Origin of the sequence: Halomonas sp. AOP25-F1-15 (assembly GCF_052378675.1) — a bacterium.
Lineage (GTDB): Bacteria > Pseudomonadota > Gammaproteobacteria > Pseudomonadales > Halomonadaceae > Vreelandella > Vreelandella casei.
The window spans coordinates 57,672-114,988 of the sequence record NZ_JBQSXV010000010.1 but is presented as its reverse complement, the minus strand read 5'-3'; the positions used below and the strand labels follow the sequence as shown (position 1 = coordinate 114,988).

Here is a 57,317-nt window from a genome sequence, read left to right as displayed (position 1 = left end):
AGTGATTATATACCCGACTGCATAACCTCAATGAACGCGCCAGCGCGTTCATTGAGGTTATCTAGCCGCTCTGATCAAATCTACCTCATTGATTCTATTGCGAGCAAAGAAAATTTTGGCTACCTATCCAAAATTCGCGTGCTGGCACGATTTGCCATTCTCAATAATACTGTATACAAATACACGTTAAAATTAATAAAAAGGGATACCCCATGAAGCTAATGGATAGGGTCCGGGCTACCTTGCGGGTAAAACGCTATAGCCTTCGTACTGAGAAGACGTATTGCTATTGGATTCGCTTCTTCATTCGTTTTCATGGAATACGCCACCCTGCCACGATGGCGGGTGAAGAGCTCAGGCAATTCCTGGAGCACCTTGCAATTGAAAGGCATGTGGCAGCTGCCACACAAAATCAGGCACTTAATGCCATCGTATTCCTGTATCGGCACGTACTTGAACAACCGCTTGGTGAGATTGGCACTTTTAGCCGAGCCAAGCGCCCTCAGCGTTTACCGGTCGTGCTTTCCCATCAAGAGGTAATGCGTGTTTTCGAGCATCTTGCAGGCTCCATGCACCTAATCGCTTCTCTCATGTATGGCTCCGGCTTACGTGTTTCTGAAGCCTGCCGTCTGCGTGTCAAAGACCTCGACTTTTCACGACACGTGATCACCGTCCGTGCCGGCAAAGGTAACAAAGACCGTACTACTCTCTTACCACCTTCTTGTATGGCGTCATTGCAATCTCACGTTCACCGGGCAGAGCAGCAACTGACCAAACGCCTTGAAAGCAGCGCGATACCTGTATCGCTACCCCATGCGCTAGACCGAAAGTACCCAAATGCAGGAACGTCGCTTGCATGGCAGTGGCTTTTTCCTTCATCAAAGCCCTGTTTTGATGCCGAGAATCGGGTAGTGCTCCACCATATTCATACCTCCGCCGTCCAAAAAGCGGTGAAACAAGCCATGCGTGCGGCGTCTTTAACGCGCCCAGGGTCATGCCATTCTTTGCGTCATAGTTTCGCGACTCAGCTGCTTAGCCAAGGTACGGACATTCGCACGCTGCAAGCATTGCTAGGGCATAAAAGCGTCGAAACCACTCAGATATACACACATGTACTGGGTAATGACTTTGCGGGCGTAAAAAGCCCACTGGGTTAACGGTGCCACCTGACTGAACAGGATAACGCTCTTTCCTCCCTTGCATCACTCCCACCTACCTCATACACTCCGCTAACGAACAGCTTGACGGGGTGCCGGTGAATCCGGCTGAGATGGCGCAGGGTCTGTCCTTTTTCAGGATGCCGAGCGCTGGTCCCGCTGAACCTGATCCGGCTAATGCGCTGTATTTCATATGAGATGCGACGCGGGTACCGGCGTAGGGATCAAGCGATGGCCATGGCTAGCTCTCTTACGATCGCACGCCACCTTTCCGCGCCATTTCCTCGATCTTTTTCGCCTACCCTCCGGATCACCACCACCGGAGGCATCATGGGCTACCGCTTTACTGATCTCACCACCGCCTGCCAGCAAGACTGGCGCGCCTATATTGAGCACGATTTTGTGCGCCAGCTGGGCAATGCCACGCTGCCTGAGGCGTCGTTTCGCCACTACTTAAAGCAGGATTACCTGTTTCTGATTCACTTCGCCCGCGCCTATGCGTTAGCTGCCTATAAAAGCCCCACCCTCGCCGATCTGCGCCAGGCCCACGAAGGCTTAAAAGCCATTGTGGATGTGGAGCTGGGCCTGCACGTGGGCTTTTGTCAGGAGTGGGGCATTTCTGAGCAAGAACTGGCGGAGCTTCCCGAAGCCAGAGCGACGCTTGCCTACACCCGATACGTATTGGATACCGGCAACCGCGGCGACCTGCTTGATCTACACGTAGCGCTGGCCCCCTGCTTAGTGGGCTATGGCGAAATCGCCAACTGGCTGAACGCCCAGCCTTCCACCCTGCGCGGCGCGCAAAACCCGTTTGACGCCTGGATTGCCATGTACGAAGGCGAAGAGTTCCAGGCAGCTATGCAGTCGGAGCTTGAATGGCTGAATGCCCGCCTTGCCGATGTGTCGCCCGCCCGCTTTAAAGAGCTGAGCAAAATCTTCCGCGATGCTACTCGACTGGAAATCGACTTCTGGCAGATGGGCCTGTCGCTAATAGACGAAGAACTGCCGCACTAGTCCTTCCCAACAACAATCGAAGAGACCGCAATGACTAATACCTTAACGGCTAAGACCGCCACCAGTAAAACCAGCCACTTTTTAGCCGAAACCGCCCAGGTCGATGCCGCCGCCATTGCGCCGCTGCCCGGCTCGCGCAAGGTGTACATTGAAGGCTCGCGTGCGGATATCCGCGTGCCGTTTCGGGAAATTTCTCTCTCGCCGACTAAAACCAGCGGCATTGATGAAGAGAACCCGCCGCTGCTGGTGTACGACACTTCCGGCCCTTACACCGACCCTGCCGCCAGTAACGATTTGCGCAAAGGCTTGCCTGCCCTGCGTCGCGCGTGGATTGAAGAGCGTAACGACACCGAATTCCTGTCAGGCCATACCTCTGATTACGGCAAGCGCCGCGCTAACGACCCCACGCTTGCCCAGCTGCGTTTTGATTTAACCCGCACGCCGCGCCGGGCGAAAGCGGGTAAGAACGTTACCCAGCTTTACTATGCGCGCCAGGGCATTGTCACCCCGGAAATGGAGTTTATTGCCCTGCGAGAAAACCAGCGACGCCAAGCGCTGGGAACCACAGAAGTGGAGCGTATTCTGGGCCACCAGCACCGAGGCCAGAGCTTTGGCGCCAGCCTGCCGGATGAGATTACGCCTGAGTTTGTGCGCGATGAAGTCGCCCGTGGGCGGGCTATTATTCCTAATAATATCAACCACCCAGAATCTGAACCGATGATTATTGGCCGTAACTTTTTGGTCAAGATTAACGGCAACCTGGGCAACTCGGCGGTGACATCTTCTATTGAGGAGGAAGTGGACAAGATGACCTGGGGTATCCGCTGGGGTGCGGACACCATCATGGATCTTTCCACCGGCCAGAATATTCACGAAACCCGCGAATGGATAATTCGTAACTCGCCGGTGCCGATTGGCACGGTGCCTATCTATCAGGCGCTGGAAAAGGTCAAAGGCGTTGCCGAAGATCTTACCTGGGAAGTCTTCCGCGATACGCTGATTGAGCAGGCTGAACAGGGTGTGGACTACTTCACCATTCACGCGGGCGTGCTGCTGCGCTATGTGCCGCTGACCGCCAAGCGTGTCACCGGCATTGTCAGCCGTGGCGGCTCGATTATGGCCAAGTGGTGCCTGTTCCATCATCAGGAAAGCTTTTTGTACACCCACTTCGAAGAAATCTGCGAGATTTGCAAGCAGTACGATGTGGCGTTCTCGCTCGGTGACGGCCTGCGCCCCGGCTCAATCGCCGATGCCAACGACGAAGCGCAAATGGCTGAGCTTAAAACCCTAGGCGAGCTGACCCATATCGCTTGGAAGCATGATGTGCAGGTAATGATTGAAGGCCCCGGCCACGTGCCCATGCATCTTGTAAAAGAGAACATGGATAAACAGCTAGAGTACTGCGATGAGGCGCCCTTCTACACGCTTGGCCCGCTAGTCACGGACATCGCCCCTGGCTACGATCACATCACCTCGGGTATTGGGGCGGCGATGATTGGCTGGTTTGGCTGCGCGATGCTTTGCTACGTCACGCCCAAAGAGCACCTGGGCCTGCCCAATAAAGACGATGTGAAAACCGGCATCATTACCTACAAAATTGCCGCCCACGCGGCAGATTTAGCCAAGGGCCACCCGGCGGCGCAACGGCGTGATAACGCGCTTTCCAAGGCGCGCTTTGAATTCCGCTGGGAAGATCAGTTCAACCTGGGGCTAGACCCGGACACCGCCCGCGAATACCACGACGAAACCCTGCCCAAAGATTCCGCTAAGGTGGCTCACTTCTGCTCTATGTGCGGGCCGAAGTTTTGCTCTATGAAAATCAGCCATGAAGTGCGCGAGTATGCTGAAGAGCACGGCCTTAACGGCGACCAGGAAGCCATCATGAAAGGCATGGAAGAACAGGCGGAGAAGTTTCGACAGAAAGGCAGCGCGCTGTATCAAGAGGTGTAAGCACACCCTGCGCTGAGTGTTTGTTAGCCCTCGCGATGCAAGCGAGGGCTTTTTATTGCCCACTCACTGCTGAAATACAAACTGACGTTATAAATACATCAATCTTCCCAACTGCTTTATTGTTATGATATAACATATTTTAAATAAAATCGTTTTACGAGATAAGCGCCATGGGATTGTTAAGAGCCGTAGTCACGCCACTGCTGGTAAGCATGGTTGCATTCAGCGCAGGCACTGCTGGGGCCAGCGAGCCCGCACTAAAGGTGGTGGCTTCGTTTTCCATTATTAACGATTTTGCTCACCAAATAGGCGGTGACCGGATCGCCCTTACGAGTATTGTCGGGCCAGATTCTGATGCGCATATGTACGAGCCAACGCCTGCTGACGTAAAGGCCGTGGCACAGGCAGATATCGTGCTGATCAATGGTTTGATGTTCGAGGGATTCTTGGCACGCCTAATTGAGGCCAGCGGCAGCGATGCTGAGATAGTCACGCTGACGGATAACGCTGAGATTCTTCAAGACCCCCAGGGTGGCCACTACCATTTTATTGGCGATAAGGCTGTGTTCCACGCGGCACCGGAAGACCCTCACGCCTGGCAATCGGTTAGCAACACGCAGGTGTATGTCAGCAATATCGCCCAGGCATTCTGCGCAGCAGATCCGGCTGGCTGCCGTGCGTATGAAGCCAATCAACAGCGCTACTCGGCCACACTAACAACACTTGATGACGATATCCGCGAGCAGCTAAGCACCCTTCCCGAGTCGCGGCGCACAGCGGTGGTCGCTCATCATGCCTTTCGCTACTTCGAAAACGCCTACGGCCTCACCTTTTTCGCCCCTCAAGGCATGTCAACGGAATCTGAAGCCAGCGCTGCGAATGTTGCGGGCCTAATCGATGAACTTCAATCACAGCAGGTCTCGGCGGTGTTTGCCGAGAACATTTCCAACCCACGCTTGGTCGAGCAGATTGCCACTGAAGCGGGCCTACCCATGGGCGGCACCCTTTACTCGGATGCGCTTTCCAACGCAGCGGGGCCCGCGTCAACGTATGAAGCCATGATGCGCTACAACGTTGCCACGCTAATGTCGGCGCTTACGCCGCCTTAATTCTTTCTTACTGTGACTTATACCCAGCAAGGCACTACGAACGTTCTGTTTTCAGGAGATGTTATGAAGAAACGTATTTTGGCCCGCTCAATCACGGCGTTAGCGGTCGCTATTGGCAGCACCAGCGCTTATGCCCACGATGAGGGTGTCACCGAGTGGCGGCTTTTCGTCGCGGACCAAGCATCCCCTACAGTGAGTGTTATTGATGCCACTGACAAAGCGCTGATCGACACATATAAGCTCAGCGGGCCGGCGGCGCTGCATCGTACCAGCAGCGGCCAAACGGTATTTGCCGTTCAAGGCTCGGAAGGCCGCGTTTCGGCGATCAATACCGGGGTGGCGTTTCATGACCACGGCGACCATGCCGATATTGATGTCGATGCGCCCGAGCGCCTGGATATGGAGCTTACGGGTGAGCGTCCGGCCCATTTTGTTGAACAGCAGGGCTATATCGCCCAGTGGTTTGACGGCGAAGATGAGGCGCGCTTCTTTACCGAAAACAGTGTGCTTGAAGGTCAGCCAGAGATTCGTACAGCTAACATTGAGGCAGCCCATCACGGCGTTGCGGTGCCCTATCAACATCACGCCGTTGTATCGATTGCTAACCCTGACGATTCTTCCCAACGCCCCATTGGTGCCCGGGTAGTAGACTTTGAAGGTAACCATGTTGGAGAAGACGTCGCTTGCCCAGGGCTGCATGGTTCGGCGGGCTCGGGCAGCCTTTATGCCTTGGCGTGCCAAACCGGCCTGCTGATTATTTCAACTCAAGACGGCACGCCTGAGATTGAGCACTTGGCCTACCCTGCTTCGCTGCCAGAAGGCAGTGCTTCAACGCTGCTCGGCGGTAAAGGGCTGCAATACTTCATCGGCAACTTTGGCGCTGACCGTCTTGTGATTATCGACCCCTCTCAAGGGGAAGAAGGCTTTCAGCTAGTGCAACTGCCTACTCGCCGCGTCCACTTTGCCACTGACCCTATTCGTCCGCGGTTCGCCTATGTATTTACCGAAGATGGCCAGCTGCATAAGGTAGATGTGCTCAGTGGAGAGCTGACGCAATCGCTGCGCTTAACAGACCCCTACTCCATGGACGGCCATTGGAACGATCCGCGGCCACGCATTGCCGTCGCTGGAGACAACATTGTGGTGACCGACCCTGCAGCGGAAACACTGCATTTCGTCGATGCTAATAGCTTTGAACAAGTGGATGACATGCCGCTAGAAGGGAAACCGTTCAATATTGTGGCGGTAGGCGGAAGCGGCGTTTCACATCACGATTGATGTGATGCCACCGTGAACGCAAACAGGGGGCCGGAGGCCCCCTGTTGTAATCGATCATTACTATTAGACAGTAATGACTATCAGCATAAGAATTAGTGCTTTTTCTTCAGCGCTTCCTTGGCTTCACCTTTGCCTTTTTGCAGTTCACCCTTCGCTTGCTGGACTTTGCCTTTAGCTTCAGTCTTTTCGCTGCCGGTTACTTTACCCGCTGCTTCTTTCACTTTACCAGCAGCCTTGTTGGCAGTACCTTTCGCTTTATCTTCTTTACCTGTTGACATGACGAGCACCTCTAATCCGTTAGTAGGGAAAACGCCGTATGTGAAAGTGTGAATTGCACTGCGAATCACACATCGACATATCATCAGAGTAGTCTTTATTAAAAAAGTTGCGCTAATTTATTTATGATCATTTTACTTCGGGCAAGCGCGTGGGCTCCCAGTAATTCAATAAATAGTGCAAACATGACATCACAAGCAGCGTTGACACCAGCGCCACGCTCATGGAAGAAAACCGATAAAGTGCACTATAAACAAGGTCTTGATTAGGCCCAAGTGACTGCCCAAAGAGGATGCCCAAGGTCGTTAGCCCACCAAAACCAATCCCGGAACCGCCCCCTTCGTGAATATGTTCACGCCCAAAAAGCATTAATCCCAGCCAATAAATAATCACCACCAGCAGGAAATGATGGCTTTGGGTATACAGCAGCAGCTGCATTAGAAGCGCTAAATTGCACCCCAGCAACGTGCCTACCGCCCGCTTCGCGGCAGAAAGGCGTGCGCCGGAGTATCCCAAGGCAAACAAAATCAAAATGGTCGCCATCTGCGCCGAAAGCGAGTCTTTTAAGTCAAAGGCTTGAAACACAACAAAAGAAAGCGTCGCGGTTATTCCCCCAATCAACGTTTCATGGCGAATTTGCGCCGGTGACTTAACGCCTTTCGGCGGAGGTTTGCGAGCCTCGACGTCAGGAAACAGGGTATGCATCAGCATGGCAATAAATACCGCTAGGCCGCTCGCGGCTAAATTACAGGCCAATAAATCGCTTAAGTCGGTGCCGGGGTAGCTGGCAAAATGGAGCAGGATACTGAGTGTGAGCACACCATTGGCGCCGAATAAAAACAGCGGCCCCTTCGCCATCAAGTTAAATCTAAATAAAAATATGCCCAGCACCACCAGCGTCATTACCACCGGCATATGTTTGAGCAGCCCAACCACTAGGCTAACTTCCAGCACGTTGAGGGAAACATTGGTTAAAAACTGGCGAATAATACTGCCATTGAGAATAGGCACCATGCCCAGCAAGAACATCGGGAAAACGGTAAAAAATACCCCGTAGTTCCAGCCCATTAGCTGACTGACCACAAACCCCAGCGTACCGCCGCCCGCCACCCGCAAGCACTGGCGCAGACCATTTTGGGTTAGCCCAGGGCGAGAGGCACGCTGCACATTAGAACCATCGCGCTTAGCCCACCACCGGCTAAGCGGCTTAATATACATAGTGCAGCAAACTAATCAGGTGCGCCTGCAGCCAGCCAAAGGGTTTTGCCAGTACAAAGTCGCTCGGCTGGAGCTGCACGGTAGCGCGCGCGCCGCTCGGTAGCGCATTTATAACCGGCTGCTGGAGAGCAATGTGCACACGCATACGCTGGGCATCGCGAATCCAGCGGTCGGATGTGGGAATATCGGCTAATTGACCATCGGCCGCTAGCTGCCCTTCACGTACACCGGCATCCACGGCAATGACCCTCGCGTCAAATACTTGGCCCGGCCATGCATCGAAAATGACTTTCGCCGGGTCGCCCAGCACAACATGACGCAAACTTTTTTCACGAAAATCGGCAATGATATCTACTTCTTCAGCCACCACTGCGACGGCCGGCTGGCCGGCTTGAACATAGTCGCCAACGCCTAGCTGCAGGTTAGTCACATTGCCTGACTGGGCGGCGCGCACCTGCGTATGAGCAAGGTCCAGCTGAGCCTGTGATAGCGCGTTTTCTGCCTGACGAACGCGCAGATTCGCATTACCTGAATCGCCTAACTGCACTTCAAGACTGACGATTTTCGCCCTGGCGGCGGCGACGCTAGCTTGCGCCGTTCGTTCAGCGGCCACCTGCTGATCGTACTGCTGACGCGATACGCTTTGGCGAGATAGCAGCGTTTCAGCACGCCGACGCTCACTCTGACTTTCACTGGCCGTTGCCTCTGCCGAGGCCAAATCTGCCTGTGCGGAGGCTAAGTCTGCCTCTAAGCGGGCATTCTCCCGCTCGGCCTGCTCACGATTAAGACGCGCCTGATCGACCGCTAACGCAAAGGGCGCTGCCTCTATCTGAAACAGCACATCGCCCTTTGCAACACGCTGATGATCGCGCACTAAGAGTGCGTCTACCGAGCCACTAAGCTCAGGCGCAATGCGAGTAACCGGCCGCATTACCCGCGCTTCCGGCGTCATTGGCATAAAGCTGTCGGCCACTAAAAAATAAATAAATAACACTATGAAGGCGACAATAGCGACCTTCACCCAGCGGGCAAACGTTTGATCGGGGGTCATGCAGGGCTCACTTGTTAACCGCCAGGGTAGCCCTGGCCAGCGCCGCCGAGGGGCGCGCATTGTATAAGATACTTTAGTCTAACAACTAATTAGCTAGCTAACAATATAACTAACCCAGTGAGCACATATGCTTTGATAATGGCGGGCTGTAAAAACCAAAAAACCCATGGCATAAAGGCCATGGGCTTGACGATTAACGCAGATCACTAACGATTAAAAACGATAGCGCAGACCTACGCTGGCTGCATCGAACGTGTAGGCAGACTTATCGAGGTAGCGCATATAGTCAGCGCCGACGGCTAAATTCGGTGCGACGTCAAATTCTGCGCCGCCGCCATACGAGAAGCCACTTTCACGATCACTATTAAAGTCTACGTCTGTCACGCCCGCTAAGCCGTAAATGCGAACGTCAGGCGAGACGGGGAAAATACCTTTGGCATAGGCACCCGCTAAATAATCCAGCTCAGCGCCACCGTCGGAGCCACCCGTACCTAAGTGCCCTTCTAGTGCGAAGTAATCGTTAAACTGCGCGCCGCCGCGAAGGCGTAGGCCTACGGAATCACGCGAAGAGCCATTGTCTGGATCAAGACTCCAGAACATCGCATCACCGCCTACGTATCCTTGTGGATAGTTGAAGGATTGCTGTGCTTGAGCAGATGCTGCGAACGTACCTGCGCCAACCAGGAGTGCCGCGGATGCTAGTGATAATACGGACATCTTCATAGGTTGTACCTCAGTTAAAAAACAGTGTTTCCTTACTCCACTGCATTGTGGTCCATTCCTATCAATAACGCAAATATTTACCGTCCCTTGGATAAGCTAAGCACCACAATCCCCCCGACAACGACCGCACCACCGACTAGCTGCCCAGGGCTAAGCATTTGATCTAAAACAAAATAACCGAGAACCAGTGACGCTACTGGTTCGATGTTCATTACCGGCGCATTACGCGCCATATCAAGCCGAGGTACAAAAATAAATAGAACTGAAAATGCCGACCCGTACAGCAGGGCAAGTAGCGCAAGCCCTAACCAACCCGCGCTATTTTCAGGCAGGCTCATGCCTCCCGGAACGACACCAGCGATACCGCCAATGACCATCGCGGTAAAAACCGTCTGCATGGTCAGCAGGCTGCGCAGCGTACTACCTACGCCGGCTAAACGGTGCTCGGTAACCCACAGCGCACAGGCAAACACAAATGCGGCCACGAGGCCAAAACAAATCCCTGCGACCCAGCCTGGCCCCATGTCATCGGTATTAGCTAACCAAGCAGGAATATCCAGCACCACCAGCAGCCCAATTAAGATAGTGCCCATAATGAGGCAGCTACGCAGCGTTGGTCGCGGGCCGCCAAATGCCCAGCTCAGCAGCGCCAGTTGAATGGGAAATGTATTGACCAGCAACAGTGCAATTACCACGGGCAGCCTTGCTACCGCTGAGTATAGGCTAACGCTCTGAATCGCAATTAGCAGCCCTACGGTTAACTGCCACGGCCAACTACCCGCGGGCAGCCACAGGCGCTTTTTCTGCACAATCACCAGCGCCAGCAGGATGAGGCACGCCACACCCGAACGCGTTAATACCGCGAGCAATAGCCCAGCACCATTATCAAATGCCAGCCGTGCAGAGACATGATTAGCGGCAAACATTGTCGCCACTGTCACCATCAGCAGAATGGCTAAACGACGCGGCAACAGATTGGGTAAAGGGGACGCAGGCATAAGAACAAAACGGCTCATAGTGGCGATGATAGTGGCGATGTAAGAAGAAAAATAGCGAGAAACGAGCATCTAGGTTCAGCATGCCTAGCTTTTATAGCCAAGGCTAACGAAATCTAGCGGCTATTTTCAGCACCGCAGCATATTAAACTAAAGTCTATATTAGTGCGCGACTTAATCCCCAAATTAACCATTTGGAGGGCACAGAAGCGAGATTGAGCAGCAGATATCAATAAAACGCCCCGAGCAGATATCTACTCGGGGCGCTAGTGACGGCAAGTGGCTTAGCGCTGAACTTAGCTACACCAGCATGGGCACCATCGCTTCTAGTACCATTACAATGCTCATTGCCGTAATGGTCAGAATAGAAACACCAAAGACACGTTTGGCCCAGCGCACGTCGTCGTCTAAACGATAGCCACGCAACGCCAAGTAAAGCCAGTACCCGCCCATGGTGAGTGCCACACACAAATATCCAGCGCCTGCCTGGCTGGCTAAACCTAATGCCAGCGAAGCAGGAATAAAGGCCACGATGTAGCCGAGGATATGGTGTTTCGCCATTTTGATACCGCGCACTACCGGTAATACCGGAATAGACGCACGACGGTAATCAGCGTAGCGAAAAATCGCAATCGCATAGGAGTGCGGCATCTGCCAAAGGCAGAAGATCACCAGCAGCATCATGGCACCGCTGTCGAACTGCCCCGTCACCGCACAGTAACCCACGACCGGTGGCATGGCCCCGGAAAGGCTACCGACTAAGGTGCCGTACTCTGAGCGACGCTTCATATAGAGACTATAAAGCCCTACATACACACCCCAGCCAATCACCGCTAAGGCAACGGTTAATCCGTTGGTACCCAGCGCCAGACATACCACACCCAACACGCCTAGCAGCGCCGAAACGCCCAATGCCTGGGTAATTGAAATGCTTCCTCTCACCAGCGGGCGATGGCGCGTGCGCGCCATCAATGCATCAATATCGCGGTCAATAACGTTATTACACGCACAGCCTGAAGCGATAATTAATGCAATCCCCACCATGACCGAGATAAGGCTAAGCCACTCAAACTGCCCCTGCACGGCAAGAAAGTAGCCGCCCAGGGTAGCAATCAAGTTGCCGCCAATAATGCCCGGCTTAGTCAGCTCAAGCAGATCGCTACAACGGCTAGGCGTTGTGATCAGCCGATCATCATGTTGAGATGCAGATGCTGCATGATCCACAACGAGCCTCCTATCACTAGGACAAGTATCGATATTGTGAAAACGAAGGAAAGCATGTTCCAGCCATCCTCAGACTTGAAGTTCAAGTGCATGAACATAACAAGCTGTACCAATACTTGCAGAATGGCCGTTACAACGATAATACCGACGTTGATTGGCATGCTGAAAGAGCCCAGCATAATGGCGCCAAAAGGGATAATAGTCAGCACTAACGACAGCACGAGGCCCGTAACATAGGATTTTACGGAGCCGTGATCAGACGGTTGGCTAGAAGAGCTCATATCACAGCACTCCCATCAAGTAGACGAAGGAGAATACACAGATCCAAACGATATCCAGGAAGTGCCAGAACAAGCTCAAGCATAGGATACGCGGGCGCGTTTTGTCAGTCAGCCCTTTGGTCGACAGCTGAACCAGCATGACCAAAATCCAGATCATACCGAACGTAACGTGCAGCCCGTGCGTGCCTACCAACGTGAAGAAGGACGATAGGAAGGCACTACGATCCGGCCCATAGCCTTCGTTGATTAGGTGATGGAATTCGTAAAGCTCCATACCCAAAAAGCCGAGGCCTAGGATAAAGGTGATGACCAACCACATTTTCACCTGGCCAAGGCGGTTGGCATTCATTGCCAACACGCCCATGCCGAAGGTGAAACTACTGATCAGCAGCGAAAACGTACCGCCAAGAATCAACGGCAGCTCAAAAATGTCTGCGCCGGTTGGTCCACCCGCCGTGCCCCTCATGAGCACGGCGTAGGCTGCGAACAGTGACCCGAAGATCACTAGATCGCTCATTAGGTAGACCCAGAAACCAAACACTTTGGTACCAGCGGCATCGTGGTGCTCATGCTCTTCAGCATGGGCATCGAGATGTTGTGTTTCAGTAGCCATTACGCCTGGGCCTCCACACGTTGTTGATGGGCACGCTCGATACGCTCGACCTCAGCTGCTGGCACGTAGTAATCGATATCGTCGTTAAATACCCGCACCAAGAAGCTGATCAGCATACCAATGACGCCAAACCCTGCCAGCCACCAGATATGCCATATCATCGCGAAACCGAAGATCATCGCAAATAAACTGATGATCACACCTGCTCCGGTATTTTTGGGCATATGGATATCGGTATAAGGCGCTTCTTCTAGCTGCTCGTTGCTACGCTGCTTTTGCGACCAGAAGCTATCGATATCGCCCACAACCGGTAAGCGTGCAAAGTTATAGAACGGCGCAGGTGAGGAAGTAGACCACTCAAGCGTACGACCATGCCACGGGTCACCAGTAACATCCGCATTCTTCTTGCGGTCACGAATACTGACAACGAACTGGATAATGGTGCATAGAATGCCTAGTGCAATGATAACCGCACCTACCCATGCAAGAATCATCCACGGCTGCCATTCGGCATTTGGGTAGGAGTTCATGCGGCGTACAGCACCGAAGAAGCTCAGTACGTAAAGCGGCATAAAGGCAACATAGAAGCCGACAAACCAGCACCAGAACGCACGTTTGCCCCACTTCTCGTCCAGCATGAAGCCGTACGCTTTCGGGAACCAGTAGGTCAGACCCGCCATCATACCGAACACCACACCACCGACGATAACGTTGTGGAAGTGGGCAATAACGAACAGGCTGTTATGCAGCACGAAGTTGGCCGCAGGTACTGACAGCATAACGCCTGTCATACCACCGATAGTAAAGGTGATGATAAAGCCCAGCGTCCAAAGTACTGGCGACGTCAGCTCCAGGCTTCCACGGAACATAGTGAACAGCCAGTTAAACACTTTCACACCGGTGGGGATGGCAATAATCATCGTCATTATGCCGAAGAAGGCATTGACGTTCGCACCCGCCCCCATGGTGAAGAAGTGGTGCAGCCACACAATAAAGGACAGCAAAGTAATCGCGATTGTCGCCCACACCATCGTCATGTAGCCAAACAGCCGTTTACGGGCGAATGTGGCGATAACTTCAGAGAACACACCGAAGGCAGGCAGAATCAAGATGTAAACTTCTGGATGGCCCCATGCCCAAATGAGGTTGACGTACATCATCATGTTGCCGCCAAAATCATTGGTAAAGAAGTGCATGCCCAGATAGCGATCTAACGTTAGCATCGCAATGGTAGCCGTCAGGATCGGGAACGAGGCAATGATCAATACGTTGGCGCACAGCGAGGTCCACGTAAAGATCGGCATGCGGAACATGGTCATGCCTTTAGTACGCATTTTAATAATGGTGACGAAGAAGTTGATACCTGTGAGCGTTGTACCTATCCCGGATATCTGCAACGCCCATATCCAATAATCCACCCCGACCCCGGGGCTAAACTCTATCCCCGATAACGGCGCGTAAGCGAGCCAGCCCGTTGTGGCAAACTCCCCGACGAACAGCGAGATGTTAACCAGCAGCGCCGACACGGCAAACAGCCAGAAACTCAGGTTATTCAGGAATGGGAACGCAACATCGCGCGCACCAATTTGCAGTGGCACTACAAGGTTCATCAGACCAATCACCATCGGCATTGCGACGAAGAAGATCATGATGACGCCATGCGCGGTAAAGATCTGGTCGTAGTGGTGAGGCGGCAGAATGCCTTCAGAGCCACCGGCCGCAATGGCTAGCTGTGTACGCATCATGATCGCGTCGGCAAAGCCACGCAGCAGCATGATCAACGCCACAATAAAGTACATGATACCGAGTTTTTTATGGTCGATGGAGGTGAACCATTCGTTCCATAGCCAGCCCCACTTACGGAAATAGGTTAACGCGCCCAACAGGGCCGCCCCACCTAAAATAGCGATAATTCCCGATATCAACAAAATGGGTTCGTGATACGGAATTGCTTCTAAGGTTAGTTTACCGAACACGGTTTACTCTCCCGCCTCGTTGCTCAAAGATTGACGAGCTTCGTGGCTATCGATGGCTGGCGCACGATTTTCATCATGTGATGGGTTTGGGTCGGTACCTGAATGAAAGCTCGACACCAGACGCTCGTAAAACTCAGGCGTAACGCTTGAGAAGTACTCGACGGGATTAAACTCAGACTGCTCCGCTAACGCTTCGTAGCCTTCTGGATAACTCAGCGTGTTAGGTGATTGCGCAACTTCTGCAACCCAAGCATCGAAATCTTCGTTTGACGTCACGTGTGCGTCGAAGGTCATGCCCGAAAATCCAGCACCGCTATAGTTGGTCGAACGACCTGGATAAACACCAACTTCATTGGCGATCAAGTGAACATCGTTATCCATGCCGGCCATGGCGTAGATCTGGCTGCCTAGGCGGGGAATGAAAAACGCGTTCATCACTGTCCCTGAGCTCACACGAAAACGCACGGGCGTATCGACAGGGAAAGCCAATTCATTAACACTGGCGATGCCTTGTTCTGGATAGACGAACAGCCATTTCCAATCCAGCGCTATGGCCTGAATCTCCATCGGCTCAACGTCGCTTTCCAACGGCTTATGAGGATCAAGACTGTGGGACGTTTTCCAGGTTAATAGGGCGAGCACAACGATAATCGCGCAAGGCACGATCCAAATCACCGCCTCAATCAAATTGGAGTGCGCCCAGTCAGGCGTATATTTCGCGACGCTATTACTGCGACGATAACGCCAACCGAACAGCATCGTCATTGCAATAACTGGAATGACCACAATCAACATCAGACCAAACGATGTGAGGATCAGCGTACGCTGCTCAGCGCCAACTTGGCCTTTTGGGTCTAACAGCGCCGAGCTGCAGCCTGCTAGAAAAAGGCACAGCGCAAGTAGCACCAAAGTGCCTCGCCTACGCCACAGTGAGTGTCGTTGCATGGTGTGATCTCATCAGAGGTTCAATAAACACTAGCCAACTACAAAGCAGGCTAACTATCACCCCATACTTTTCCCAAAGCATTATCCTCAAAAAACGCCCTACCGCTGCGATTTAAAAAGGCCGTACGATGTCAATCAGCGCTATGTCAATCAGCGCTAATTAGTACGTTAACTGCTGCTTTAACCGCTACGTTTGCAACTAAGGCGCGTAGCAGGCGGCATCGGTAGCATTGCTCCGGGAAAAATATGCGCCGTCGAATGGGAATGGCGGCGGGTCTCTTTCGTCAAACGATCAAGATTGTAGCATTCTCTACTGGTCTGGGTCATGCAAGAAGTGGCGCTTTGACGCACCCCAAGTAGTTGCTGTTTGATACTATTGCCAAAGCGCTTATGCGATGCTAACAGTGGGCACATCACCGCCGGGATTGGTTAGTAACTGCGGCGCGCCCTTCTCATCGGTAACGATTACATCAAAATCTTCCAGCGAGGCGAAGTAGGCCGGCCGAATCACGCCAAACTTGCTGGCATCCACCACTAATAAGCGCTGCATCGCCGTCGAAATGGCCGCCTGTTTGGGCGCCACCTCATGAAAGTGGAAGCAGCTCACTCCGCGCGCAAGGTCCACTCCCGCTGCCGAAATGAGCGCTTTGTTAATACCCAAACGCTCAATAGCCGCGGCCATCGTATCGCTGCCAAACGACTGGGAAACTGCATAGAATAGCCCACCCAATAGCACTAAGCGCACGTTGGGCAATGCAGCGACCGCATTGGCCACATTGAGCGCATAGGTCACCACCGTCAGTTCTTGAAAATGGCTTAACTGACTTAATAGCGGGATAAGCGTCGAGCCGCAGTCAATGAACAGCGTGTCGCCCTCCTCGATAAACGTAAGCGCGTGCTGGCAAAGCCGATATTTGGCTTGGTAATGGCTATCCTGCTGCTCGGTTAAATCATATTTAGGGATTGCGCTAGCGTAGTTCGCCATAAAGAGGCGCCCACCCAGCAAACTAATAGCAGAGGGCTGGGTAGTGAGATCGCGGCGAATAGTCATTTCCGAGACACTGCACAGCTCTGCGGCATCGCGCAAATGCAGGGTGCCGCCACAGGCAAGCGCTTCCTGAAGCCTGCTAATGCGCAACGCGCTACGGCCATTAATAGTGGGCATCCTCTTACGACCCCTCTTCTTATGATGACTGCGACATCCTTATCGCACTCATTCTTCACTGACGACTTTTGATTCTATGTTGAGCGAACGTCGGCGTCATTGCCACTGACTTATTTTCACGGACACGACGACTTTTTATGCTCCGACGCCCTAAGCAAAAGAAATACCAAAAGCAGGTAGTAGAACGCTTGCAAATCCGCGTTATAAAAATAACACTAAATGTTATAATTTTAACATTAACGCCAGCCCGCACGATTCTAACCTCGGATAGCCACCCTCTATGGCTCCGCACTAACTTTTGTTGAGGCTTTCATGACTACTCGTACACGCTCTTGTACACCCTCTCGCACCTTGCCTCTGATTCCGCTGGGCGCTGGCGTAGCTGGAATATTAGGAGCCACCTTTGCCACGCCGCTACTGGCAGACCCCGCTCAGCCTAACTCTCTTAATCCGCTCTGGTCCTTTGCTAACGTCTCCGTTAACTACTTGGACTGGTCGAACGGCACCGAAGCCCGCACGGCCTCTAACGCGGCAAAAAGCGACTTTATGTTTCTCGAAATCGAAGGCGGCGCTGGCTTTAGCTGGGGCGAATTTTACGGTTTTTTTGATTTCGAGAACCCTACCAACGACCAGTTTGATGAGTCCAGCGGTGGTAAAGACAACTTTCGCACTGCGGGCAAGCTCACGTCGCACATTTATTTAGGCGACAGCCCGCTGTCAATTTACGCCCACCTTTACGACTTTCGCGACTATGGTTTTGAAAGCCGTGAGCAGGACCAGGTGCTGGGCTTAGGCTACCTCACTACGTTTGATAACGGCCTATGGTTTAAACCGTTTATTGGCGCTGCTCGCGTGCAAAGCGATGGTTACACCGGCATGAACGGCTACATGGCAGGCTGGGTGGCGGGTTATGATTTCACTGCACTCAATCAGAACTTCAGCGTGACCAACTGGCACGAGCAAACGTTTGGCCGTGATGACGAGTATCTGGAGCAGAACTATGTGGGCGCTTCCGCAGGCAGCGTAGGCACCAACGGCGCCTTAAGCCTCTGGTGGCACCCGAGTGACTTGATCACCACCGGCATTCAGTATCGCTACTCAGAAAATAAGTTGGGCACTCCCAACGATTATCAAAATGCGATGATTTACTCCGTCAAGCTCAACTTACTATAAGTATTTGCAACCAGTAAGCTTTTGTAACCCGCGCGCCTAACCCTCGCGTACTCGAAGGATCCCCCTATGACACTCCTTATGAGCTTGGTAGGCATGGTCACGCTGGTGGCCATTGCTCTGATCTTTTCTTACGACCGTAAATCTATCCGCCTGCGCACCGTATTGGGCGCGTTCGCTATTCAAGCCAGCATTGGTGCCTTTGTACTGTATGTGCCCTTCGGCCAGGCGGTGCTACAAGCTATATCGAGCGGCGTTAGCCAAATATTGGTCTATGCCAACGACGGTATTGGCTTTCTGTTTGGTGGCTTAGCCGACGTTGATAACGTCGGCTTTGTGTTTGCCATTAAAGTGCTGCCGGTGATTATCTTCTTCTCGTCACTGATTGCCGTGCTGTACTACATCGGCATTATGCAGTGGGTCATCCGCATCTTGGGTGGCGCGCTACAAAAAGCGCTTGGCACCTCACGCACCGAATCCCTTTCCGCCACCGCGAATATTTTTGTTGGCCAAACGGAAGCGCCGCTTGTGGTACGCCCGTTTATCGCCCGCATGACGCCTTCACAGCTGTTTGCAGTGATGTGTGGCGGCCTAGCCTCGGTGGCTGGCTCAGTACTGGCGGGTTACGCCGCGCTGGGCATTCCTATGGAGTACTTGGTAGCAGCATCGTTCATGGCCGCCCCGGGCGGGCTGCTTTTTGCTAAGCTGATCATGCCGGAAACGCAAGACGTCACGGATAGCGACAGCGTCTCCAAAGTGGAAGAAGAAATTGACGCTCAGGAAGACAAGCCTGCCAACGTGTTAGACGCCGCCGCCTCCGGCGCTACCTCTGGCCTTATGCTGGCTGCTAACGTGGGTGCTATGCTGTTAGCCTTTATCGCGCTAATTGCCTTAATTAACGGCATTCTTGGCGGCATTGGCGGCTGGGTTGGCTTTGAATCCCTTAGCTTAGAAATGATCTTAGGCTGGCTGTTCGCCCCGCTGGCTTTTTTGCTCGGCGTGCCTTGGGAAGAAGCAACGCTGGCAGGTTCATTCATCGGTCAAAAGCTGGTGGTCAATGAGTTTGTCGCCTACATCAACTTAGCGCCGTACATTGATGGGGAGCAGGTCGTTGCGGCCACGGGCCAACTAATGACGCCGCACACCATGGCGATTCTCTCCTTTGCGCTATGTGGCTTTGCCAACCTATCCTCCATTGCGATTCTGCTGGGCGGCCTGGGCAGCATTGCACCCACCCGTCGCAAAGAAATTGCTCGCTTTGGTGTCAAAGCCGTTTTGGCCGGTACGCTTTCCAACTTAATGTCGGCCACTATTGCCGGCTTCTTTATTGCGCTGAGTAGTGCCGCAAGCTAACAGCAGCAAGCACGACACCCTGTAACGGACGCTGTTGTTTTAGATCGCAGTGTCCGTTTTTTCTTTTACCAATTTGCGAGAATTCTATGACCGCGACTGCCTCCCCACAAATCGCTCAAGCCGCCCGCCAAGCGCTGACGATGATGGATTTGACAAGCCTGAATGACAATGACACCGACAGCACGATCGAATCGCTGTGCCAGCAGGTGAAAACGCCTTTCGGACACCCGGCCGCGGTATGCGTTTATCCGCAGTTTATTGTCACTGCGCAGCGCGCGCTCACTGCCCACACGCTCAATGATCAGGTCAAGATTGCCACTGTTACCAACTTCCCCCATGGCGGTGACGACATCATGGGTGCTGCCCGTGAAACCCGCGACGCCGTTGCCTCAGGTGCGCATGAAGTGGATGTAGTATTTCCCTACCGCGCGCTAATGGCAGGCGACGAAGAAACAGGACTTGAACTGGTTGAGATGTGCAAAGCCGCCTGTGCTGGCCAGGCGCTACTCAAAGTGATCATTGAGTCTGGCGAACTCAAAGAGCCTGCGTTGATCAAACGCGCCAGTGAACTCGCCATTGAAGGCGGCGCCGACTTTATTAAAACGTCGACCGGCAAAGTGGCCGTCAACGCCACGTTAGAAGCCGCTGAAATTATGCTCAACGCGATTAAAGCCAGCGGTAAAGACGTTGGATTCAAAGCGGCGGGTGGCGTTAAAACCGCTGAAGATGCGGCCGAATATCTGGCCCTCGCCAGCGACATTATGGGCGCCGCCTGGGTGACGCCCGCGCACTTTCGCTTCGGCGCCTCTAGCCTGTTAGGCAACTTATTAGACACATTGACCGGCAACACCAACGCCGCCCCCATTGACGGAGGTTATTAATGTCAGCCAACGCAACCAAACATGCCCTACTTCCTCAAGAGCTGATTCGCCTTAAGCGTGACGGCCAACCGCTGCCTGCTGAAGAGATTAAAGGTTTCGTGCAGGGCATTGCCGATGACCGCATTAGCGATGCCCAAATTGGCGCCTTCACCATGGCCGTGTTTCTCAACGGTATGAGCCGTGAAGAAGTGGTCGCACTGACTACCGCCACCCGCGACTCCGGCCATGTGATGCAGTGGAGCGACCTAAACCTGCCCGGCCCGATTGTTGATAAGCACTCCACCGGCGGCGTAGGCGATTTAGTCTCGCTAGTACTCGGCCCGTGGGTCGCTGCTTGCGGTGCCTTTGTGCCGATGATTTCTGGGCGTGGCCTGGGTCATACCGGCGGCACGCTGGATAAGCTTGAATCAATCCCCGGCTACGACCCTTACCCTGCGCCAGAACGCTTTCGCGAGGTGGTGAAATCCACCGGCGTGGCTATTATCGGCCAAACGGGCGACTTGGCCCCCGCGGACAAACGTATTTACGGCGTGCGTGATGTGACCGCTACAGTGGAATCTATTCCGCTGATTACCGCCTCTATTCTCGGCAAAAAGCTGGCGTCAGGGCTGGATGCGCTGGTCATGGATGTCAAAGTCGGCAGTGGCGCTTTTATGCCCACGCCGGAAAAATCCCGCGAGCTTGCCAAAAGTATCGCGAACGTAGCAACGCAGGCGGGCACCCCCACCACGGCCCTGCTTACCGACATGAGCCAGCCGCTGGCGCCCTGTGCCGGTAACGCTGTCGAGATTGTTGAAACACTGGCGCTGCTGCGCGGCGACCGCGCGGATAGCCGCGTGATGCAGGTAACGCGTGAGTTGGCGGTGGAAATGCTGATTGCTGGCAAACTCGCAGGTTCCCGTGAAGATGCGCTTAAACAGCTTGAAAAAGCGCTAACCTCCGGCGCTGCCGCCGAAGTATTTGCCCGCATGGTGCGCGAGCTTGGCGGCCCCAGCGACTTTATGGAACGCTCTGATCACTACTTGGTCAAGGCCGAGGTGATTAAACCGGTGTACGCCGAGCAAGCAGGCAATGAACAGCGAGTCGTACAGCGTATTGATACCCGCGCCGTGGGCATGAGCGTGGTGGAACTGGGTGGTGGTCGCCTGCGTAACGACGCAAGCGTTGACCACAGCGTAGGCTTCACAGAGATCGTCGAAATCGGCGATAGCGTGGATAACCAACGCCCCATCGCCATGGTACACGCCCGCAGCGAAGCCGCCGCCGAGCGTGCCGCCGAGCAGCTGCGCGCAGCGTTTACGATGGGCGAAGGTCCGGCCAACGCCGACACTCTGCTGCAAGACACGTTTCGTGGAGCAGCCTCATGAGCCGCGCGATTGTAATCGTCCTTGACTCTTTTGGAATTGGCGCCGCCCCGGATGCCGCCACTTTTGGCGATGTAGGGGCTGACACTCTGGGCCACATCGCCGCCGCCTGCGCCCGTAATGAGGCCGATAACGCCCACCGGGCAGGGCCACTCAAGCTGCCCAACATGGCCAAGCTTGGCCTGTTTCATGCCCACCGCGATGCCACCGGCAGCGTGGCCGAAGGCGTGATGCTACCGGAAAGCCTGGAAGGTGCTTACGCCCACGCTAAAGAAATTTCCAGCGGTAAAGACACGCCCTCCGGACACTGGGAAATTGCTGGCGTGCCGGTGCGCTTTGACTGGGGTTACTTCCTCGATAAAACCGACAGCTTCCCGCTGGAACTGCTCGATGCCATCGTTCAAGAATCGGATTTCACCGGCGTGATTGGCAACTGCCACGCGTCGGGCACCGAGATCATCGCCCGCCTGGGTGAAGAGCACATCGCCACGGACAAGCCGATCGTTTACACCTCGGCAGATTCGGTGTTCCAGATTGCTGCTCACGAAGAGTATTTTGGCCTGGAACGGCTGTATACGCTGTGTGAGACCGTCCGCGAACTGCTTGAGCCCTACAACATTGGCCGCGTTATCGCCCGCCCGTTTGTGGGTGAGGACAGCAAGACCTTTGCCCGCACCGGCAACCGCCGCGACTACAGCGTTGAGCCACCGGCCCCCACGGTGCTGCAAAAGCTCGCCGATGCCGGCGGCGAAGTGGTGTCTATTGGTAAAATCGCCGACATTTACGCTCATTGCGGCATTACCCACAAGGTAAAAGCTAGCGGCCACGATGCGCTGATGGATGCCACACTCAGCGAGATCAAGCGCACGAGTCAGCGTGACGTCGGTGAGCGCGCCATGATCATGGCCAACTTTGTCGATTTTGACTCGGTTTACGGCCATCGCCGCGACGTGCCCGGCTACGCCGCGGCGCTTGAAGACTTTGATGCCAAGCTGCCCACACTGCTAGCGGCACTGAGTGACGATGACCTGCTGATTCTAACTGCCGATCACGGCTGCGACCCAAGCTGGCACGGCACCGAGCACACTCGCGAATACATTCCGGTTCTAGTGTATGGCCCAGGCTTCACGCCCGGCCCGCTAGGTGCGCGCGATACCTTTGCAGACATTGGCCAAACCCTGGCCGACTTTTTCCTGCTACCGGCCATGGCCGATGGCGAAAGCTTTCTTCCTAACGCTAGCTAACGCCTAGCGCCGCTTAAAGGAGACTTTTATGGCAACCCCGCACATTAACGCCGCCCCCGGTGACTTCGCTGATACTGTATTAATGCCCGGCGACCCGCTGCGCGCCAAATACATCGCCGACACCTATCTAGAAGACGTTCGGCAAGTTAACGATGTTCGCAACATGTTCGGCTACACCGGCACCTATAAAGGCCGCAAGATTTCTGTGATGGGCCACGGCATGGGCATTCCGTCGGTCTCCATCTATGCCAAAGAGCTGATCACCGACTACGGCGTGAAATCGCTGATTCGCGTGGGTTCCTGCGGCGCGGTTCGCGACGATGTCAACGTGCGCGATGTGGTCATTGGCATGGGCGCCAGCACCGACTCCAAGGTCAATCGCATGCGCTTTAACGACCACGATTTTGCAGCGATTGCGGACTTTGATCTGACGCTGCACGCGGTGGCCGCAGCAAAGGCTCAGAACGTTCCGGTAAAAGTCGGCAATATGTTCTCAGCTGACCTGTTCTACAATCCTCAGACCGAGATGGCCGAAATGCTGAAGCGTTACGGCATTGTCGGCGTTGAGATGGAAGCCGCTGGCCTCTACGGCGTCGCCGCCGAGTTTGGTGCCCGTGCCATGACAATCTGCACCGTATCGGATCATATTTTGAAGGGTGAATCGCTCTCCAGCGCCGACCGCCAATCGACCTTCGACGATATGATGCTGATTGCGCTAGACACAGTGCTGCGCGACGACGCAGCGCGCGCTTAGGAGAAAGTGCTCATGAGTCAACGTCATGATGAGGTCGTTTCAGAAGAAATCGTTCAACAGCTGCTAAGTGCGCAAACCAATGCCTATGCACCCTACTCGAACCACCCGGTAGCTTCAGTGATGGTGACGCCGGATGGCCAGCAGTTTGCGGGTGCCAACGTGGAAGTAGCGCACTACAAAGGCCTGTGTGCAGAAGCATCGGCTATTTCAGCGATGGTCACCGCAGGGCAGCGCCAGCTCGCGACCGTGTACGTGATGGGGCCAGGGGATCATCTTTGCACGCCTTGCGGCGATTGCCGCCAGCGTATTCGCGAGTTCGCAACGCCAGCAACGCAAATCAAGGTACTTTCCGCTCGCGGCGAGCTGATGAAAACCTACACCATGGAAACCCTACTGCCTGACGCCTTCGGCCCCGAGCAGTTACCACCGCGTTAATCCCACCTGCACGGCATTAAAGACCAGCTCCTTCGCGGGCTGGTTTTGTGCGTTTATTGCTCGTACTCTTAGTGACGACGACTTATCGATGATGACTTATCAATGATGAAGTGTGCCGCTTAGAGCACATTCCCCTTGGAGAACGCCATGGCTGGTTTACTGCCCAACGTCGATCCCGACGGCTTGCTTGAGTACTCAGTGGTCTACACAGACCGCTCGCTAAATCATATGTCGCAGCAGTTTCAAGGCGTGATGCGCGACATTTCTGCCACGCTGAAAGAAGTCTACAGCGCTCACTCAGTGGCCATTGTGCCCGGTAGCGGGACCTTTGGCATGGAAGCGGTAGCGCGTCAGTTTGCGCTCGATCAGAAAACCCTGGTCATCCGCAACGGCTGGTTTAGCTATCGCTGGACGCAAATTATTGAGATGGGTCGCTTAACCGATCTACACACGGTGCTTAAAGCGCGGCGCATCAATGCCGATGGCGCGACCGCACCTTTTCAGCCGGTGCCCATTGATGAAGCCGTAGCGCAGATTCTTAGCGAAAAACCTGCTGTCGTATTCGCCCCGCAGGTGGAAACCTCGGCTGGCTTGCTGCTGCCGGACGACTATATCCAAGCACTGGCTGAGGCCACTCACGAAGTGGGCGGCTTGTTTGTGTTAGACGCCATCGCCGCTGGCACGCTGTGGGTAGATATGCAGACGCTCGGCATTGACGTGGTGGTGAGTGCTCCTCAGAAAGGCTGGAGCGGCTCACCCTGCTGCGCGATGGTGATGCTCTCAGAGCGCGCCACGCAGCGATTAAGTGAGACGCAGAGCAACAGTTTCGCGTGCGATTTAGCGAAGTGGCACAGCATCATGCAGGCCTATGAAAACGGCGGCCACGCTTATCACGCCACCATGCCGACCGATGCCCTGCGACAGCTGCGTGACATCATGCAGGAGACCCGCGATTATGGCTTTGCCAAGGTAAAAGAGGAGCAGCAAGCCATTGGGCATGACGTCCGCGCCATGCTGAAACGCCACGGCTTTGTTAGCGTTGCCGCTGAAGGCTTTGAGGCACCGGGCGTCGTGGTCTGCTATAACAACGATAGCGGCTTAGTGGGCAAACTGGCCCAGGCGGGCATCCAAGTAGCCGGCGGCGTGCCGCTGATGTGTGATGAAGGCGACAATTTTCAGACCTTCCGCATTGGCCTGTTTGGGCTTGATAAACTCCATCACACCCAGCGTAGCGTCGATAGCTTAGAGCAAGCAATTAAATCAGTGGCCTAATACGACAATGCCCGCCATTAAAGACGGCGGGCATGTTCTACGGCCAGTGATATCTTGGCGAAATGTGCTACGAATAGCCAAAGCCGCGCGGCATCATGCCCAGGTGATTATCGACCCGAGTCACCCCTGCAATGTTTTCTGCTGCAACAGCTGCTGCTTGCTTCTGCTCTAGCGACTCAACTAGCCCCCAAAGCTCTACCGCACCGCCGTTGACAATCACGCTAATGTTTCCCGTCTGCACACCGGCGTTATGCTCAACTTCTTTTAAAATAGCGTCTCGAATGTGTCGATCATCGGTCGGTGATTGGGTCGGTGCCACTGCCGCATTAGCAACCCCTTGTAGCAAGTTGGCACGACTGACAATGCCTATCAGCTTATCGTCGCGCACGACGGGTACGCGTTTAATGTGATTTTTTTCTAGCAATCGAGCAATATCGTGAAGGGGTGTGTTCTCTTCCACCGTGATCGGATTCGAGGTCATCACTTCATGCGCTTTACGGCCGTGCTGCTTAACGTAGTCGCCGGGATCTTTGCCCCCGCTAACCAGTGATAACCACCAGGACTGATTGCCGTCATCATCATTTTTCAATTGGCGCATTAAATCGCCTTCGCTGACAATCCCGATCACCCGTTGCTCACTATCAACAACTGGAACGGCACTAATACGGTGATTGATCAATAGCTGGGCAATTTCGCGCACCTCGGCATCGGGGCTCACACTGATGACTTTTGGCGTCATAATATCAATAGCTTGCATGGCTTTTCTCCTTGCGACAGCTCTAAGATGAACCTTAAAGGCTGCGCCGCAAACGCAGGTTAACCTACCCATTATTTGAGCCTAGTTCGCTCCTCGCGATTTAGCCATGCATTCGCTGTGGTTCACGCTGTTAGTTGCTGCCCTTCATGACCTCGTTCTTGATGACCTCGTTCTTAATGACAGTATTCTCTTCGACTTTTTCAACATCAACAATCCCTGAGCGACTGACCACAACCTTCCAGCGGGCAAGATAGGGCGAGTCTTCGCTGCCGGTTTCTCGAACGACGAGGTTAAATAAATGGCGACGCTCAACGCTTTCACGAACCGCTTGGCCATCTTTCAGGCGGTATATGTGGTGCTTTCCCTTATTCATTAATCGAGTAAGCATTGATATATCGAGATTCAGCGTTTCACGGGTATGTTCGTAGCCGCTTAAAAAACGAGTGGGCGACATACGCGAACTTGAACGATAGTGCAGCACCATTTCTTCACGCTGGGCGACCGTGCGGCGGCGCATCTGCTGAATGTCGTCGCTTAACGAGGCGAAGCGTTTGTAATCAAACCACTCTAGCTGGCGGCCTACCAAGGCATTACGAGTAGGGTCGAGATACTGACGGCGCCACTTAGGCCGTCCTTTGCGCAGCAGCCGCCAGAGGGTGTTGCGCAAATCGTCTTTGAACACTTCCCGCATGGCGTAAAGAAGCGCCATGGCCAGCACAAACAGCGCCGTAATATCGCCTACCACCTCACGCACGCGTAATACACCCAACGTTACGCATGCCATCACCACGGCCGTCGCCAGCGCCTTAACCGCTTTTTGCTCACCGCCACCCAGCTCTAACGCCTGCTGTTTAAGCGTGATGGGATGCTCGATTAGGCGGCGCAGCAGGCGCATTTTATTCGACATTCGAGTGGGATCAGCCATCACTCGCTCAGCGTTATACTCCTGCTCGCGACGATACTCATCCTCACGATGGCATACGCTAATAAAGCGCCGACGGCTTTCGGTAAACTCACCGCCACGAGGCATGTGCGCTACCAACGCCAACAGCTGCTGCTCAGTAAACCAAGAGAGATAATTATCAATATTAGCAAAGTACTTATATAAGCTTTCATCGCTGGGCTGATTGCGCCGCAGCCGCTTAAGTATGCCATCGCTTAAATCGATCATTTCATTCAGCTGGTCGCGTAAAGCGTTGGCGCTTTCGTGCACCTCACTGTTCTCTTCTCGCTCCTCTTGGCGGGCATGGCGCAGCTTATTGGCACTGACCAACATCATCTGAGTGGTGCGCTCCATCGCCACCACGTACTGATAAGCATATAAACTCAAACTCAGCCGGTAAGAGTCACTGCCCAAACGGTTTCGGCTGGCGAGACGGCTATGCACCAGCGGCAGCAGATATTCGTCACTATAGTAGGTGCGCGACACATTAATTGCCGAGTGGTAAAACGCTTCCTCGGAGATGAGCTGGGTACTTAATCCCAGCTCGCCAGGTATGAAAAGATAAACATCGAGGTTATGCGATGTCTCTTCCTTAAGCCGCCGAGTAAGGCGCAGCTGAAAGCTATTTTTACGCTCAACGTTGATCACTTGCGCTCCCCCCCGACGTCAATGCTCACTACGATAATATTGAGAAGCTAAAGCCACATCTCCAGGATCCTCTGCATTTGGCGAACGGGCGCCACTGCACCTTTGCATAACAGATACCCGCTATCGCCGTGGTTACTCATCGCCGTGTTCGCCACTGGCGCTGGTATAGGTATTGCTCTGGGGCTCGCCTTGAGCCTGGGGTTTGTGACGATGTGACGCCGCTCGCTCAGACGTCTTATCGTTTGCCCGCTCCCGTTCATCTATTTGCGTTTCTGCCGTAGTAGGCAGCGGTGCGGGCTGGGGCGGCGCGGGCTTTTTACGCGAGCTATCTGTGTCCTCTTCGCCGCTGGGCTCGATGGCAAAGTCAGTACCGGTTTCATCCTGACGACGGTCTTCAGAGCGCGCTTCCATACTGACGCTAAGACGCGGGATGCCCAGGTCAATCGCCTGAGATTCCATGCGCTGTTTTAGCAGCAGGTTAAATGCCCGGGAAACATCCCACTGCATTTCTGGCGCCGTACGAAAACGCATACGCAGAATAGGACAGCCATCCTCGAAGCCCTGAACCCCCTGCATCTCAAGCGGCGACCAGATGTAATGGCGCATCATCGGATCTTTACGCAGCTCTTGGGCGGTCTCCTGCATCAGCGTAATCGCATCGTCGATCTTCATATCGTAGGGAATTCGGATACGCATTAATGCGATACCGAACTGGCGCGACATATTGTGAATCGATTCGATACGGCTAAAGGTGATGATATGCACGACACCGTCTAGATCGCGTAAACGCACGGTGCGCAGCGTTAGCCCTTCGACCGTTCCCATATGATTATTGATCTTAACGAAGTCATCTACCGCTAGCGAATCTTCGATCAAGATAAAAATACCGGTAATCAAATCCTGAACGAGGGTTTGGGCACCAAAACCAATGGCCAAACCGATCACACCCGCACCGGCCAGTAGCGGCGTCACATTGACGCCTAAGTTGGCCAATCCAGAAATTACCGCAATAATTAAAATGATGACAAAAATGACGTTGCGAATCATCGGCGTGATGGTTTGCGCCCGCGCCTGATTAACGCGCCGCCCGCGCGAACGCGCAGAGGAGGTAAGCGCGCGCTGAATTGCCGTGTCAGCCAGAATCCATACCAGCCACGCAAGCAGTACGGTGGCACCCAGGCTGACCAGCGCTTGACCAATTCGGGCGCTGGCAACGGCTTGCTGGCCAAGACCAAACAATGACCCACCCCACACCTGCATGGAAAGTTCGGCAAACACCATCCACGAACAGATATGCGCCAACACAAAACCAAACCGCTCTAGGCGCTTACGGTACTGGCTGTAGCGATGGCGATGACGGCGTTTCCCCATCCGTTCCGACTGGCGTCGCAGTAGCCCCGTAATGACTAATGTGAGCACCAGCAGGCTGGCTGAAATAATCGAACGAGCCAGCGCGGTACCCACATCGCCAACGGTAATAAAAATAGCCAGCAGAGAACCGCTCACCAGCAGCAGCGCGGGAATATGCCACAGGCCGCCCAGCGAGCGAATCATTTCAACGGCCGTACTGGCATCGCGGCGCTGTTTAAACGGGCGATTGCAAATCAGATGGCGCACGGGACGTTTAAATTTAAAAATAAACCGCACGGATAGTAGCGCCGCCAGCATATTGGCAAGCACCGATACCAGGCTCGACAGCTCACTCCCAAGCAGCTCTACCAAGCGTGTAGAGTTAACCGCGTCACCGAGAGCAATCAATGCCCCAATCACAAACAGGCCACGCAGGGCCTGCTGCTGGAGAAGCTGAACAGCGGTAAAACGATGACCGCGGCTGAAAAATGCCACCACCGTTTCAAACACCACCGACAGCGCTCGACCGCACAGGCAAATATACGCCACGACTAATACCATCGTTCGCCCTGGACTATCAGGCAGCACCTGACCAATCCCTAGCGTGATGGCAAAGGCTAGCGCCCAGGGCAGCATGCGCCGGAAAAAATGTATCGCCAGTAGCCTGCCTTTCGGGTCACGAGGTAGATCCAACGGCCAATGGCGGCGAGTTGCCAGCATCCGCCCAAAAGCTATCATCACCACCAAAAGCCCTGTCCAGATAAGCGCCAGCACCGCGCCCTCAGCCACGGCTCGAATGATCTCACCCTGATCAGCATCATCGTTAAGCGCGCGTAAATCGTCAGCGCCCTGCGACAATTGGCGCGACCACTCATCAAGGGGAGAATTGCCGGCTTGAGCTTGATCACCAAGATCGCTGAGCGTATCTGCAAGCGCGCCAAGCAGGCCTTGGCGCAAAATACTGTCTTCCTCATTGGCAGCATCCGTGGTGATCTGCAGCTCGCGCAGCGACGCCAACAGTTGGGTCCGCTGCTCCTCGTTTTCGAGCATGCCGATAACATCGTTTAACGAGCTCTGAAACTCGCTCCCGCTAACGTCGGCTTTTTCCTCATCAGCGCCGCCGCCCAAACTTGGCAGGGACACCATCTGCGCCTGAGCCTGCATGGCAGTCACGCTGATCAGCACAAAGAAGACGATGCTTATTATCGTGTGGGTTAACCGGTGCTGTCGCACGCTTTACTCCTGAAAATTAGTCTGAATAGCGTCCTGCTGACCTTCTTCATGCGCATTGAGTACGCGCAGCCTCGACGCGTGTCTATGATAGGCTGAGCACCTAAACGTTCACCTCAAGGATGCTGAGATGACGCTACAAGCTCCGCCCAACCGCTTAAACAGCCATGGAAAAAACCGGCATGTTGGCGTCGAAATTGAATTTGCTGGCCTACCGCCCAGCGACACAGCGCTGATCGTACGCGATCTATTTGGCGGGGAGCTTAACGTGGTAAGCCCTCACCGGCTACTAGTAGAGGCTACTCGCTGGGGCCAATTTGGTATCGAGCTAGACACTCAGTACGCTCACCCTGACCAATCCTTGTTTGAAGACCCTAGCGCTCTCGACAACGAGTGGACGCGCCACCGGCAGCAACGCCGCATTGAGTTTCACCAGAAAACCCGTGAGCTGATTGGCGACATGGTCACGGGCCTAGTACCGACAGAGATCGTTGTGCCACCCGTGCCCTGGAATGAACTCGAAGCGCTAGACACGCTATTTGAAACTCTGCGCAAGCACGGTGCGAAAGGCACCGATGCAAGCCTAATGTATGGGTTCGGGCTGCATCTTAATCCGGAAGTGGCGCATTTTGACGTCGGCTACCTGCTCGCCATGCTGCGGGCCTATATGCTACTTGCCAGCTGGTTGCGCGACGACATCAAAATCGACATTACCCGGGAAATACTGCCTCACGCCAACCCTTTCCCTAAAGAATACGTGCTGAAAGTGCTCGATAGCCACTATTCACCCGATCTTGACACGCTGATCAATGACTATCTGCACTACAACCCTACGCGTAATCGCGAATTGGATATGCTGCCACTATTCGCCTATTTACGCCCAGCGCATCCGCATGCATTGCTGCATGCCAAGCTCACTAAATCGCGCCCTACCTTTCATTACCGGCTGCCTAATGCACAGCTTTCACAGCCCGGCTGGGGCTCGGTCGTTGAATGGAACCGCTGGGTCGAGGTAGAAAAACTCGCCGCCAATGCCGAGGTACTGCTGGCACGGTGCGCCGAATATATCGCCGATCAAAACCGGCCGCTGCTAACGCGTGTAAAAGCAAAGCTGGCCCGAGGATCAAAAAAACTGGGCCACTGGCTTCGCCGTAAACGTTAGAGCGCACCTTCTTTAATTTAAAAAATAGCGAGTAACTATCGGCATGTCTCGACCGCTTATCGGAATCACAACGTCTGATCAAAAAAGCCAGCTAGCCTGGTGGTTTGATTGGTTTGCCGTCTGGCGCCATGGTGGTAAGCCGCTGCGCCTATCGCCCGCGCGCGCTTTACCGAAGAGCCTGGATGGCTTGATCATTGGCGGCGGCGACGACATACAGGCCTACCTCTACGGCGCAGAGGTACAGCTGGATGTGCGCCTTGACCCCGCGCGCGATGAGCTAGAGCTTATGCTACTGGAACGTTTTATTCCGTTACAAACGCCGGTACTAGGCATCTGCAGGGGGGCGCAATTAATCAACGTGCATCTTGGCGGCACGCTTGATTCTGACATCTACACCACCCATGAAGGCTTAAAGCGGCGCCGTACCGTGCTACCCCGCAAAACCGTCGACATTGTCGGCGCAAGCAAGCTACACCGCTTGCTGGGAGTAACGTGGTGCCGCGTCAATAGCCTGCATCATCAAGCCGTTTACCAAGCTGGACGGGGCATTGATATCGTCGCTCGCGACCGCGATGGCCTAGTGCAAGGCATCGAGTCTCGTGAGCATGACTTTTTGATTGGCGTGCAATGGCACCCCGAATGGCTGATTTTCAACCGCCCCCAGCAGCGCTTAATTCGCGCACTGGTGGCGGCATCAAAGCGCCATTCTAGCCGGTGCGGAAAACAGTGCGAGTAGCGTTACTACTTGAGAACCGCTAGCGCAGCGCTGTAGTCAGGCTCGTTTTTCAACTCACTCACCAGCTCGCTGTGTAGCACCCGGTTATCGGCATCCAGCACAACTACCGCTCGGGCGCACAGCCCTTCCATCGGACTATTGCGCAGTGCAACGCCCCAGGCCTCAAGAAATTCGCCGTGGCGGAAAGTAGACAGTGTTTCGACGTTATCTAATCCTTCAGCACCGCAAAAGCGCTTCGCCGCAAAAGGTAAGTCGGCAGACACAACCAACACCACGGTGTCAGCAAGATTAGAGGCCAGCTCATTAAAGCGGCGTGTGGACATTGCGCAGGTGGGGGTGTCTACGCTGGGAATAATGTTGAGCACTTTACGCTTGCCGGCGTAAGTCTCGAGCGTGACATCCTGCATGTCAGTATTGGTAAGCGTCATCACAGGTGCCACTTGGCCTTCAGCGGGCAGCGTGCCAGCGACATCCATAGGTTCGCCTGCGCGGGTAATCTGTTGCATTGCCTACTCCTTGGGTTATTCAGCTAAATAGGGTGAGAATGTCTCGGGCCTCACTGACAAACCCACTAGAAAGCATTGATGATAAGCGCTATTGTCACGCCTTTGCAGACTTGCCGTTAGCGTATTTGTTCAACGCTGCCGGTTTATCTTACTGAGGTTTTGGCATGGCCTGTGTACTAATTGTTAAAACTGGCGACGCTTTTCCAGAAGTGATCGACCAACACGGTGACTTTGAAACGCTGTTTGAAAAACAGCTCAGCACCGCCCTGCCAGAGCATTTGACGCTGCGGGTTTGGGACGCACGGGCCAACACACCCGCGCCCTCGGTGGGTACGCTGGCCGCCATCGTTATTACCGGCTCGCACAGCATGGTGAGTGACGCCGAGCCCTGGAGTGAAGCACTCAAGCCATGGCTTGAAGAAGCGCTCGCCAACGATACGCCCATGCTCGGCGTTTGCTATGGCCATCAGCTGATGGCTGCCGCGTTTGGTGGCGTGAGTGACTATCATCCGGCTGGCCGAGAGTCCGGCACGCGCACCGTGCGGCTCACCCAGGCAGGTCAAATCGACCCCTTGTTTCGCCAGCTTCCGGAACGCTTTGCGGCGCACCTTACTCACGCGCAGTCGGTTATACAGGCGCCACCTGGATCTACCGTGCTAGCCCATAACCACCACGATGCTCACCAGGCGCTACGCTACGGCCCACGCCAGTGGAGCGTGCAGTTTCACCCTGAATTCACCGCCCCCGTGATGCGCGCCTATCTTGAACGCCAGCGCGAGGCGCTGCGCGACCAGGGCGAAGAACCCGAAGTACTACTAGCGAACGTGGTTGACTGCCAGGCATCTTCAAGCCTTCTCCAGCGGTTTTTAACCTTCGTATAACTCCGCAGCACGACTCACGACTGACGCTCATCGCGCCGGGAAGCTAAACGATCCGCCAGGCGCGTTGGCTCCGGTAGCTTAGTGCGGCCTAAGCAGCGCATTACCCAGGCAAGCGAGGTTTCCAGCGTCACCCGGTGCCCTGGCGACACATAGACGGGCTTGACCTTGGCGCGGGAGCGCACGACGGCACCGATCGTCTCGGCTCCCGCGTAAAGCGGCACCCAGTCGCCGCGCTGCTCGCCCACCTCCGCATGCTTTCCACACAGGCGTGACTTGGCAATACCAATCGTGGGCAAATCAAGCCACAGCCCTAAATGCGCCGCCACGCCTAAGCGGCGGGGATGAGCAATTCCCTGGCCATCCACCATCACTAACTCAGGCTGCACGCTGAGCATTGCAAAGGCCCCTAGCGCCGCTGGAACCTCACGAAACGACAGCAAGCCAGGAATATACGGCATGCGCGTGGGCTCGCGATAAACCACTTGCTCAACCACGCTTAAATCTGGCGCAGTGGCCGGGTTCCATTTCAGCACGACCACCGCCGCGCGCGTCGTTTCGCCGCCGTCTTCAAAACCGATGTCAACTCCGGCAATGTGCGAAACCGGCGCTAGCCGATCTGACGTTTCTAGCCGCTCAGCCAGCTGTGACTGCAGCGCCCTCGCCTCCCTTGGCATAAGGTTCCAATCATGAAGCGGTGCCAGCATGGCGTCCTCCTAACGTGGTAAAGAATAGCGTGATGCAGGACAGCGTAGTGAGAGAGATCGTGGTGTGAGATATCGTAGTGAGAAATAGCTAAAGCAGCAAAAAAAACGCCCCCGCACCAGGAAAGGTGCGGGGGCGTTATGAGCGTCTCAATTGCCGCTTAGCAGCCGCTGATTAAGCCTTACGTTAATTAAGACTCACGCTAATAAAGACTTAGGCGCGTTCGCGACGACGAACCGGCGCATCGCCTTCATCACGACGGCGGCGCGGTGCGCGCTCAGCCGGTGCGCTGTCTTCGCTGATTTCTAGCGGACGACCGGCTACACGAGCACGTGCCATCTTAGTAAGAATCGTTGCAGGCAGGCCGCTTGGCAGCTCAACCACAGAGAACGCGTTGCGAATATCGATACGGCCGATACGCGCGCCTTCAATGCCACCTTCGTTAGCCAAAGCGCCAACTAGCTGGCCCGGCTTAACGCCATCTTTATGACCAACGGAGACGCGGTAGCGCGTCATGCCTTCGGTCGGGGCGCTGTTGCTAGTACGCTCACGGCGAGCACCCGGCTTACCGGCAGGTGCGCCGTCACGCGTCGGACGCTCTTTGCGCGGCGCCTGAAGACGACCAATTGGCGCTTCATCAGCACGCGCCATAGCGGCAAACGCACAGGTCAGCTCGATCGGATCATGGCCTTCTTCAATAAGACGCTCAATCAAAGCACGCTGTTCTGCGGCGCCTTTGGTTAAAGAGGCGATAACGCGATGATGGAAGACGTCATCACGATGAGCGCGGATAGCCGACTCATCAGGCAGCGGCATTTCAGCCATTTTCTGACCGGTTGCCTGCTCCATCCAACCGACTTTGCGGCCTTCACGGAAGCCAGCAAAGGTAATCGCGATACCGCTACGACCAGCGCGACCGGTACGGCCGATACGGTGCGTATAGGCTTCCGCATCTTGGGGCAGGTCGTAGTTGATGACGTGAGTGATACGCGATACGTCTAGGCCACGAGCCGCAACGTCGGTAGCAATCAACACATCAACTTTGCCACGCTTCAAGCGAGTAATAGTACGCTCACGCAGGCTTTGATCAAGGTCGCCCGAAAGCCCAGCAGCGTTAACACCGCGTGCAGTCAGTTGCTCAACCAGGGTAGTACAGGCTGCACGAGTACGAACAAAGACGATGGCCCCATCGACCGGCTCGACTTCAAGAATACGTGACAGGGCTTCTAGCTTGGCGCCGCCATCAACGCGCACAATGCGCTGCTCGATGTTTTCGCCAGTCGTGGTGCCAGATTCAATCGCCACTTTCACGGGGTTAACCAGGTAGCGGTTAACGATGCGCTCTATTTCTGCCGGCAGCGTAGCCGAGAAGAACACGCGCTGTGCATCTTTAGGGGTATCGGCAACCACGCGTTTTACGTCGTCGATAAAGCCCATGCGCAGCATTTCGTCGGCTTCGTCCAGCACTAGCGCGGATAGGCCATCCAGTTTCAGGCTGCCGCGATCCAGGTGATCGATAATACGACCCGGTGTACCCACAACGACTTGTGCGCCACGCTTAAGAGCGCCTAGCTGCTCACGATACTCTTGGCCGCCACACAGGGTAGCCACTTCGAGGCCTTTCAGGTTTTGGCCGTACTTACTAAACGAGGCAGCTACTTGCTGAGCCAACTCGCGGGTCGGTGCCATGACCAGCACCTGTGGCTCGCGACGCTGGAGTTCCAGGCGCGATAATAGGGGTAAAGCAAACGCAGCCGTTTTACCCGTACCTGTCTGAGCTTGGCCCAGCATGTCGCGGCCTTCAAGCAGCGCAGGAATGGTTTGTGCCTGAATCGGCGAGGGTACTAAATAGCCCTGTGATTCAACAGCAGACAGAACGGCAGGCAATAGAGCCAGATCACCGAAGCTCGGCGAGGCGACAGAAGTCGAGGTCATTAATCACACCTTGGTAGGCCGGTAAGTACCGGCAAAAAACATCATAAGCGTCTCTGACTCTGTCATCGCGCAACGACCTTAACAAAATGGTCGTTGTCGAAAACAGGCACCGCCGTAGCGGTCGTAGCCATCAATGGAGTCGGAGACGCCGGTCGCACCTAGCATCCGGTTAGCAAACACCGCGTTTGCGGGCCAACCGTTGTGGCGACCTTCTGCGCCGATTTCACCCGTGTGGTGAAATACTGGAGGCGCGCCATCTACACAGCAATGAACATCAAGCAATTGGCTAAATGTTCCCGCAAGCGATACTGCTAAGTAGCTAAGCAGGTAAACGCTTATCGTCGTGATGGAGGGGTCAACACATGCGAGGAGCGCGCATCCTAACACCGCATTTTGCTCCTGACCAGCACTTTTAACTTGCACCACATTGAATCAACCACTTGCACTTGTGTACATTTCGTCTAACATATTAAGTGTTTAGTCAAGTTCAAGACTATCAAGGAGTGAGGCGATGAACTGGGATCAGATTGAAGGCAAATGGACAGAAATGAAGGGCAAGGCTCGTTCAAGCTGGGGCGACCTTACCGACGATGAGCTTGATCAGATTGGTGGCAAGAAAGATCAGCTGGTCGGCAAGCTTCAGCAAAAATATGGCCTAGCGAGAGAAGACGCAGAACGTAGAGCCGATGAGTGGGCTGAGAAGCAATAGTCACCCGAACAAACCTGCCAGCACCTAAGAGCAGTACGTTAAGACAGTCAAATTTTTGCAACACCATTTAGAATACTAATAAGCACAGCAGCTTATTATTTATCGTAGCCACATGGAGAGATGCTATGCGTAAAACTATCCTGACAACCGTTATCGGTACCGCCCTACTGGGAAGCGTTGCTATGAGCGCCCACGCGTCAAGTGAGCCACAGGGCATGTATTCTGCCGACAATATTCTTGATGCAGAGGTTTATTTTGCCGGCGGTTCCGGTGAAGAAATCGGCGACGTTGAAGACATTCTGTTTGACGAAGAAATGCGCATCACCGCACTGGTCATTGAAAGCGGTTCCGTACTCGGGCTAGGTGGTCGTGAAATCGTCGTCGATACCGACTACTTCACTCTTGAAACCGATATGGAAAACGATGGTGATACGGAACACCGCGTCATGATCAGCGCCAGCCAGGAAGAAGTAGAAGCATTTCCTGCCTACAACCATGACTGGTGGGAGCAGACCAAAGCTAGCGCCCGCGATGCTTGGGAAACTACCCAGGAAGGTGCACAAAGCGCTTGGCAGAGCACTCGTGAAGCAGTCAATCCTGACGAGTAGCCACACCAACACGGCTTTTCATTGGATTTGAGCAAGCAAAATACGCCTTGAGCCTCCAGTAAAAACCGTAGTGATAGCAGCTCGTTAACACTAGCTCGTTAAAAGGGCCGCCCCATTTCATTGGTGCGGCCCTTTTCTATTACTGCGCCCGTCGTCACATTACCAAGCTATTTGTGCCTGACGCCCTGCCCTGGCAAACGCTCTCGATCATGGGGCTGCTGAAAATCGAGCAGCGGGCCGGCGGGGACAATGCGGGTCGGATTAATCTTATCGTGGCTGTAATAGTAGTGGCGCTTGATATGGTCCATATTGACCGTCTCGGCCACGCCCGGCCATTGATAGATTTCCCGCACATAGTTGGCAAGGTTGGGATAATCTGCGATGCGCTTAACATTGCACTTGAAGTGGCCGTAATAGACTGCATCAAAACGCACCAGGGTGGTAAAAAGGCGAATGTCAGCCTCTGTTAACCACTCCCCCGCCAAATAACGCTGCGTGCTTAAGCGTGCCTCCATCCGTTCCAGCGCTTCAAATAACGCTTTCACGTGCTTTTCATAAACGTTCTGCTCGGTGGCAAAGCCTGATTTATAAACCCCATTATTGATGTGGTCGTACACATCGGCGTTAACTTCATCTATAACGCTACGCAGGTCCAGTGGATAAAAATCTAAATCGTTGCCCGTTAGCTCATCAAACGCATCATTAAACATGCGCAGCAAATCCGCAGACTCATTATTGATGATAGCGCTGCGCTGCTTATCCCACAGCACAGGAACGGTGACTCGGCCAGTGTAGTGCGGGTCGGTCATCGTATAGAGCTGGCGGTGAAAGTCGACGCCATTGATTGGGTCGCCGCTGGCCCCCTCATCCTGACGATAAGTCCAGCCATCCTTAAGCATCAGCGGGCTAACATGCGACGTGCCAATAAGTGGCTTCAACCCTTTTAGCGTACGCATAATTAAAGCGCGGTGCGCCCAGGGACACGCCAGGGACACATATAAATGATAGCGATCTTTAGCTGCTGGATAGCAGCGACCATCCGTTTCCGGCTGGTCGCCCACCCAGTCGCGCAGCTGGGCTGATTCGCGCACGAATTCCCCGTTATTCTTTTTGGTGTCGTACCACTGGTCGTGCCACTCGCCATTGACTAATAGTCCCATGGGGCCTCCTGAAAGTGTCTTCAGGTAATGGACACATTACCTTGCATCTATTCAGCATACGCCCGCATCAGGGATGCTCAAGCGGATGTTTTAGGGCTTTTCATTCGACTGAGTCGAATCCTGCACGGCGCACTCACTGATCACCGCTTGCTTTAACGCAGTGGCCATCGCATGGGCAGCAGGCCCGGCACGATCTCGGTCACGGAAAATGAGCTGAACCGGCACCTCGCGCACTCCACCTGCGGGCAGCGGCAGCGGCTTCAACTGACCGCTGCGCAACTCGTCAGCGATACGCGTTTCAGGCATCCACGCAAAACCCAAACCACGCCGGAGCATATCCAGCGACGTATTTAGGTGGGTGACCGTCCAGCGCTGCTCGGCTTTCAACCAGCCAGCGTTCGTCGATTGGCGCAGCGCTGAGTCGCGCACTACAAGTTGGCGATACTGAGCTAGATCGCGCAAGTCAAGCAAACGGCCTAGCTGATGAAGCGCATGCTGGGGATGTGCCACTGCGATAAAGCGCACGGTTACCAGTGGTTCACCCAAAAAACCCTGGGCATCAATGCCCGAGACCACAAGATCAGCCCGGCCATCGTAGAGCATTTCTACGCCACCATTGAGCACGCTTTCGTGCAACTGAACACGCACTTGAGGGTAGGTTTCAGAAAAGCGCTCTAGCGCTTTGGCTTGGGCATCGGCGGGAAACACCTGGTCGATAGCGACGACGATCTCCGCCTCTAAACCAGCAGCGAGGCGAATGGCAACATCCTCAAGCGAGGCCGCGCTTTCAATCAATTGACGTGCGCGCCGAAGAAGCAGCTCACCGGCTTCGGTTAAGCGCACTTGGCGACCAATGGGCTCTAACACTTGAACCCCTAACTGCTCTTCTAACTTATGGACGGCATGATTCAACGTGGAAGGGCTCTTGTGCACGGCTTCTGCCGCACGCGCGAACCCACCATGATCAACCACGGCAGCCAACATTTGCCATTGTGAAAGCGTTACCCGGGACATTTCGATTTCCTCGACGCAAAATAGCGAAACACTGCGTTTAATATTCGAAAAATATGACTAGAATGCCAGGAAACGCTCCGCAGTTCTGCAACCTATATGAAAGGCTGGCTAATCATGGCCAACGTTTGGCACCCGGCCATCTTTTAAACACTCATGCTTGCCCGCATAAACCCGACTTGTAGTGCTGGCTGGCGCTAACGCTGTCATCCTTTTACTGACCTATCGGCACTAGACTAAAGGATGAATGCTATACATTTGTTGTATTAATACTTTTAAAAAAAATGTTTTCGTATATGATCGAATGACGCTATTTAATTAGCTTTTCTCAGTTACATTTATTTGCAAACAGCGTTCACTAATAGACTTTTCGTGCACATTGTTTGCATTTTTATATTTAAGTACGTTTTATGTATAGGCATACAGTCTATGCACCCCCCTCTGCATGGGGTATGGTTCCGGGTATATATATTTTTTTGTCATCTTTTAATCACGAACTCGGCGGTCCATTTACCCATGTTGCGAATCCTCCATTCGCTGCCTCGCACGCACAAATTATTACTGTTACCCGTGGCTACTATGGTCACAGTGCTAGGCACACAGAAGTTAGTCACTACTTATCATGATCTAAACCAGTCATATACACCGTTAGAAAGCGTGCTAGTGCCGCTGCCTAGCGATTCGGCACCGGGCGTTCCTTCATTAAGCCAAGAACGCACCCCGGTGGCTGAAGCGATCGATCGTGCCTCACGCGCCCTCGACGCCACCCGCGGAAACATCCCTCTCAGCGATCTAGCGGTTACTGAGGTCGTTGATCTTGACGTCATTTCCAAGGCCGAAGCTGATATAGCTAGTCAGCCGACGCTGGTCAGTAATCTAGCCGCCGTTAGCACCATTACACCCAACACAGTAGCGCTGGGTGTATCTTCGCTTGATAGCGGTGCCCTGCACATGGCAGTGGTCGTTGGCACGTTAACGAGCGGCATGTTGGACGTAGATAGCGCATCTTCAATGGAAATTGCCGATGCCACCTCGTATGAAGACTATGGCATTGAGCTATTCGATGACGTTTCGTTTCTGAATTTAGAACTAGCGGCAGAAGAGCCGTTTGTGCCCGTATGGAAAACGCATATTGTTGAATCCGGCGAAACATTCGCCGTGCTGGCGCAAGATCAGCTAGGCCTTGGCTATAGTGAAGTGCTCACCCTGCTTGAAGACTTACCCGATCAGCGCTTGTTAACCAACTGGCGCGCCGGGCATAGCTTTGATTACCAGTTGGATGAAGACGGCCGTTTACTGTCGCTACGCATGATGAAAAACACCCGCGAAGGTGTCATGTTAGAGCGTGATGCCGACCAGTACGCGATTACCGCTATTGAGCGTCAGGGTGAACCTGTTCAACGCCTTTATGCGGGTAGCGTCAGCGGCAGTTTTGCACGTTCGGCCCAGGCCACCGGCTTAAATAGCGGCTCAGTGACTGAATTAACCAAGATACTTGAGAAAAAACTCGATTTCCGACGTGACAGCCGTCGTGGTGACCGTTTCCAAGTACTGGTTGAGTCAGACATGATTGATGGCGAAACCCTTGAATCTCGCGTATTAGCCGTTAAGTATGACGGCGAACGCATGGATTTGACCGTGGTACGCAATCTGAACGACAACAACTTCTATACGCCCGAAGGTGGAAGTCTGGATCCTGCGTTCGCGCGCCATCCCTTTGATGGCAGCTACCGCTTAAGCTCTAACTTCAACCCCAACAGAAAGCATCCCATCACGGGGCGAGTCAGCCCACATAACGGCACCGATTTTGCTATGCCCATTGGCACGGCGGTTCTCGCCCCCGCGAACGGTCGCGTTGAGCGCGTTAGCAACCACCCTGCTGCCGGGCGATATATTGTAGTTCGACACGACAACGGATACCGCACGCGCTACCTACACCTTTCTAGCCAGCTGGTTAACCAGGGCGACCGCGTGACCATGGGTGAGCGTATCGCGCTTTCCGGCAATACAGGCCGCAGCACCGGCCCGCACCTGCATTATGAAGTCATCGTTAATAATGCACCGGTAGACGCCCTGACCGTTAGTCTTCCCGAGAACAGCAGCTTAAGCGGCGATACACTGGTCGCCTTCCAGAGCCAGGCAGAGCCAATGCTGGCCACGTTGGAAAGCGGCGAAACCGGCCCGGTTAGCGTTGCGAACTACCAGCAAAACGATGATTAATGTTTATATTGACTAACAAGGCCTAGATGAACAGCAAGGGCCTTGCTAGCCACTAACTTACTAACGCTGATAATACAAAACACCGCCCAATTGAGGCGGTGTTTTGTATTGTACTGGATACCCAGATATTGCTGAGGCCATAGTTAGCTTGAGGGTAGCGCACGCTGTAACGCCGTCAGCAGTGTCGCATCGCGTCGATAGATATCAGGCCTAAATTCTACCTCTCCCTGCTCATTCGGCCAGGCGGTTAAATAATGCAGCGCCACGGGTATCCGCTGAGCCAGGCTCACATTGCGATCACTGCCCCCACTTAGCAGGCTGCTCATTTGATAACGGCTGCCGGTATCTTGCAGCAACATCTGCGCAAGCTCGGCCACCCCCTCGACGCGAATGCAGCCGGAGCTTAACGCACGCTGGTCGCGCCGAAACAGGCCGCGGGCAGGCGTGTCGTGTAAATAGATCATGTCGTTATTAGGAAAGCGCACGACCACGCGCCCTAGCGGGTTACCCACACCGGCCACCTGGCGCAACATAACGCCGCCTGGGCGCTGCCAGTCAATCTCCTCAGCAATCAGCGGCACGCCCGCTGGGCTAATCACCTGAATATTTTGACGCGCCAAATAACCGATATCCGCCCGCACGCGAGGCAATACGTCCTCACGCATAATAGTGGGCGGTATTGTCCAAGAAGGATTAATGGTTAGATGACTGATCGCCGAGTGGATAATGGGCGTTTCACGGCGTGGCGACCCTACCACCACGCGCGCATCCCACTGCTGACCATTAGGACGCACGTAGTGCATTCGGTAGCCCGCAATGTCGACCCACACACGCGGCTCGGCAAACTGCATTGGACGTATCCAGCGCGCGCGCTCTAAGTTGACACGCAGCTGATCAATACGCGTGGCAACCGATGTATTTAACGCCAAGCGCGTTTGCTCACCGACCACCCCATCAGCTTGCAATAAGTGACGCCGCTGAAAGCGTCTCACGGCCGTTTCCAGTGACGCATCAAAAAGACGCCGATTGGTTGCCGTGCCCTTCACTCCAATCAGTGGATAAGCACCGCTGTCGGCTGCCAATAAATCGGTATCGCCCCAGAGAGCTAAGCGCTGGCGAAGTACAACGACATCATCTGTTTCGTCGCCTGGGCGGAGTGACTCCTCCCGCGCGGCCAAGTAAGGCGTGCTGCTCAGATCAGCCAACTGGTAATGTTGCTTTAAGGCATCGCGCAACTGCTGATATTCAGCCGATGAGGGACGGGCCAGCGCGATAGCGTCTTCCAGCTTATTATCCTCAATGGCATGCACAACGCGCAGCAGTGAGTATCCGCGCGCGGCGCGCGGCGCGTCCCAATGGGGCTCAACATCCCGCGGGTCGACCTTGCCACGCTCTACATGATCCAGCGCCAGCAGCAGCGACTGGGTTGCCTTGATATCAAATGCCGCCTGCGCCGACACTCCTAAGGTCTGGCTACGATGAAATTCATTGAGCAACGTGTCGGCGTGATAATCCATTGGCGCCAAGCCGTCACTTTCCAAGCCATTCAACGCAGCCACCAACGACTCAACCGTTAAGACAGCCTGCCAAACCGGCTGACCGTCACGCAGTTGATAAAACTCGGCAATGGGTAGATGCTGCTCTTCGGCAGTGATTAGTTGCTGCGCTAACGCTTGCTGCAATGGCGCTGAGTCTGCATATGCACTGTTAATACCTAAAGCATTGTGGGTAAGCGTTAGGCACAGGGCGGTTCCCAGCGCCCATCGTTTTAGTGGCTGCATCTCGTTCATCGCTCTCTCCTTGCGTTACTATCGCGTTCCACACTAGCCGCCCCGTCTTTTTATCTTAGTCGGCTGTGGTCATCATGACTGATATTGTTTGCAGGATCGATTTATATGGCGCTTCGTTTAAAACTTATCATGCTGCTATGTTTTCCTTTTTTAGCATTATTTACATTACCGCTATACGCCGCCGGCTTCTTTGCTCAGGTTGCCTCAACGCCGCCTCCCGGCGTGCCACCGTTACAGCATCAGTTGCTGCAGCTGGCTCCTCAGGCAACGCATCAGGCGCTGCGCTTGGCTGCCCAAGCACTTAACTGCGCGGCACCGAATGCCGAGCGTCTGGCGGTGATCGACTACTCGCTGCCGTCTACCGAGCCACGTCTGTGGGTATTTGATTTGCGCCAGCATCAACTGCTCTTTGAAGAGCTGGTTTCACATGGTCAGGGCTCCGGCGACATGCAGGCGGCAACTTTCTCCAATACGCCTGACAGCCACCAGTCGAGCCTGGGGCTATTTCGTACGATGAACAGTTACTACGGCAGCAACGGCTATTCACTGCGTTTAGAAGGCCTTGAGCCCAACGTCAATGATCTAGCGTATGAACGCGCCATTGTCATTCACGGCGCGGACTACGTGAGCGATGCCTTTATCACTCAAACGGGCCGGTTAGGACGCAGCCATGGCTGCCCGGCCGTTCGTGAAGATGTGACGTATCCGCTCATCGACAGCCTTAAAGAGGATCAGTATGTTTTCGCCTATTATCCCGATGCCGAGTGGCTGGCCACCTCTGCCTTTCTAGGCTGCACAGCGGCCAACGATCAGATTGCTCACCGCTAAGCTCGCGGCATGTGCGCACCAATAGCATTTCGTTTTCACGCACGGCCTATGCCATGCTGCCCCCACAGCAACTCTATTTTTTTTATCAGTTCTATTTCTTCATCCGTCGCAATGGGAAACAGCATATGACCAACGTCAAAAAGCTAGACCTCGCCTTACAAGGTGGTGGCGCCCACGGCGCTTATACCTGGGGAGTGATTGATCGCCTGCTGGCGGATGATCGCATTGAAATAGAGGGCATCAGCGGCACCAGCGCCGGGGCAATGAACGGCGTAGTCATGGCAGATGCGCTGACCCGAGGCGATAAACAAACCGCCCGACAAGCGCTGCACGACTTCTGGCAAGCGGTCAGCCGCGCAGGTATGGCCAGCCCCATTCGCCGCTCCCCCATGGATATGCTGACCGGCAACTGGAGCCTTGACCAATCGCCCGGCTTTGTCGCCATGGACTTATTAAGTCGCGTAGTGTCGCCCTACCAGCTTAATCCGCTGAACGTTAATCCGCTGCGCGACATAGTGGCCAGCCATATTGATTTTGAGCGGGTTCGACAATGCCAGCAGCTCAAGCTATTTATCACGGCGACCAACGTGCGCACGGGAAAACAGCGCGTGTTTCGCCGCGAAGAAATGAGCGTTGATGCGGTAATGGCCTCGGCCTGCCTGCCCTTTATGTTCCAAGCCGTAGAAATCGATGGTGAGGCCTACTGGGACGGCGGCTATATGGGCAATCCCGCCCTGTTTCCGTTAATGGAAGAGTGCGGTGCGCGGGATATCCTTCTCATACAAATTAATCCCATTAGCCGCGATGAGATACCCACCTCCGCCTCGGCGATTATGAATCGCCTTAACGAAATCACGTTTAACTCAGCGCTGATAAAAGAGATCCGAATGATCGCGCTGCTTAAGCATGCCCTTGAAGAGCAAGGTATTACAAACTGCTATCAGCAGGCACTGTTTCATCGCATCAGCGGTGAACAAGCGCTTGAAGAGCTCTCCGTTTCCAGTAAATCCAATTCTGAGTGGGCTTTTTTATGCCACCTCTTTGAACACGGCCAGGCCGCCGCCGAACGCTGGTTGAGCGAGAATTTCGACGCTATTGGCGACCACTCCACGCTGGATATAGATACGGTTTATCTGAATGAATAAGCAACGCCACGAATAGGCTCGCTCATATATTTTCAACTTGCCCCTACTGCTAAGCACCAAGATGCCGCAGAGCTGATATCGCGTGCCCAATCATGCAGCATAGTGATGGGATTGATCCGCTTCAAACACCTTTCTAAAATAAATAAGATTATGATTTTTAAAAATAAATAGGCAACTGGCAAACTACCTGCATAACTCCTACCAGTGGTGGTAGGCGTGGACCAGGCCCAACAGGGTACGAGTGCGTCGAAACTGACCTTCAATGATGAAGGCATGTTCTCGTCAATTGTTTGCGCGGCGCGGTTTTGATCAGCGTTGTGTAACAAAAAACTCGTTTTATGCCCTGTGAGGCCATCATGGACATTCGCAATAAAGCCAACCGCATTCGACTGTTTAATTTTTCCACACCGCAAATGCGCGCTTTTCACTTCTCATGGTTCGCGTTCCATATCTGCTTTTTCGGCTGGTTCGGCATCGCTCCCCTAATGGCGATTGTGCGTGAAGATCTTTCACTCACCCAAACACAAATTGGTAATACGATTATTGCCTCGGTCGCCATTACGGTGATTGTTCGGCTAGCAATTGGCATCCTTTGTGATCGAATCGGTCCACGTAAAACCTATACCGGCCTGCTGCTGTTAGGCGCCATTCCCGTGATGGGCATTGGCTTCGCCAATAGTTTTGAGACATTTCTGCTGGCACGCTTAGCCATTGGTGCCATCGGCGCTTCGTTTGTGATCACGCAATACCACACCACGATGATGTTCGCGCCTAACGTAGTGGGAACCGCTAATGCCACCAGCGCGGGCTGGGGCAACTTGGGAGGTGGCACCACACAGATTTTGATGCCTCTCATCTTCTCAGGCCTGCTGATGCTAGGTGCTAACGAAGCCTTCGGCTGGCGATTGGCGATGATGGTGCCCGGCGTGGTCATGCTGTTTACCGGCATCGGTTACTGGCTGTTCACCCAGGATGCTCCCAACGGCAACTTCAGTGAGCTGCGCGCACGAGGCGAGCTACCGGAAGCCACCGGTGAAAACGGCGCCAAGCAAAGCTTTCTAGCCGCGGCTAAGGATATACGTGTATGGGCGCTATTCGTTGTCTATGGTCTCTGCTTCGGCGTCGAACTGACGATTAACAATATTGCGGCGATCTACTTCTTTGATAAATTTGATCTCACTTTAGCCACTGCGGGCCTGATCGCTGGCTTATTCGGGCTGATGAATATTTTTGCCCGCACGCTAGGCGGCGTCTTCTCGGATCTTTTCGCCAAGCAAAACGGTTTAAAAGGACGCGTACGCTGGCTGTTTATCGCCCTCATTTTCGAAGGCATTGCGCTGGTGGCGTTCTCACAAATGCATGTATTGAGCCTCGCCATTGGCATCATGTTGGTGTTTAGCCTGTTTGTACAAATGGCCGAAGGTGCCACCTACGGCGTGGTGCCCTTTATCAATAAAAAAGCGCTGGGTGCGGTAGCGGGCATTGTCGGCGCGGGCGGTAACGTAGGCGCAGTGGGTGCAGCGTTCCTGTTTCGAAGCGAGAGCTTGAGCTATCAGCAGGGCCTGTTCTATTTAGGGCTTACGGTGTTGGCGCTGGCATCCTGTGTATTGCTGGTACGCTTTAGCGACGCCACCGAAGCCGAAGAGGCTAAAGCCTACCGCGATGCGGTGGGCGATGAAGTAGGCGCAGGCGCGCTATCATTGCGTTAAGCGCTTTTAAATACACCCCTGCGCTTCACAGCGATGAGGGAGTCATGACTTTAAGCGGTAAGCTACCAGGGAAAACTCTATGTCTTCAGCGCAGCAGCTGCTACTAACCGCCATCCGTTGCGATATCGATAGCCTCTCCCACCTTGCCACTACCGCTGATATTGTCGGTGACATTAGCCGCTTTATTCATATGCTACAGCGTGAGCGTGGCGCCTCCACGGTCTATCTTGCCTCTCAAGGACAGCGCTTCAAAGCACGTCGCGATAGCTACCGCCAGCACAGCGAGCAGGCTGAAACGCTAATGCGTCAGCGGTTGGAAGCGCTTAGTCAAGAGGCTCGTCCACAGGCTGCTGCTCGCCTATTGCGCCGTATCGCCGCCGTTTGGCATGCCCTTGATGAACTTGGCACGCTGCGCCAAGCCATTGATACGTTTTTGATCTCTCCCGATGCCGCGACCCAAGCGTTTAATCAGTTGACCAGTGGGCTGCTAGCGATTGTCTTTGAAGGCGCGGACACCTCCATTGATCCCGACATTACCCGCAGCCTGGTGGCTATTTTCCACTTAATGCAAGGCAAAGAGCTGGCTGGCCAAGAGCGCGCCTGCGGTGCGTTTGGTTTTACCCATGGCCACTTTGATGAAGCACACCGCGACTTATTAAATCAGCTAGTGGCTGATCAAACGCGTTGTTTTGATACCTTTTTGGAATTTGCCACGCCCGAAGCTCAGCAGGCTTGGCATACCGAATGCTCGCCACGTACGCTATCGGGCATCTGCCATCTACGCGACATCGCCTGCCGCCCCTCACCCAGCCCGCAGCATCCACCTAGCGACAATGCTAATACGCTGAGCGAAACCTGGTACGAACTCATGACGCTACGCATTGATTCAATGAAAACGGTCGAAGAAGCGCTTATCGATCAGTTAAGCACCCTTTGTCATCGCAAAATAGCTCAGGCCAACGCTGCGTTAGCGAAGGCTAACGTCATGCCCTTTCGCTACATGCCCGCCCCCTGCGAACAGCTGCTAGCGCTAAATGACGCCCAGCCGCTCGGTCATTTGACGGCCGACGCGCTAACGTCACCGCTAGGACGCTCGCTGATCGAACTGACCCAAGCCCAGGCTAGCCGCCTGCAAGGGCTTAGCGACGAGTTAGAAAACACCCGTAAAACCCTGCGTGAGCGTAAACTGATTGAGCGCGCTAAAGGCCTGATCATGGCACATCAAGACATGAGCGAAGAGGAGGCCTATCGGTTTTTGCGTAAAACCTCGATGGACCAAAGCAAAAGTATGGCGGACATGGCCCAAGCCATTTTGGATCTCTCGGCCATGCTTAAACGCAAAGAAGAGCACCGCTCCCGTTAGGCCGACATAAGCTGGCATCGCATCACGTGGAATAAGCTTATGTTTGCAGGATGACCTCTCCTTGGCCATGCTAAAGGCCACCTGTTTAATCCAGCAAGGAGTGCAATCCTATGCATCACGGCGTGCTATTGATTACCGGCGCATCAAGCGGCATCGGAGCAGCGACTGCTCGTGCCGCCGCCAGGGAAGGTTACAAACTGGTATTAGCGGCTCGCTCTAGTGACAAGCTCAGCGCACTCGCCCAAGAGCTAGGGCCAGAAAATGTGCTGCCCTATTCACTTGATGTCACCAACATGGAGCAACAGCAGGCGATGGTCGAACAGGCTATCGAAACCTTCGGTCGGTTAGATGCCATTTTTGTCAACGCTGGCCGCGGCGGCTCGCCTGGTGGCTTTAGTGACGCTGACCATACCGCTTGGCGAGAGATGATCCTGACCAATGTCTATGGCGCAGGCCTCACCATTCAGGCCTGCTTACCGGCCCTAAAACGTAGTAAAGGACAGGTAGTTTTAACAGGCTCCTCAGCCGGTCGCACCACCATTCCCGGTTCGATGTACAGTGCGACCAAGTGGGCGATAACAGGCATTGGCTATAATCTGCGCGAAGAACTTCGTGGCACCGGCATGCGCGTCACGCTGATTGAGCCAGGGATGGTCGACACGCCGTTTTTTGACGAGCCGCCGGAGCATGCCCTTGAAGATCGCGATGTCGCCAACGCCGTCATCTATGCGCTGTCACAGCCTGCTCATGTGGATGTTAATGAAATACTCATTCGGCCGACGCCACCCGTCGCGTAAGCACTATTCGTCTAGCAACGTAGTCAATAGCGTGCTTATCGTGGTTCAGCAATGGGTCATACCTTGCAATTAGCCGGCACTGACCGCATAACGTGATATTACCAAGCGCGCTAAGTAATTTTGTACTCCACGCGCCCACGACGTCATATGCAGGTGAACCATGAGCCAACTCGCCAATACCGCCCTCTCCGTGCTGGACTTAGCCCCGATACGCCAAGGCGGTAGCGCCGCTGAGACTTTTCGCGACAGCGCGGCGCTAGCACAATTAGCCGAGCGGCTGGGCTATACCCGTTACTGGCTAGCCGAGCATCACAACATTGCTGGCATCGCCAGTGCCGCCACCGCTGTGTTAATCGGCCACGTCGCCGGGCAAACCTCGACGATCCGCGTAGGCAGCGGCGGCATCATGCTGCCGAATCATCCACCGCTGGTGATTGCCGAGCAGTTTGGCACGCTGGAAACGCTGTATCCTGGCCGTATTGACCTAGGTTTAGGGCGTGCCCCTGGCTCTGATGGCGCCACCATGCAGGCCATGCGCCGCAATGCCCATGCCGGCGTCGATGACTTTCCTCAGTTACTCAATGAGTTAAGTAGCTACTTAGCTGACGCCGAACCTCATCAACGCGTTAAAGCCGTTCCCGGCCAGGGAACACATGTGCCGATATGGCTGCTAGGATCTAGCGGTTACAGTGCGCAGCTGGCAGCCAAGCTTGGCTTACCTTTTGCGTTTGCCGCCCAGTTTGCACCGGGCTATTTATTTGAGGCTTTGCGGCTATATCGTGACAACTTCCGCCCTTCCGAACATCTTGCCAAGCCCCATGCAATGGTTGGCTTACCCGTGATTGCGGCTGAAAGTGATGTAATGGCCCACTACCTAGCCACCACCGCACAGCAGAAGTTTCTTAATCTAATTCGAGGCAAGCCTACTCAGTCGCTGCCGCCGGTTGAACAACTAGATTGGTCACCGGCTGAGCAGGCTCAAGTTAGCCAGTTTTTAGGCGCGGCGATTATTGGTGGGCCTGAGACAGTGAAAGCCGAGCTGGAAGAGTTTCAAGCACGCACCGGCGCTGATGAGTTAATGATTAATAGTGACTTTTTTAATCATTCAGATCGCTTGCGCAGCTATGAAATTGTCGCTGAGGTCGCTCGCTGATCGCTTAGCCGTTGCTTAGGTATTCGCTAGACATTCGATAACCAATAGGCTTTAAACCAGAGGTCACCGCTAGAAAGCTTATGACAACACTCACCTTCACGCCGATGACAGAAGATGATTTCGCCGTCTTTTGGCCAACGTTTCAAGCGATTGTCGCGGCACAAGAAACCTATGCGATTGAGCCCAGCATCAGTATCGAGGCGGCGCGCCAGCTATGGCTTAAAGCACCTAAAGCCAGCGTGGTCGCCAAGGATACCAGCGGCCAACTGCTAGGCGCGTACTACCTAAAAGCCAATGCTGCAGGCCCCGGTGATCACGTATGTAACTGTGGTTACATGGTGGCCCCCGCCGCGCGGGGCAAAGGCGTTGCACGGGCCATGTGCGAGCATTCCCAGCAGCAGGCACAGCAGCTAGGTTTTCTAGCGATGCAATACAACGCGGTGGTGGCGACTAATGAGGTTGCCGTCGCGTTATGGCAAAAGCTCGGATTTAGCATTGTCGGCACGGTTCCCAATGCCTTTCGCCATGCGCAGCTTGGTTTTGTCGATACCCACGTGATGTATAAAGTGCTGCCAGGCCATTAAGGTCTGCCTCTTCTTGGCGATTCTTTACCCAGTCAAAAGTAATGATGAGATCTAAGCAAAGGCCGCGCACATTAAGCGGTTTTCCGGTAAGGTTCAGTGCATAAGTTAAGTCGCCTAGCCGTCAATCAACGATTGATTGCACCGACCACCTGAACCTTACACTTTTCACGGAAAAGCATTTCAGAATGTTTAAACCGGCTTTTATTTCACGCTTCTCTTTGCGCTCACGTTTTATTGCCCTGATTGCTACCTTAATCTTCGCGACCACGCTGCTGCTTGGGTGGGTGGCCGCTCGGGAAACAGCCCACCAGTTGGAATCAAACATTGGCTACGCGGCGTCAGAATCCGCCTACCAAATGGTAGACAAGCTTGACCGCAGCATGGATGCGCGTGTTAAAGAGGTCAAGCTACTGCTAGGAATTCAGGCGCTCACTAATGACAATGATTTGAGCGTACTGCGCGAGCAGTTAGAGCTATTGCAGAGCAATCATAATGTCGTTTCCTGGATTGGTTTTACCAATCCAGAAGGCATCATCCAGGTTGCAACGGATGGCACTCTAGAAGGAGAATCTATCGCGGCGCGCCCGGTATTTATCGAGGGTCGGCAAGCACTTTGGGTGGGGGATGTTCATGAAGCATTGCTGCTTGCCAAGTTACTGCCTAACCCGAGTGGCGAAGCCCTTAAGTTTGTTGACATCGCCACACCGGTGACCGACCAAAACGGCGAGCTACGCGGTGTGCTTGCCGTGCATTTAAGCTGGGAGTGGGCGCGGTACGTTGAAAACTCCATGCTATCACCGTCGGTACACCAGCAAGACACTGAAATGCTGCTGCTGTCGGCTGATAACACAGTGCTACTAGGGCCTGCAGAGATGATTGGCCAGCCACTCAATACGCTGAAACATTTACCAAGTCGCGACAACCCAACGCCTCAGTGGGCAATCGAAACATGGCCTAGCGGTGAGCGGTTTGTGACAGGCTATACACGCAGCAGCGGCTTTGAAGACTTCCCAGGTCTAGGCTGGGTAGCGGTTAGCCGCCAACCCATTGCTACTGCCTTTGCTCCCGTAAAGCAGCTTCAAGCGGCCATTATGGGCACAGGGGTATTGCTAGCCTTGGTGTTCGCGTTGATTGGTTGGATCATTGCATCACGCATGGTTGCTCCCCTTACCCGCTTAGCAAGGGCTGCTGATCGTATAAAAGAGGGCGAGAATGGCGACACTATCCCGCTTGAAAGCGGTTCTCCAGAGCTTAAACGCCTATCTACTTCAATGCGTAATATGGTCGATCGTCTATTGGTCCAGAACTACACCATCAACCGTCTGGAAGATTTAGCGAATACTGACCCGCTCACCGGCCTGCCTAACCGCGCGTTCCTCAATCAGTATCTGCAGCTAGCGATTCCCGAAGCAGAAAGAAATCTGCAAAGTATGGCGGTTATTTTCATCGATCTAGATGGCTTCAAGCAGGTTAATGACGAGCTGGGCCATCATGCCGGCGATTTACTGCTGATTGAGATCACACAGCGGCTGAAGAACGCACTGCGCAGTGGTGATGTCGTGGCCCGCTTGGGTGGCGATGAGTTTGTCATGGTGCTTAAAACGAAACCTGAGAATCTTGAAATACTCACCCATGAGGTAAGTAAGCGTTTACTAAACGCCATTGCCGACCCCATCTTATTACCTGAAAACGAGCAGGCCACCGTCGGCTGCAGTTTAGGCGCGGCTTGGTGGCCTCAGCACGGTCACCATATAAACACGGTTATGAAACTTGCCGATGTCGCGCTTTACACAGCCAAAAGCCAAGGCAAACATCAGTTGGTAATTCACACCCCTTAAACATCCACTCCAAAGCAGCGCTGCAGCTGCTGCTCAGCGGCATCGCTGCCCATAGCCGTCAATTTGGCAATATTGCGCTCGGGGATAGCATCGGTATCGCCGTAAAACTCAATCGCCTTCTCGACGCTCTCTTCACGCAATAAGTGGACCATCGCGTAGGGGGAGCGGTTGGTATAATTAGAAGCATCCTCAGGCTCAGCGCCATCAAAGCAGTAGTCAGGATGAAAGGTTGCGAGTTGATAGATGCCTTCATAGCCCTGATCGACCAAAATATGCTCAGCCAGCTCAACAAAGTCGAGATAATGGTCAAAGCTTTTAAACAACGTTGGAAATACCAGCAAGGTTGTTTCCGTCTCCGGGTGCTCGTCTAACCACTGCACTTCAACCATCAGCTCTTCAAGCGCCACTTCCATTTTCTTGGAACGTACGACCTCGACGCGAATGGATTCACGCTCTAACTCCCGCTGCGCAAATGGGCAAATATCCTGCGCCACAATGAAGGTGCGCACCCAGCTTAGCGTTTGCGCCACTATTTGATTATCCGCGTGCATAGCACCCTCTTTAGCATTAGCCCGACAATGGCCGATGGACAGATCGCGGCAGTTTATCAGTTGCCGTCAGTTGCCACTACGTGGCCCTATCAGGCGTGCTCTTGGTAGCGCTTTAAAGCGACTTCATAGGATTTATGAATATGGTCGTTCATTAGTTCTCGCGCCGCCCTGACATCGCGCTGTAACGCTAGCTCAACGAGCTGGTGATGCTGCTCGTCAAGCTCTTGACGAATCGTTGGCATTTTCGGACCCAAGCGACGATAGCGATCAAACTGGTCGTGCAACTGCTCAATAAAGCGCAATAGCCAAACGGAACCACAGGGCGCCACCAGCGTACGATGAAATTGCGTATGCAAGTGCTCCCACGGCTCGCCTTTATCCAAACTGATATCCGCGCGTTTCAGGCGGTGCGCGGCGGCCAGCAAATCGGCCTCCCACAGCGAATCACCATGGCTGATTGCCCGCTCCAACGCCATGCCCTCCATTTCCAAGCGCATCTGGACAATATCTTCCAATTCCTCGCGCGACAGCTTTGGAACCCGAAAACCACGCTGATTTTCCTGTATCAACAGACCATAGGCCGCCAACTTATTGAGTGCTTCTCGTAACGGGCTCAAGCCTACGTCATAGCGCTCTTTGAGCGCATTAATGGCAAGCTTTTCGCCCGCAATAAAACGCCCCCCCACTAAGTCTTTACGCAAGTGATCAAATACGCGGCTTGATGCTGTTGCAGCTAATTTAGGTAAAGAATCACTCATAATGCTGTCCCTTTATTATTTCGCGCTCGTGATCATTCTTCGCTTCAGTATTGACGCCACACCGAGCACTACCTATAGTCTATTTTATATAAAATAATCGATTTTTTAACCTACGAACGATAAATAAGGCCGGATATGCTTTCTATCTCATTGTCAGCCCTGCAGGGCCACTGTCTATGAAAATACGGGGCATGAAAGTGCAATCCGTCTCCTGGCAATTGTTTTGGGCATTTTTCCGCGTAGGCATCTTCGGCTTTGGCGGTGGCCCTTCCATGATACCGCTTGTACGTGCCGAGGTTGTCACCCGTTACCAATGGCTCACCGATGAAGAATTCGCCGACGTATTAGCGATCGGCAATACCTTGCCAGGCCCCATCGCCACCAAAATGCCCGGCTACATTGGCTACCGAGTAGGCGGCACAATGGGCTGTATTGCCTCAGTTATTGCCGTCATTTTTCCCATGATAGTGGCAATGATAGTCATGTTAGGCATTTTTAGCCGATATCGCGATGTTGCTTGGATTCGAGGCATGGGCCAAGCAGTGGTTCCAGTGGTGATGGTAATGATGGCGCAGCTAACCTGGGACTTTTTTGATAAATCCAAGGCGTCGCTTGGCTGGCTAGTCAGCATAGCCATGGTGATTATTTCTGCTGGACTCATCTATTGGCTCGGCATTCATCCTGGCTGGGTCATTGGTGCCATCTTACTGGCCGCCCTGCTTCGACCCTCCAGCAAGAAAAAAACGGAGGAGACCGCGTGATTTACTGGGATCTCTTCTTAGCTTTTTTTATTCCCAATATTATCGGCTACGGCGGCGGCCCGGCGATTATTCCTTTAATTGAAGCCGAGGTCGTCGGCCGCTACGGCTGGATGACGTCTCAAGCCTTTGCTGAAACGCTTGCCTTAGGCAACGCTTTACCCAGCCCTATCGCGACCAAAATGGCGGGCTACGTTGGTTATGAAGTCGCTGGCGTTGGAGGCGCTTTCGTTTCGATCGCGGCCACCGTCATTCCTTCCTTACTGTTAATGCTTGGCGCATTGGGGTTGCTGTATCGGCACCGCGAATCGCCACGCGTGAAGCGTATGAGCCAATGGGTTCGCCCAGTCATCGCTATGATGATGGCATGGTTGACCTTGGGTTTTCTGCTTGAAGGTATTAACGCCAGCGGCGTCATTCACACACTGATTATCGGAATCGTCGCTGCCATAGCCCTGATTCGCTTTAAAACGCACCCAGCCTTTGTCGTCATTGGCGCCTTGATTTATGGGGCGCTTATTATTCCGTAAAGGATAACCTCCTTTTTACAAAAACAGCCAGTCGACGTTAACGCCACAACTCACAAAATTTAATCATAATTAAAGGGACAACCCATGACATTTAAATCGCTATTCACTACTTCCGTTTTAGCGGCTGCATTTTCGATTCCAGCATTTGCTAACGCAGCTGACCAGTACCCTGAAAAACCCGTTGAGTTTATAGTGCCCTGGGGGCCAGGTGGAGGCAGTGACTTGCTAATGCGGATAGTTAGCAAACATCTTGAAGAAGAGTTAGATCAAGCAGTACCCGTTATTAATATGCCTGGCGCAAGCGGCACTGTTGGTTTACGCGAAGCCTCACGCCGCAATAACGATGGATATACTATTTCCCAAATACATGAAGGCTTACTCATCGCGCATTATTCAGGCGTGACTGATCTCAACTGGGATGATTTCGACATCGTTTCAATGATGACGAGTGATAATTCCGTCATCGTGGTAAATGCAGACACTGGCTGGGAAACGCTCGACGATATGCTTGAAGATGTTACCGCCAGCCCGGGCGAGTACCGCATGGGCGTTACGCTGGGTGGTATTCCACATTTGTGGGCCGTGCAATTTGAAGAATCCACCGGCACCGAGTTTGGCTATGTAGGCTATGAAGGAACAGGGGAAAGGCTTCGCGCACTTGCGGGCGGGCATATCACTGTGGCGATCGAAGATTACTTTTCAGCACGCGCATTCGTTGAGAATGGTGATTTGAATGTATTAGCGGCAGCTACCTCCGAGCGCATTGCGGAGTTGCCCGATACGCCCACGCTGAAAGAGCTGGGCCATGACCTTGAGTTTTTGGTCACGCGTGGAATAGTTGTACCCAAAGGCACGCCTGAGGAAGTGATTGTTACGTTAGAAAGCGCACTTGAAAATGTTGCTAATAGCGAAGGCTTTAAAACCGATATTGAAAACGTTGGCGGTACTGTGCGCTATATGAATCGAGAAGATTACACCGCTTATTTAGAGCGCAATGACGAATTCATTAAAAATAACGCACATCTTCTTAACTAATTTAATGTTGCGTTTTAGGAGGCTTTCATGGAGCGCAGAAATTCAGAGACAGCACTAATACCTGCTTTGCAGGTGCTGTCTTATTTCATTATCGCCCTTGGCGCTGTATTTATGGCCTTCAAGGCCGGCTCATTGCCGGCCTCTCGTTGGGAGCCCATGAGTGCAGGTACCTTTCCACAAATCATTTTTTTTGGCGTTGCCTTGTTATGTGGAGTAGCCGCCGTTGTTGAAATATCTAAACAGGGCTTCCCTCGCACATCGTTTAATGTTGCCTGGAGAAGATTGATTGCATTAAAGGCAGTTATCATAAACTTGGCATTATTTATTATTTACATGATGTTTATGCCTGTCGCTGGATTTATTGTCAGTACGTTTTTATACCTAGCCATCGCTCAACTTTACTTGGCACCTAAAAAGCCTATTACGTTATTAATTGCTATTTTTGTTGCCGCTCTTTTTTCTGCTGGGCCTT

55 protein-coding genes and 1 riboswitch (1 of these 56 only partly in view) are annotated in these 57,317 nt (G+C 53.8%); of the genes, 32 read left to right on the top strand and 23 right to left on the bottom strand.

Annotated features, from left to right (window positions below):
- The 6 genes from ACT3TF_RS16655 to aztD form a co-directional block, all read left to right on the top strand.
- Positions 1–216, top strand: a 216-nt coding sequence (locus ACT3TF_RS16655; protein ID WP_444672595.1) for a hypothetical protein, incomplete at its 5' end; no start/stop codon positions are given.
- The gene (locus ACT3TF_RS16650; RefSeq protein WP_444672594.1) at positions 213–1,157 is read left to right on the top strand and encodes an integron integrase; all 945 of its coding nucleotides are present in this window, start codon (positions 213–215) and stop codon (positions 1,155–1,157) included. The genes ACT3TF_RS16655 and ACT3TF_RS16650, both read left to right, overlap by 4 nt.
- A gap of 78 nt (positions 1,158–1,235) precedes the next feature.
- A riboswitch (TPP riboswitch) is annotated at positions 1,236–1,398 on the top strand.
- A gap of 89 nt (positions 1,399–1,487) precedes the next feature.
- Positions 1,488–2,171: a thiaminase II gene (tenA, locus tag ACT3TF_RS16645; RefSeq protein WP_444672599.1), complete on the top strand. Its 684-nt coding sequence runs from the start codon at positions 1,488–1,490 to the stop codon at positions 2,169–2,171.
- 30 nt (positions 2,172–2,201) lie between these two features.
- Positions 2,202–4,121, top strand: coding sequence for a phosphomethylpyrimidine synthase ThiC (gene thiC, locus ACT3TF_RS16640; protein ID WP_444672593.1), 1,920 nt, complete (start codon positions 2,202–2,204; stop codon positions 4,119–4,121).
- A gap of 170 nt (positions 4,122–4,291) precedes the next feature.
- Complete coding sequence (locus ACT3TF_RS16635; protein ID WP_444672592.1) at positions 4,292–5,230, top strand: metal ABC transporter solute-binding protein, Zn/Mn family; 939 nt, start codon at positions 4,292–4,294, stop codon at positions 5,228–5,230.
- A 63-nt stretch (positions 5,231–5,293) separates the two neighbouring features.
- On the top strand, positions 5,294–6,508 hold the full coding sequence (aztD, locus tag ACT3TF_RS16630) for a zinc metallochaperone AztD (RefSeq protein WP_444672591.1): 1,215 nt from the start codon (positions 5,294–5,296) through the stop codon (positions 6,506–6,508).
- A gap of 92 nt (positions 6,509–6,600) precedes the next feature.
- Here the strand turns inward: aztD and ACT3TF_RS16625 are convergent, their stop codons facing one another.
- The 11 genes from ACT3TF_RS16625 to ACT3TF_RS16575 all read right to left on the bottom strand — a co-directional run bounded on the left by ACT3TF_RS16625 (position 6,601) and on the right by ACT3TF_RS16575 (position 16,966).
- A complete protein-coding gene (locus ACT3TF_RS16625; RefSeq protein ID WP_096281669.1) occupies positions 6,601–6,786 on the bottom strand; it encodes a CsbD family protein in 186 nt (61 codons plus the stop codon).
- A gap of 127 nt (positions 6,787–6,913) precedes the next feature.
- Positions 6,914–7,951: a DUF2955 domain-containing protein gene (locus ACT3TF_RS16620; protein ID WP_444624599.1), complete on the bottom strand. Its 1,038-nt coding sequence runs from the start codon at positions 7,949–7,951 to the stop codon at positions 6,914–6,916.
- A 40-nt stretch (positions 7,952–7,991) separates the two neighbouring features.
- Positions 7,992–9,053, bottom strand: a complete 1,062-nt coding sequence (locus tag ACT3TF_RS16615; protein ID WP_444672590.1) for an HlyD family secretion protein — start codon at positions 9,051–9,053, stop codon at positions 7,992–7,994.
- 213 nt (positions 9,054–9,266) lie between these two features.
- Complete coding sequence (locus ACT3TF_RS16610) at positions 9,267–9,776, bottom strand: porin family protein (RefSeq protein WP_096281673.1); 510 nt, start codon at positions 9,774–9,776, stop codon at positions 9,267–9,269.
- A 77-nt stretch (positions 9,777–9,853) separates the two neighbouring features.
- Positions 9,854–10,774, bottom strand: coding sequence for an EamA family transporter (locus ACT3TF_RS16605; RefSeq protein ID WP_096282411.1), 921 nt, complete (start codon positions 10,772–10,774; stop codon positions 9,854–9,856).
- Between the two features lie 297 nt (positions 10,775–11,071).
- Positions 11,072–11,995, bottom strand: coding sequence for a heme o synthase (cyoE, locus tag ACT3TF_RS16600; RefSeq protein WP_441686729.1), 924 nt, complete (start codon positions 11,993–11,995; stop codon positions 11,072–11,074).
- The gene (cyoD, locus tag ACT3TF_RS16595) at positions 11,953–12,276 is read right to left on the bottom strand and encodes a cytochrome o ubiquinol oxidase subunit IV (protein WP_444624598.1); all 324 of its coding nucleotides are present in this window, start codon (positions 12,274–12,276) and stop codon (positions 11,953–11,955) included. Before cyoD ends, cyoE begins: the two co-directional genes overlap by 43 nt.
- 1 nt (position 12,277) lies before the next feature.
- Positions 12,278–12,889, bottom strand: a complete 612-nt coding sequence (cyoC, locus tag ACT3TF_RS16590) for a cytochrome o ubiquinol oxidase subunit III (protein ID WP_444672589.1) — start codon at positions 12,887–12,889, stop codon at positions 12,278–12,280.
- A complete protein-coding gene (cyoB, locus tag ACT3TF_RS16585) occupies positions 12,889–14,865 on the bottom strand; it encodes a cytochrome o ubiquinol oxidase subunit I (protein ID WP_441686727.1) in 1,977 nt (658 codons plus the stop codon). The genes cyoC and cyoB overlap by 1 nt, the downstream gene beginning before the upstream one ends.
- Positions 14,866–14,868: 3 nt before the next feature.
- Entirely contained in the window at positions 14,869–15,810 is a 942-nt protein-coding gene (gene cyoA, locus ACT3TF_RS16580; protein WP_096281683.1) for a ubiquinol oxidase subunit II, read from the bottom strand.
- Between the two features lie 388 nt (positions 15,811–16,198).
- Positions 16,199–16,966, bottom strand: coding sequence for a DeoR/GlpR family DNA-binding transcription regulator (locus tag ACT3TF_RS16575; protein ID WP_096282412.1), 768 nt, complete (start codon positions 16,964–16,966; stop codon positions 16,199–16,201).
- Positions 16,967–17,287: 321 nt separating this feature from the next.
- Between ACT3TF_RS16575 and ACT3TF_RS16570 the strand changes: the two genes are divergently transcribed.
- The 8 genes from ACT3TF_RS16570 (at position 17,288) to ACT3TF_RS16535 (ending at position 25,448) form a co-directional block, all read left to right on the top strand.
- Positions 17,288–18,148, top strand: a complete 861-nt coding sequence (locus tag ACT3TF_RS16570) for an outer membrane protein OmpK (RefSeq protein ID WP_441686653.1) — start codon at positions 17,288–17,290, stop codon at positions 18,146–18,148.
- 66 nt (positions 18,149–18,214) lie between these two features.
- A complete protein-coding gene (locus ACT3TF_RS16565) occupies positions 18,215–19,498 on the top strand; it encodes a NupC/NupG family nucleoside CNT transporter (RefSeq protein ID WP_444672588.1) in 1,284 nt (427 codons plus the stop codon).
- An 86-nt stretch (positions 19,499–19,584) separates the two neighbouring features.
- The gene (deoC, locus tag ACT3TF_RS16560) at positions 19,585–20,379 is read left to right on the top strand and encodes a deoxyribose-phosphate aldolase (RefSeq protein WP_444672587.1); all 795 of its coding nucleotides are present in this window, start codon (positions 19,585–19,587) and stop codon (positions 20,377–20,379) included.
- Positions 20,379–21,746, top strand: a complete 1,368-nt coding sequence (gene deoA / locus ACT3TF_RS16555) for a thymidine phosphorylase (protein WP_444672586.1) — start codon at positions 20,379–20,381, stop codon at positions 21,744–21,746. The genes deoC and deoA overlap by 1 nt, the downstream gene beginning before the upstream one ends.
- Complete coding sequence (locus ACT3TF_RS16550) at positions 21,743–22,987, top strand: phosphopentomutase (RefSeq protein WP_444672585.1); 1,245 nt, start codon at positions 21,743–21,745, stop codon at positions 22,985–22,987. Before deoA ends, ACT3TF_RS16550 begins: the two co-directional genes overlap by 4 nt.
- A 28-nt stretch (positions 22,988–23,015) precedes the next feature.
- Positions 23,016–23,741 carry a purine-nucleoside phosphorylase gene (gene deoD / locus ACT3TF_RS16545; RefSeq protein ID WP_444624590.1) on the top strand — a complete coding sequence of 242 codons (726 nt, stop codon included), beginning with the start codon at positions 23,016–23,018 and terminating at the stop codon, positions 23,739–23,741.
- A gap of 12 nt (positions 23,742–23,753) precedes the next feature.
- A complete protein-coding gene (gene cdd / locus ACT3TF_RS16540) occupies positions 23,754–24,176 on the top strand; it encodes a cytidine deaminase (protein ID WP_441686648.1) in 423 nt (140 codons plus the stop codon).
- A 147-nt stretch (positions 24,177–24,323) separates the two neighbouring features.
- Complete coding sequence (locus tag ACT3TF_RS16535; RefSeq protein WP_441686647.1) at positions 24,324–25,448, top strand: aminotransferase class V-fold PLP-dependent enzyme; 1,125 nt, start codon at positions 24,324–24,326, stop codon at positions 25,446–25,448.
- Positions 25,449–25,515: 67 nt separating this feature from the next.
- Here ACT3TF_RS16535 and ACT3TF_RS16530 read toward each other — a convergent pair whose 3' ends face one another.
- The 3 genes from ACT3TF_RS16530 to ACT3TF_RS16520 all read right to left on the bottom strand — a co-directional run bounded on the left by ACT3TF_RS16530 (position 25,516) and on the right by ACT3TF_RS16520 (position 30,310).
- Positions 25,516–26,205 (bottom strand): CBS domain-containing protein, encoded by a 690-nt coding sequence (locus ACT3TF_RS16530; RefSeq protein WP_441686646.1) that lies wholly within the window; start codon positions 26,203–26,205, stop codon positions 25,516–25,518.
- 130 nt (positions 26,206–26,335) lie between these two features.
- Positions 26,336–27,796, bottom strand: coding sequence for a hypothetical protein (locus ACT3TF_RS16525; RefSeq protein ID WP_442352079.1), 1,461 nt, complete (start codon positions 27,794–27,796; stop codon positions 26,336–26,338).
- A gap of 132 nt (positions 27,797–27,928) precedes the next feature.
- Positions 27,929–30,310, bottom strand: a complete 2,382-nt coding sequence (locus ACT3TF_RS16520; RefSeq protein WP_444672598.1) for a mechanosensitive ion channel domain-containing protein — start codon at positions 30,308–30,310, stop codon at positions 27,929–27,931.
- A 196-nt stretch (positions 30,311–30,506) separates the two neighbouring features.
- Here ACT3TF_RS16520 and ACT3TF_RS16515 point away from each other — a divergent pair, with 196 nt between their 5' ends.
- Positions 30,507–31,538: an amidoligase family protein gene (locus tag ACT3TF_RS16515; protein WP_096281708.1), complete on the top strand. Its 1,032-nt coding sequence runs from the start codon at positions 30,507–30,509 to the stop codon at positions 31,536–31,538.
- 43 nt (positions 31,539–31,581) lie between these two features.
- Positions 31,582–32,274: a gamma-glutamyl-gamma-aminobutyrate hydrolase family protein gene (locus ACT3TF_RS16510; RefSeq protein WP_444672584.1), complete on the top strand. Its 693-nt coding sequence runs from the start codon at positions 31,582–31,584 to the stop codon at positions 32,272–32,274.
- A 5-nt stretch (positions 32,275–32,279) separates the two neighbouring features.
- Here ACT3TF_RS16510 and tpx read toward each other — a convergent pair whose 3' ends face one another.
- The gene (gene tpx, locus ACT3TF_RS16505) at positions 32,280–32,780 is read right to left on the bottom strand and encodes a thiol peroxidase (RefSeq protein ID WP_096281713.1); all 501 of its coding nucleotides are present in this window, start codon (positions 32,778–32,780) and stop codon (positions 32,280–32,282) included.
- Positions 32,781–32,944: 164 nt separating this feature from the next.
- Here tpx and ACT3TF_RS16500 point away from each other — a divergent pair, with 164 nt between their 5' ends.
- Entirely contained in the window at positions 32,945–33,661 is a 717-nt protein-coding gene (locus ACT3TF_RS16500; protein WP_096281715.1) for a glutamine amidotransferase, read from the top strand.
- A 14-nt stretch (positions 33,662–33,675) separates the two neighbouring features.
- Here ACT3TF_RS16500 and nfi read toward each other — a convergent pair whose 3' ends face one another.
- The 3 genes from nfi to ACT3TF_RS16485 all read right to left on the bottom strand — a co-directional run bounded on the left by nfi (position 33,676) and on the right by ACT3TF_RS16485 (position 36,685).
- Positions 33,676–34,365 (bottom strand): deoxyribonuclease V, encoded by a 690-nt coding sequence (gene nfi, locus ACT3TF_RS16495; protein WP_441685293.1) that lies wholly within the window; start codon positions 34,363–34,365, stop codon positions 33,676–33,678.
- A 211-nt stretch (positions 34,366–34,576) separates the two neighbouring features.
- Positions 34,577–36,298 (bottom strand): DEAD/DEAH box helicase, encoded by a 1,722-nt coding sequence (locus ACT3TF_RS16490; protein WP_096281719.1) that lies wholly within the window; start codon positions 36,296–36,298, stop codon positions 34,577–34,579.
- 78 nt (positions 36,299–36,376) lie between these two features.
- Positions 36,377–36,685, bottom strand: coding sequence for a hypothetical protein (locus ACT3TF_RS16485; RefSeq protein ID WP_444624583.1), 309 nt, complete (start codon positions 36,683–36,685; stop codon positions 36,377–36,379).
- A 124-nt stretch (positions 36,686–36,809) separates the two neighbouring features.
- Between ACT3TF_RS16485 and ACT3TF_RS16480 the strand changes: the two genes are divergently transcribed.
- Entirely contained in the window at positions 36,810–37,007 is a 198-nt protein-coding gene (locus tag ACT3TF_RS16480; RefSeq protein ID WP_096281721.1) for a CsbD family protein, read from the top strand.
- A gap of 125 nt (positions 37,008–37,132) precedes the next feature.
- Positions 37,133–37,615, top strand: coding sequence for a PRC-barrel domain-containing protein (locus ACT3TF_RS16475; RefSeq protein WP_096281723.1), 483 nt, complete (start codon positions 37,133–37,135; stop codon positions 37,613–37,615).
- A 167-nt stretch (positions 37,616–37,782) separates the two neighbouring features.
- Here the strand turns inward: ACT3TF_RS16475 and ACT3TF_RS16470 are convergent, their stop codons facing one another.
- Both ACT3TF_RS16470 and ACT3TF_RS16465 read right to left on the bottom strand, forming a co-directional pair.
- Positions 37,783–38,775: a glutathione S-transferase family protein gene (locus ACT3TF_RS16470; RefSeq protein WP_441685287.1), complete on the bottom strand. Its 993-nt coding sequence runs from the start codon at positions 38,773–38,775 to the stop codon at positions 37,783–37,785.
- Positions 38,776–38,865: 90 nt separating this feature from the next.
- Positions 38,866–39,789 carry a LysR family transcriptional regulator gene (locus tag ACT3TF_RS16465; RefSeq protein WP_096281727.1) on the bottom strand — a complete coding sequence of 308 codons (924 nt, stop codon included), beginning with the start codon at positions 39,787–39,789 and terminating at the stop codon, positions 38,866–38,868.
- A 513-nt stretch (positions 39,790–40,302) separates the two neighbouring features.
- Between ACT3TF_RS16465 and ACT3TF_RS16460 the strand changes: the two genes are divergently transcribed.
- Positions 40,303–42,006, top strand: a complete 1,704-nt coding sequence (locus ACT3TF_RS16460) for a peptidoglycan DD-metalloendopeptidase family protein (RefSeq protein ID WP_441685285.1) — start codon at positions 40,303–40,305, stop codon at positions 42,004–42,006.
- Between the two features lie 143 nt (positions 42,007–42,149).
- Here ACT3TF_RS16460 and ACT3TF_RS16455 read toward each other — a convergent pair whose 3' ends face one another.
- A complete protein-coding gene (locus tag ACT3TF_RS16455) occupies positions 42,150–43,796 on the bottom strand; it encodes a L,D-transpeptidase family protein (protein WP_441685283.1) in 1,647 nt (548 codons plus the stop codon).
- A gap of 105 nt (positions 43,797–43,901) precedes the next feature.
- Between ACT3TF_RS16455 and ACT3TF_RS16450 the strand changes: the two genes are divergently transcribed.
- From ACT3TF_RS16450 to ACT3TF_RS16415, 8 genes are all read left to right on the top strand, one after another.
- Complete coding sequence (locus ACT3TF_RS16450) at positions 43,902–44,624, top strand: murein L,D-transpeptidase catalytic domain family protein (RefSeq protein WP_444672583.1); 723 nt, start codon at positions 43,902–43,904, stop codon at positions 44,622–44,624.
- Positions 44,625–44,749: 125 nt separating this feature from the next.
- Positions 44,750–45,769: a patatin-like phospholipase family protein gene (locus ACT3TF_RS16445; RefSeq protein ID WP_441685280.1), complete on the top strand. Its 1,020-nt coding sequence runs from the start codon at positions 44,750–44,752 to the stop codon at positions 45,767–45,769.
- Positions 45,770–46,125: 356 nt separating this feature from the next.
- Complete coding sequence (locus ACT3TF_RS16440) at positions 46,126–47,478, top strand: MFS transporter (protein WP_096281735.1); 1,353 nt, start codon at positions 46,126–46,128, stop codon at positions 47,476–47,478.
- 79 nt (positions 47,479–47,557) lie between these two features.
- Positions 47,558–48,841, top strand: coding sequence for a nitrate- and nitrite sensing domain-containing protein (locus ACT3TF_RS16435; RefSeq protein ID WP_444672582.1), 1,284 nt, complete (start codon positions 47,558–47,560; stop codon positions 48,839–48,841).
- A gap of 110 nt (positions 48,842–48,951) precedes the next feature.
- Positions 48,952–49,638, top strand: coding sequence for an SDR family oxidoreductase (locus ACT3TF_RS16430; protein ID WP_444672581.1), 687 nt, complete (start codon positions 48,952–48,954; stop codon positions 49,636–49,638).
- 160 nt (positions 49,639–49,798) lie between these two features.
- Positions 49,799–50,791: an LLM class flavin-dependent oxidoreductase gene (locus tag ACT3TF_RS16425; RefSeq protein ID WP_444672580.1), complete on the top strand. Its 993-nt coding sequence runs from the start codon at positions 49,799–49,801 to the stop codon at positions 50,789–50,791.
- Between the two features lie 80 nt (positions 50,792–50,871).
- The gene (locus ACT3TF_RS16420) at positions 50,872–51,375 is read left to right on the top strand and encodes a GNAT family N-acetyltransferase (protein ID WP_444672579.1); all 504 of its coding nucleotides are present in this window, start codon (positions 50,872–50,874) and stop codon (positions 51,373–51,375) included.
- Between the two features lie 185 nt (positions 51,376–51,560).
- Positions 51,561–53,213 (top strand): diguanylate cyclase domain-containing protein, encoded by a 1,653-nt coding sequence (locus tag ACT3TF_RS16415; RefSeq protein WP_444672578.1) that lies wholly within the window; start codon positions 51,561–51,563, stop codon positions 53,211–53,213.
- On the opposite strand, the gene ACT3TF_RS16410 is transcribed toward ACT3TF_RS16415, so the two are convergent.
- Together ACT3TF_RS16410 and ACT3TF_RS16405 are read right to left on the bottom strand one after the other, a co-directional pair.
- Positions 53,210–53,764: a DUF1415 domain-containing protein gene (locus ACT3TF_RS16410; RefSeq protein ID WP_096281747.1), complete on the bottom strand. Its 555-nt coding sequence runs from the start codon at positions 53,762–53,764 to the stop codon at positions 53,210–53,212. The genes ACT3TF_RS16415 and ACT3TF_RS16410 overlap by 4 nt on opposite strands.
- Before the next feature lie 89 nt (positions 53,765–53,853).
- On the bottom strand, positions 53,854–54,522 hold the full coding sequence (locus tag ACT3TF_RS16405) for a GntR family transcriptional regulator (protein ID WP_096281749.1): 669 nt from the start codon (positions 54,520–54,522) through the stop codon (positions 53,854–53,856).
- A gap of 191 nt (positions 54,523–54,713) precedes the next feature.
- Here ACT3TF_RS16405 and ACT3TF_RS16400 point away from each other — a divergent pair, with 191 nt between their 5' ends.
- The 4 genes from ACT3TF_RS16400 to ACT3TF_RS16385 all read left to right on the top strand — a co-directional run.
- Positions 54,714–55,283 (top strand): chromate transporter, encoded by a 570-nt coding sequence (locus ACT3TF_RS16400; protein ID WP_441685269.1) that lies wholly within the window; start codon positions 54,714–54,716, stop codon positions 55,281–55,283.
- On the top strand, positions 55,280–55,810 hold the full coding sequence (locus ACT3TF_RS16395; RefSeq protein ID WP_444672577.1) for a chromate transporter: 531 nt from the start codon (positions 55,280–55,282) through the stop codon (positions 55,808–55,810). The genes ACT3TF_RS16400 and ACT3TF_RS16395 overlap by 4 nt, the downstream gene beginning before the upstream one ends.
- 84 nt (positions 55,811–55,894) lie before the next feature.
- Positions 55,895–56,845 carry a tripartite tricarboxylate transporter substrate binding protein gene (locus ACT3TF_RS16390; protein ID WP_096281755.1) on the top strand — a complete coding sequence of 317 codons (951 nt, stop codon included), beginning with the start codon at positions 55,895–55,897 and terminating at the stop codon, positions 56,843–56,845.
- A gap of 27 nt (positions 56,846–56,872) precedes the next feature.
- Positions 56,873–57,317, top strand: partial view of a tripartite tricarboxylate transporter TctB family protein gene (locus ACT3TF_RS16385; RefSeq protein ID WP_096281757.1) — the 5' portion only. Its footprint extends 53 nt past the window's final position; the window shows 445 of its 498 coding nt (coding positions 1–445); it begins with the start codon at positions 56,873–56,875; its stop codon lies off the right edge, out of view.

Excerpts from the sequence above, each read along its gene's own strand:
- ACT3TF_RS16650 (WP_444672594.1), top strand. The coding sequence starts at position 213 with ATGAAGCTAATGGATAGGGTCCGGGCTACCTTGCGGGTAAAACGCTAT.
- tenA (WP_444672599.1), top strand. The coding sequence starts at position 1,488 with ATGGGCTACCGCTTTACTGATCTCACCACCGCCTGCCAGCAAGACTGG.
- thiC (WP_444672593.1), top strand. The coding sequence starts at position 2,202 with ATGACTAATACCTTAACGGCTAAGACCGCCACCAGTAAAACCAGCCAC.
- ACT3TF_RS16635 (WP_444672592.1), top strand. The coding sequence starts at position 4,292 with ATGGGATTGTTAAGAGCCGTAGTCACGCCACTGCTGGTAAGCATGGTT.
- aztD (WP_444672591.1), top strand. The coding sequence starts at position 5,294 with ATGAAGAAACGTATTTTGGCCCGCTCAATCACGGCGTTAGCGGTCGCT.
- ACT3TF_RS16625 (WP_096281669.1), bottom strand. The coding sequence starts at position 6,786 with ATGTCAACAGGTAAAGAAGATAAAGCGAAAGGTACTGCCAACAAGGCT.
- ACT3TF_RS16615 (WP_444672590.1), bottom strand. The coding sequence starts at position 9,053 with ATGACCCCCGATCAAACGTTTGCCCGCTGGGTGAAGGTCGCTATTGTC.
- ACT3TF_RS16610 (WP_096281673.1), bottom strand. The coding sequence starts at position 9,776 with ATGAAGATGTCCGTATTATCACTAGCATCCGCGGCACTCCTGGTTGGC.
- ACT3TF_RS16605 (WP_096282411.1), bottom strand. The coding sequence starts at position 10,774 with ATGCCTGCGTCCCCTTTACCCAATCTGTTGCCGCGTCGTTTAGCCATT.
- cyoD (WP_444624598.1), bottom strand. The coding sequence starts at position 12,276 with ATGAGCTCTTCTAGCCAACCGTCTGATCACGGCTCCGTAAAATCCTAT.
- cyoC (WP_444672589.1), bottom strand. The coding sequence starts at position 12,889 with ATGGCTACTGAAACACAACATCTCGATGCCCATGCTGAAGAGCATGAG.
- cyoA (WP_096281683.1), bottom strand. The coding sequence starts at position 15,810 with ATGCAACGACACTCACTGTGGCGTAGGCGAGGCACTTTGGTGCTACTT.
- ACT3TF_RS16570 (WP_441686653.1), top strand. The coding sequence starts at position 17,288 with ATGACTACTCGTACACGCTCTTGTACACCCTCTCGCACCTTGCCTCTG.
- ACT3TF_RS16565 (WP_444672588.1), top strand. The coding sequence starts at position 18,215 with ATGACACTCCTTATGAGCTTGGTAGGCATGGTCACGCTGGTGGCCATT.
- deoC (WP_444672587.1), top strand. The coding sequence starts at position 19,585 with ATGACCGCGACTGCCTCCCCACAAATCGCTCAAGCCGCCCGCCAAGCG.
- deoA (WP_444672586.1), top strand. The coding sequence starts at position 20,379 with ATGTCAGCCAACGCAACCAAACATGCCCTACTTCCTCAAGAGCTGATT.
- ACT3TF_RS16550 (WP_444672585.1), top strand. The coding sequence starts at position 21,743 with ATGAGCCGCGCGATTGTAATCGTCCTTGACTCTTTTGGAATTGGCGCC.
- deoD (WP_444624590.1), top strand. The coding sequence starts at position 23,016 with ATGGCAACCCCGCACATTAACGCCGCCCCCGGTGACTTCGCTGATACT.
- cdd (WP_441686648.1), top strand. The coding sequence starts at position 23,754 with ATGAGTCAACGTCATGATGAGGTCGTTTCAGAAGAAATCGTTCAACAG.
- ACT3TF_RS16535 (WP_441686647.1), top strand. The coding sequence starts at position 24,324 with ATGGCTGGTTTACTGCCCAACGTCGATCCCGACGGCTTGCTTGAGTAC.
- ACT3TF_RS16530 (WP_441686646.1), bottom strand. The coding sequence starts at position 26,205 with ATGCAAGCTATTGATATTATGACGCCAAAAGTCATCAGTGTGAGCCCC.
- ACT3TF_RS16520 (WP_444672598.1), bottom strand. The coding sequence starts at position 30,310 with ATGCAGGCTCAGGCGCAGATGGTGTCCCTGCCAAGTTTGGGCGGCGGC.
- ACT3TF_RS16515 (WP_096281708.1), top strand. The coding sequence starts at position 30,507 with ATGACGCTACAAGCTCCGCCCAACCGCTTAAACAGCCATGGAAAAAAC.
- ACT3TF_RS16510 (WP_444672584.1), top strand. The coding sequence starts at position 31,582 with ATGTCTCGACCGCTTATCGGAATCACAACGTCTGATCAAAAAAGCCAG.
- tpx (WP_096281713.1), bottom strand. The coding sequence starts at position 32,780 with ATGCAACAGATTACCCGCGCAGGCGAACCTATGGATGTCGCTGGCACG.
- ACT3TF_RS16500 (WP_096281715.1), top strand. The coding sequence starts at position 32,945 with ATGGCCTGTGTACTAATTGTTAAAACTGGCGACGCTTTTCCAGAAGTG.
- nfi (WP_441685293.1), bottom strand. The coding sequence starts at position 34,365 with ATGCTGGCACCGCTTCATGATTGGAACCTTATGCCAAGGGAGGCGAGG.
- ACT3TF_RS16490 (WP_096281719.1), bottom strand. The coding sequence starts at position 36,298 with ATGACCTCGACTTCTGTCGCCTCGCCGAGCTTCGGTGATCTGGCTCTA.
- ACT3TF_RS16480 (WP_096281721.1), top strand. The coding sequence starts at position 36,810 with ATGAACTGGGATCAGATTGAAGGCAAATGGACAGAAATGAAGGGCAAG.
- ACT3TF_RS16475 (WP_096281723.1), top strand. The coding sequence starts at position 37,133 with ATGCGTAAAACTATCCTGACAACCGTTATCGGTACCGCCCTACTGGGA.
- ACT3TF_RS16470 (WP_441685287.1), bottom strand. The coding sequence starts at position 38,775 with ATGGGACTATTAGTCAATGGCGAGTGGCACGACCAGTGGTACGACACC.
- ACT3TF_RS16465 (WP_096281727.1), bottom strand. The coding sequence starts at position 39,789 with ATGTCCCGGGTAACGCTTTCACAATGGCAAATGTTGGCTGCCGTGGTT.
- ACT3TF_RS16460 (WP_441685285.1), top strand. The coding sequence starts at position 40,303 with ATGTTGCGAATCCTCCATTCGCTGCCTCGCACGCACAAATTATTACTG.
- ACT3TF_RS16455 (WP_441685283.1), bottom strand. The coding sequence starts at position 43,796 with ATGAACGAGATGCAGCCACTAAAACGATGGGCGCTGGGAACCGCCCTG.
- ACT3TF_RS16450 (WP_444672583.1), top strand. The coding sequence starts at position 43,902 with ATGGCGCTTCGTTTAAAACTTATCATGCTGCTATGTTTTCCTTTTTTA.
- ACT3TF_RS16445 (WP_441685280.1), top strand. The coding sequence starts at position 44,750 with ATGACCAACGTCAAAAAGCTAGACCTCGCCTTACAAGGTGGTGGCGCC.
- ACT3TF_RS16440 (WP_096281735.1), top strand. The coding sequence starts at position 46,126 with ATGGACATTCGCAATAAAGCCAACCGCATTCGACTGTTTAATTTTTCC.
- ACT3TF_RS16435 (WP_444672582.1), top strand. The coding sequence starts at position 47,558 with ATGTCTTCAGCGCAGCAGCTGCTACTAACCGCCATCCGTTGCGATATC.
- ACT3TF_RS16430 (WP_444672581.1), top strand. The coding sequence starts at position 48,952 with ATGCATCACGGCGTGCTATTGATTACCGGCGCATCAAGCGGCATCGGA.
- ACT3TF_RS16425 (WP_444672580.1), top strand. The coding sequence starts at position 49,799 with ATGAGCCAACTCGCCAATACCGCCCTCTCCGTGCTGGACTTAGCCCCG.
- ACT3TF_RS16420 (WP_444672579.1), top strand. The coding sequence starts at position 50,872 with ATGACAACACTCACCTTCACGCCGATGACAGAAGATGATTTCGCCGTC.
- ACT3TF_RS16415 (WP_444672578.1), top strand. The coding sequence starts at position 51,561 with ATGTTTAAACCGGCTTTTATTTCACGCTTCTCTTTGCGCTCACGTTTT.
- ACT3TF_RS16410 (WP_096281747.1), bottom strand. The coding sequence starts at position 53,764 with ATGCACGCGGATAATCAAATAGTGGCGCAAACGCTAAGCTGGGTGCGC.
- ACT3TF_RS16405 (WP_096281749.1), bottom strand. The coding sequence starts at position 54,522 with ATGAGTGATTCTTTACCTAAATTAGCTGCAACAGCATCAAGCCGCGTA.
- ACT3TF_RS16400 (WP_441685269.1), top strand. The coding sequence starts at position 54,714 with ATGAAAGTGCAATCCGTCTCCTGGCAATTGTTTTGGGCATTTTTCCGC.
- ACT3TF_RS16390 (WP_096281755.1), top strand. The coding sequence starts at position 55,895 with ATGACATTTAAATCGCTATTCACTACTTCCGTTTTAGCGGCTGCATTT.